Annotated in this window: 45 protein-coding genes, 3 tRNA genes and 3 pseudogenes (1 of these 51 cut by a window edge); 25 read left to right on the plus strand and 26 right to left on the minus strand. The window is 72.3% G+C overall.

The window, feature by feature from the left end:
- Positions 1-358: 358 nt before the first annotated feature.
- Positions 359-1,678: a hypothetical protein gene (locus ACFYYH_RS27280; RefSeq protein ID WP_388556184.1), complete on the plus strand. Its 1,320-nt coding sequence runs from the start codon at positions 359-361 to the stop codon at positions 1,676-1,678.
- A gap of 261 nt (positions 1,679-1,939) precedes the next feature.
- On the opposite strand, the gene ACFYYH_RS27285 is transcribed toward ACFYYH_RS27280, so the two are convergent.
- Positions 1,940-2,929, minus strand: a complete 990-nt coding sequence (locus ACFYYH_RS27285) for a bifunctional DNA primase/polymerase (RefSeq protein WP_388556187.1) — start codon at positions 2,927-2,929, stop codon at positions 1,940-1,942.
- A 333-nt stretch (positions 2,930-3,262) separates the two neighbouring features.
- Between ACFYYH_RS27285 and ACFYYH_RS27290 the strand changes: the two genes are divergently transcribed.
- From ACFYYH_RS27290 to ACFYYH_RS27300, 3 genes are all read left to right on the plus strand, one after another.
- Complete coding sequence (locus ACFYYH_RS27290; RefSeq protein ID WP_388556190.1) at positions 3,263-3,574, plus strand: hypothetical protein; 312 nt, start codon at positions 3,263-3,265, stop codon at positions 3,572-3,574.
- Positions 3,575-4,045: 471 nt separating this feature from the next.
- Positions 4,046-4,651, plus strand: a complete 606-nt coding sequence (locus tag ACFYYH_RS27295) for a SigE family RNA polymerase sigma factor (RefSeq protein ID WP_388556193.1) — start codon at positions 4,046-4,048, stop codon at positions 4,649-4,651.
- Between the two features lie 305 nt (positions 4,652-4,956).
- Positions 4,957-6,603, plus strand: coding sequence for a long-chain fatty acid--CoA ligase (locus ACFYYH_RS27300; RefSeq protein WP_388556196.1), 1,647 nt, complete (start codon positions 4,957-4,959; stop codon positions 6,601-6,603).
- A 209-nt stretch (positions 6,604-6,812) separates the two neighbouring features.
- On the opposite strand, the gene ACFYYH_RS27305 is transcribed toward ACFYYH_RS27300, so the two are convergent.
- A complete protein-coding gene (locus ACFYYH_RS27305) occupies positions 6,813-11,819 on the minus strand; it encodes a PAS domain-containing protein (protein WP_388556198.1) in 5,007 nt (1,668 codons plus the stop codon).
- Between the two features lie 303 nt (positions 11,820-12,122).
- Entirely contained in the window at positions 12,123-12,668 is a 546-nt protein-coding gene (locus ACFYYH_RS27310; protein ID WP_388556201.1) for an SSI family serine proteinase inhibitor, read from the minus strand.
- Between the two features lie 211 nt (positions 12,669-12,879).
- Here ACFYYH_RS27310 and ACFYYH_RS27315 point away from each other — a divergent pair.
- Positions 12,880-12,970, plus strand: a tRNA-Ser gene (locus ACFYYH_RS27315).
- A 204-nt stretch (positions 12,971-13,174) separates the two neighbouring features.
- Positions 13,175-13,247 (plus strand) — tRNA-Arg (locus ACFYYH_RS27320).
- A 357-nt stretch (positions 13,248-13,604) separates the two neighbouring features.
- Here the strand turns inward: ACFYYH_RS27320 and ACFYYH_RS27325 are convergent.
- From ACFYYH_RS27325 to ACFYYH_RS27335, 3 genes are all read right to left on the minus strand, one after another.
- The gene (locus ACFYYH_RS27325; protein WP_388556204.1) at positions 13,605-14,783 is read right to left on the minus strand and encodes an HTTM domain-containing protein; all 1,179 of its coding nucleotides are present in this window, start codon (positions 14,781-14,783) and stop codon (positions 13,605-13,607) included.
- The gene (locus tag ACFYYH_RS27330) at positions 14,773-15,357 is read right to left on the minus strand and encodes a DUF5819 family protein (RefSeq protein WP_388556207.1); all 585 of its coding nucleotides are present in this window, start codon (positions 15,355-15,357) and stop codon (positions 14,773-14,775) included. The genes ACFYYH_RS27325 and ACFYYH_RS27330 overlap by 11 nt, the downstream gene beginning before the upstream one ends.
- A 287-nt stretch (positions 15,358-15,644) precedes the next feature.
- Complete coding sequence (locus tag ACFYYH_RS27335; RefSeq protein ID WP_388556210.1) at positions 15,645-17,051, minus strand: ice-binding family protein; 1,407 nt, start codon at positions 17,049-17,051, stop codon at positions 15,645-15,647.
- 557 nt (positions 17,052-17,608) lie between these two features.
- Between ACFYYH_RS27335 and ACFYYH_RS27340 the strand changes: the two genes are divergently transcribed.
- The 5 genes and pseudogenes from ACFYYH_RS27340 to ACFYYH_RS27360 all read left to right on the plus strand — a co-directional run.
- A complete protein-coding gene (locus ACFYYH_RS27340; protein WP_388556212.1) occupies positions 17,609-18,001 on the plus strand; it encodes a hypothetical protein in 393 nt (130 codons plus the stop codon).
- Positions 18,002-18,102: 101 nt separating this feature from the next.
- Positions 18,103-19,044 (plus strand): DUF2797 domain-containing protein, encoded by a 942-nt coding sequence (locus ACFYYH_RS27345; RefSeq protein WP_388556215.1) that lies wholly within the window; start codon positions 18,103-18,105, stop codon positions 19,042-19,044.
- 32 nt (positions 19,045-19,076) lie between these two features.
- Positions 19,077-20,018 carry an amidohydrolase family protein gene (locus tag ACFYYH_RS27350; protein ID WP_388556218.1) on the plus strand — a complete coding sequence of 314 codons (942 nt, stop codon included), beginning with the start codon at positions 19,077-19,079 and terminating at the stop codon, positions 20,016-20,018.
- Positions 20,019-20,165: 147 nt separating this feature from the next.
- Complete coding sequence (locus ACFYYH_RS27355; protein ID WP_388556221.1) at positions 20,166-20,918, plus strand: response regulator transcription factor; 753 nt, start codon at positions 20,166-20,168, stop codon at positions 20,916-20,918.
- A gap of 248 nt (positions 20,919-21,166) precedes the next feature.
- A pseudogene (locus ACFYYH_RS27360) lies at positions 21,167-21,562 on the plus strand (MFS transporter); the annotation flags it as partial.
- Here ACFYYH_RS27360 and ACFYYH_RS27365 read toward each other — a convergent pair.
- Positions 21,562-21,819: pseudogene (locus ACFYYH_RS27365) on the minus strand (MFS transporter); the annotation flags it as partial. The pseudogenes ACFYYH_RS27360 and ACFYYH_RS27365 overlap by 1 nt on opposite strands.
- A gap of 2 nt (positions 21,820-21,821) precedes the next feature.
- Here ACFYYH_RS27365 and ACFYYH_RS27370 point away from each other — a divergent pair.
- Positions 21,822-22,394, plus strand: a pseudogene (locus ACFYYH_RS27370) (MFS transporter); the annotation flags it as partial.
- Positions 22,395-22,562: 168 nt separating this feature from the next.
- On the plus strand, positions 22,563-23,468 hold the full coding sequence (locus ACFYYH_RS27375) for a TetR/AcrR family transcriptional regulator C-terminal domain-containing protein (protein WP_388556224.1): 906 nt from the start codon (positions 22,563-22,565) through the stop codon (positions 23,466-23,468).
- Positions 23,469-23,505: 37 nt separating this feature from the next.
- Here ACFYYH_RS27375 and ACFYYH_RS27380 read toward each other — a convergent pair whose 3' ends face one another.
- The 4 genes from ACFYYH_RS27380 to ACFYYH_RS27395 all read right to left on the minus strand — a co-directional run bounded on the left by ACFYYH_RS27380 (position 23,506) and on the right by ACFYYH_RS27395 (position 28,347).
- The gene (locus ACFYYH_RS27380) at positions 23,506-23,976 is read right to left on the minus strand and encodes a PPOX class F420-dependent oxidoreductase (RefSeq protein ID WP_388556227.1); all 471 of its coding nucleotides are present in this window, start codon (positions 23,974-23,976) and stop codon (positions 23,506-23,508) included.
- Positions 23,977-24,125: 149 nt separating this feature from the next.
- Positions 24,126-24,983: a YceI family protein gene (locus ACFYYH_RS27385; RefSeq protein ID WP_388556230.1), complete on the minus strand. Its 858-nt coding sequence runs from the start codon at positions 24,981-24,983 to the stop codon at positions 24,126-24,128.
- A 272-nt stretch (positions 24,984-25,255) separates the two neighbouring features.
- The gene (locus ACFYYH_RS27390; RefSeq protein WP_388556233.1) at positions 25,256-27,823 is read right to left on the minus strand and encodes an MFS transporter; all 2,568 of its coding nucleotides are present in this window, start codon (positions 27,821-27,823) and stop codon (positions 25,256-25,258) included.
- 8 nt (positions 27,824-27,831) lie between these two features.
- Positions 27,832-28,347 (minus strand): MarR family winged helix-turn-helix transcriptional regulator, encoded by a 516-nt coding sequence (locus ACFYYH_RS27395; protein ID WP_388556236.1) that lies wholly within the window; start codon positions 28,345-28,347, stop codon positions 27,832-27,834.
- A 325-nt stretch (positions 28,348-28,672) separates the two neighbouring features.
- On the opposite strand from ACFYYH_RS27395, the gene ACFYYH_RS27400 reads away from it, so the two are divergent.
- Positions 28,673-28,882, plus strand: a complete 210-nt coding sequence (locus ACFYYH_RS27400) for a hypothetical protein (RefSeq protein ID WP_388556239.1) — start codon at positions 28,673-28,675, stop codon at positions 28,880-28,882.
- A 147-nt stretch (positions 28,883-29,029) separates the two neighbouring features.
- On the opposite strand, the gene ACFYYH_RS27405 is transcribed toward ACFYYH_RS27400, so the two are convergent.
- The 9 genes from ACFYYH_RS27405 to ACFYYH_RS27445 form a co-directional block, all read right to left on the minus strand.
- Complete coding sequence (locus ACFYYH_RS27405; protein ID WP_388556242.1) at positions 29,030-29,896, minus strand: RNA polymerase sigma factor SigF; 867 nt, start codon at positions 29,894-29,896, stop codon at positions 29,030-29,032.
- Positions 29,897-30,129: 233 nt separating this feature from the next.
- Complete coding sequence (locus ACFYYH_RS27410) at positions 30,130-30,960, minus strand: RNA polymerase sigma factor SigF (RefSeq protein ID WP_388556244.1); 831 nt, start codon at positions 30,958-30,960, stop codon at positions 30,130-30,132.
- A 174-nt stretch (positions 30,961-31,134) separates the two neighbouring features.
- Positions 31,135-31,428 carry a Dabb family protein gene (locus ACFYYH_RS27415; protein WP_388556247.1) on the minus strand — a complete coding sequence of 98 codons (294 nt, stop codon included), beginning with the start codon at positions 31,426-31,428 and terminating at the stop codon, positions 31,135-31,137.
- Positions 31,429-31,548: 120 nt separating this feature from the next.
- The gene (locus ACFYYH_RS27420; protein WP_363081596.1) at positions 31,549-31,713 is read right to left on the minus strand and encodes a hypothetical protein; all 165 of its coding nucleotides are present in this window, start codon (positions 31,711-31,713) and stop codon (positions 31,549-31,551) included.
- A 207-nt stretch (positions 31,714-31,920) separates the two neighbouring features.
- Positions 31,921-34,791, minus strand: coding sequence for an ADP-ribosyltransferase (locus ACFYYH_RS27425; protein WP_388556250.1), 2,871 nt, complete (start codon positions 34,789-34,791; stop codon positions 31,921-31,923).
- Positions 34,792-35,060: 269 nt separating this feature from the next.
- Positions 35,061-35,148 (minus strand) — tRNA-Ser (locus ACFYYH_RS27430).
- Positions 35,149-35,285: 137 nt separating this feature from the next.
- The gene (gene tadA / locus ACFYYH_RS27435; RefSeq protein WP_388556495.1) at positions 35,286-35,714 is read right to left on the minus strand and encodes a tRNA adenosine(34) deaminase TadA; all 429 of its coding nucleotides are present in this window, start codon (positions 35,712-35,714) and stop codon (positions 35,286-35,288) included.
- 71 nt (positions 35,715-35,785) lie between these two features.
- Positions 35,786-36,322: a hypothetical protein gene (locus ACFYYH_RS27440; protein ID WP_388556253.1), complete on the minus strand. Its 537-nt coding sequence runs from the start codon at positions 36,320-36,322 to the stop codon at positions 35,786-35,788.
- 213 nt (positions 36,323-36,535) lie between these two features.
- The gene (locus ACFYYH_RS27445) at positions 36,536-36,838 is read right to left on the minus strand and encodes a hypothetical protein (RefSeq protein ID WP_388556498.1); all 303 of its coding nucleotides are present in this window, start codon (positions 36,836-36,838) and stop codon (positions 36,536-36,538) included.
- Positions 36,839-37,010: 172 nt separating this feature from the next.
- Between ACFYYH_RS27445 and upp the strand changes: the two genes are divergently transcribed.
- Entirely contained in the window at positions 37,011-37,649 is a 639-nt protein-coding gene (gene upp / locus ACFYYH_RS27450; RefSeq protein ID WP_388556256.1) for a uracil phosphoribosyltransferase, read from the plus strand.
- A gap of 24 nt (positions 37,650-37,673) precedes the next feature.
- Here upp and ACFYYH_RS27455 read toward each other — a convergent pair whose 3' ends face one another.
- The 4 genes from ACFYYH_RS27455 to ACFYYH_RS27470 all read right to left on the minus strand — a co-directional run bounded on the left by ACFYYH_RS27455 (position 37,674) and on the right by ACFYYH_RS27470 (position 41,337).
- The gene (locus tag ACFYYH_RS27455) at positions 37,674-38,318 is read right to left on the minus strand and encodes a LytR C-terminal domain-containing protein (RefSeq protein WP_388556259.1); all 645 of its coding nucleotides are present in this window, start codon (positions 38,316-38,318) and stop codon (positions 37,674-37,676) included.
- Between the two features lie 114 nt (positions 38,319-38,432).
- Positions 38,433-38,735, minus strand: a complete 303-nt coding sequence (locus ACFYYH_RS27460) for a type II toxin-antitoxin system VapB family antitoxin (RefSeq protein WP_041987019.1) — start codon at positions 38,733-38,735, stop codon at positions 38,433-38,435.
- A gap of 267 nt (positions 38,736-39,002) precedes the next feature.
- Positions 39,003-40,538, minus strand: a complete 1,536-nt coding sequence (locus ACFYYH_RS27465; protein ID WP_388556501.1) for a M28 family metallopeptidase — start codon at positions 40,536-40,538, stop codon at positions 39,003-39,005.
- Between the two features lie 193 nt (positions 40,539-40,731).
- A complete protein-coding gene (locus ACFYYH_RS27470; RefSeq protein WP_388556262.1) occupies positions 40,732-41,337 on the minus strand; it encodes an HhH-GPD-type base excision DNA repair protein in 606 nt (201 codons plus the stop codon).
- Positions 41,338-41,560: 223 nt separating this feature from the next.
- Between ACFYYH_RS27470 and ACFYYH_RS27475 the strand changes: the two genes are divergently transcribed.
- The 10 genes from ACFYYH_RS27475 (at position 41,561) to ACFYYH_RS27520 (ending at position 55,103) form a co-directional block, all read left to right on the plus strand.
- Positions 41,561-43,846, plus strand: coding sequence for a family 2 encapsulin nanocompartment cargo protein terpene cyclase (locus ACFYYH_RS27475; RefSeq protein ID WP_388556265.1), 2,286 nt, complete (start codon positions 41,561-41,563; stop codon positions 43,844-43,846).
- Between the two features lie 155 nt (positions 43,847-44,001).
- On the plus strand, positions 44,002-45,222 hold the full coding sequence (locus tag ACFYYH_RS27480) for a beta-ketoacyl-ACP synthase 3 (protein WP_388556503.1): 1,221 nt from the start codon (positions 44,002-44,004) through the stop codon (positions 45,220-45,222).
- Complete coding sequence (locus ACFYYH_RS27485) at positions 45,219-46,484, plus strand: beta-ketoacyl-[acyl-carrier-protein] synthase family protein (protein WP_388556268.1); 1,266 nt, start codon at positions 45,219-45,221, stop codon at positions 46,482-46,484. Before ACFYYH_RS27480 ends, ACFYYH_RS27485 begins: the two co-directional genes overlap by 4 nt.
- Positions 46,485-46,652: 168 nt before the next feature.
- Positions 46,653-48,704, plus strand: coding sequence for an acyl-CoA dehydrogenase (locus ACFYYH_RS27490; RefSeq protein ID WP_388556506.1), 2,052 nt, complete (start codon positions 46,653-46,655; stop codon positions 48,702-48,704).
- A gap of 52 nt (positions 48,705-48,756) precedes the next feature.
- A complete protein-coding gene (locus ACFYYH_RS27495; protein WP_388556271.1) occupies positions 48,757-49,002 on the plus strand; it encodes an acyl carrier protein in 246 nt (81 codons plus the stop codon).
- On the plus strand, positions 48,999-50,228 hold the full coding sequence (locus ACFYYH_RS27500; RefSeq protein WP_388556273.1) for a beta-ketoacyl-[acyl-carrier-protein] synthase family protein: 1,230 nt from the start codon (positions 48,999-49,001) through the stop codon (positions 50,226-50,228). Before ACFYYH_RS27495 ends, ACFYYH_RS27500 begins: the two co-directional genes overlap by 4 nt.
- A 99-nt stretch (positions 50,229-50,327) precedes the next feature.
- The gene (locus ACFYYH_RS27505) at positions 50,328-51,299 is read left to right on the plus strand and encodes an SDR family oxidoreductase (RefSeq protein WP_388556276.1); all 972 of its coding nucleotides are present in this window, start codon (positions 50,328-50,330) and stop codon (positions 51,297-51,299) included.
- 11 nt (positions 51,300-51,310) lie between these two features.
- The gene (locus ACFYYH_RS27510; protein ID WP_388556279.1) at positions 51,311-52,273 is read left to right on the plus strand and encodes a PP2C family protein-serine/threonine phosphatase; all 963 of its coding nucleotides are present in this window, start codon (positions 51,311-51,313) and stop codon (positions 52,271-52,273) included.
- Positions 52,274-52,336: 63 nt separating this feature from the next.
- The gene (locus ACFYYH_RS27515; protein WP_388556282.1) at positions 52,337-53,365 is read left to right on the plus strand and encodes an MASE1 domain-containing protein; all 1,029 of its coding nucleotides are present in this window, start codon (positions 52,337-52,339) and stop codon (positions 53,363-53,365) included.
- A gap of 142 nt (positions 53,366-53,507) precedes the next feature.
- On the plus strand, positions 53,508-55,103 hold the full coding sequence (locus ACFYYH_RS27520) for an aldehyde dehydrogenase (NADP(+)) (RefSeq protein ID WP_388556285.1): 1,596 nt from the start codon (positions 53,508-53,510) through the stop codon (positions 55,101-55,103).
- Between the two features lie 203 nt (positions 55,104-55,306).
- Here the strand turns inward: ACFYYH_RS27520 and ACFYYH_RS27525 are convergent, their stop codons facing one another.
- Complete coding sequence (locus tag ACFYYH_RS27525) at positions 55,307-56,086, minus strand: SDR family NAD(P)-dependent oxidoreductase (RefSeq protein ID WP_388556288.1); 780 nt, start codon at positions 56,084-56,086, stop codon at positions 55,307-55,309.
- Between the two features lie 93 nt (positions 56,087-56,179).
- On the minus strand, positions 56,180-57,298 hold the 3' portion of the coding sequence (locus ACFYYH_RS27530; RefSeq protein ID WP_388556291.1) for an RNA polymerase sigma factor. The gene runs 114 nt beyond the window's last position; only the last 1,119 of its 1,233 coding nucleotides appear in the window; the start codon falls outside the window, past its right edge; its stop codon occupies positions 56,180-56,182.

The raw sequence follows: 57,298 nt of genomic DNA on the forward strand, positions 1-57,298 counted from the left end.
GAACTGCAGATACTCCTCGCGATCTGGACCGGCGCCTGCCCCACCTGTCACCGCGACATGCCAGACCTCGCACCAACATGACCAAGCACTACTAGTCAGTGGGCTGGCTTCTCAGGTCCTGTTGCCCGGATGGTGGGTGTTGCGAGCTGGGCGGCGTGAGGAAGAGGGCGGCCAGGGCCTGGAGGCCGGGGTCCGGGTTCCGGGTTCCGGGTTCCGGGTTCAAGCGTGAAGTGTGCGCCTGTTGGGCTTTCGGCGGGCCGGGCTACAACCTCCACCGTTCCTCAAGGGTCTGGAGAGCGAACAGCACTTCGCGTGCATCCGTAGTTCGTTCTCTGTTTCCCTGCCGAGGAGAGCCCCTGTGCGCCATCGTCTCCGTCCCTCGACCGCTGTGGTGGCCGCCGGCGCCGCGATGGCCGCCGTCGTGCCCGTCGTCGGTGTGGCCGGTCCGGTGCCGGCCGCGTGGGCCGACGGCGGCGGAGGACAGGCGCGGTTGGTGGTGACGGAACTGCCCGGGAGAGCTCTGAAGATCGGCGAGCTGCGGCAGGACGCGGTGACGGTCACGAACAACGGCACCGCCGCTGCCGAAGAGGTCGTCTTCCGGGTACGGCTCACCCGCGGGCTGGAGTTCCCCGAGATCGCCGCGGGATGCACGTACACCACCCTCCCCGACCAGGTGGGCCAGGCTCTCTGCCGGCTGGAGACCGTGATCGAGCCCGGGAAGAGCATCACCGTGCCCGTACGGTTCAAGGTCCGGGCGAACGCGCTGATGGAGGTCGTCCAGTACGGGACGGGCCGGACCGGTGCCGAACCGGGCGAGGGGTTCGACGAGAGCCATCACCGGCTGGCGGTGGACGCGGACAGTTCCGCCGATCTCGCCGCCCAGGGCGACCGGGCCAAGGGGAAGGCGGGCAGCGCCGTCTCCGTCACGGTCGCGCTGCGCAACCACGGCCCCGGCTGGGTGCAGAACAACGTGAGCGACGATCAGCCCGCGCTCATGGTCACCATTCCCCCGGGCACGACGGCGGTGGACGTGCCCGAGCTGTGCCAGCCGTTCGGCGTGGACGGACCGACGGGGCCGTCCGAGCCGGGAAAGCCGCGCTATGTCTGCCACCCCTCCGACTGGACGCAGGACCCGGGTGAGGTCAACGCGTTCACCTTCGGCCTGAAGATCAAGAAGGGTGCGCGGGACACCTCAGGGGAAGTGAAGGCCACCTCGGTCTACGACATCCGCCCGGAATTCGACCCCAACGCCGACAACGACCGGGCGAAGATCAATGTCCAGGTCCTGGGGGCCGGGAACGGTTCGGGGTCGGGGACCGGCGGGGCAGGTACGGGTGGTGCGGGAGGCACGGGAGGCACGGGAGATACGGCGGGCACGGGTTCCGGCGGTGGTTCCGGGTCCGGGTCGGGGCCGGCGGCCGGGGGCGGTTCCGGTACCGACGGTGGCGGCACCGGAACCGGTGGCGCCGGGGCGGCGTCGGGCTCCGGCGGTACGGGCGGGAGCACCCCGCAGCAGCAGGGGTCCCTCGCGCCCTCGGCCCTCACGCCCTCCGGGAGCCTCGCGGCCACCGGTGCCGAGGGCACACCGCTCATGGCGGGCACGGCGGTCGCGGCCACCGCGCTCGGCGGAGTGCTGGTCCTGGGGGTACGCCGGCGCAGGGGCGGCAGCGCTTCCTGACCGTTCTCCGGCTTCCCTGGTACGGCGCCCTCCGCTCGCGCACCGACGCCGCACCGGGCCATACCGGGCCACACCGGGCTTGCGCTGAGCCGCGCTGCGCCGCACCAGGCCATAACGGGCCATACCGGGCTACGCTGAGCCGCGCTGCGCTGCGCCGCCCGCCGCGCCCCGCCAGGCCGCGCTCCCCCCAAAGCGCCCGGCCGCGACACGGCAGAGCACGGCACAGCGCCTGCGCGCCCGACTGCCCGAGCGACTGCGTGCTTACGGGCGTGCCGTCAGCCGGGCCGCCGAGGCGATGGTGGCGCGCGCCTCGTGTTCGTCCAGCCCTGTGCGTACGGCGGCGTCGACGAGCGGCTCCACGAGTGCGTCACCGAAGCCGTGTTCGTACGCGCGGCAGGCCGCCCAGAACAGCCGGGTGTTGCGCTGGCCCGCGTGTGCCGCCCGTACGAACTGCACCAGGCCGTCGCCCCGCGCGGGCCGGTCCTGGCCACGGTGTCGGGGGCGGGCCGGAGGAGTGAGCAGGCGCAGCAGCGCGCGCGGGCAGGGCGCGGGCGCCAGCCCCTCCGTACCGGGGGCAGGCCGGTAGGCGCCCCGGGCCGTGACCGAGCCCGGCCCCACCAGATAGCCGCCCGCGCCGCGTACGTCGATGCCGGGGGCGAGCCGGCCGGCGGAGTTGGGCACGACGACGTTCGGCGGTCCTGTCAGCCAGATGTGCCGGCCACCGCTGGGGGTCAGCACGACCACCGTCTCCGGCAGCGTGAACGGATGCTGGAGTGCGATCTGCTGGAGCGCGGCCACCGAGTCCGGAACCGGGCCGGTCGGGCCGCTGGTCGAGTCCCTGGTCGGGCCGCCGGTCGGGCCGCCGGTCGGGCCGCTGGTCGAGTCGCCGGTCGGGCCACCGGTCAGGCCGCCGGTCGGATTGCCGGTCGGGTCGGTCGGGCCGGTGACATCGAGATCGATACCGATGAGCTGATGCGGTGGACGCCCGCAGGCGATGCCGTAACCCGTCGCCCAGGGCGCGGCGGCGAAGAGGGCGCGTACGCCGGTGGGGTCGGTGGTGGCGTCGTGGACGCCATGGCCCAGGAGCCCGCACTCGCCACGGCAACGGCCTCGTTCGGGCTCGTCCCGGTGGGGTGAGCGCAGCGCGGGGAGCTTGGTGGGGGACAGGGGGAAGACGGGGAGCCCACGTTCGGCGGCGGACAGCGCGTGAGCGAGGGCCAGGGTGGCGGGGTGCCGGGCGGTGGTGGCCATGCTTCTATGTTCGTACAAGCGTTCGAAGAACGGAAGGGGGACGGTCGCCCGAGCCGTCCGTGAGGGGTGCGGGATGAAACGATTCGTCCGCTTCGGTGACCGGCTCGCCTTCCATCCTTGTGGGGATTTGTCGATTATCGGGGAGGGGGAACGCGGTTTTGGGGTGCATAGGGGTTTATCGACTTGTCCTCACGCTTGCGGGGGAATCGGGGAGTCCGGGGTGGTTCGCGCGAGATGCGATGGGCAACTCTGAGGTCGCGACGTCGTCACAACGACCGAGGCGGTCGGCCAACTGCCTTGGAAACACCCGTACTTCGTTCTGGAGGAACTGATATGGCAAGCTTCCGTACCGCTCGTGCCTTCGCCGCCGTTGCCGCCCTGCCCCTTGCCGCCGCGCTGTTCACCGGCGTGGCCCAGGCCGACGACGACACCTTCTCCGACAACGAGTGGAACGCGAGCGTGGCCACGCTGGCCGGCAGCGGTGTGGGCGGGAGCAACTCCGGCAACTCGACGACCACCCAGCAGGTGGCGACCGGTGCCGGCGCCTCCAACCAGAACAACACCGCGAACGTGATCGGTACGGGCTGGACGGCCATCGACCAGTCCAACGAGAACGTCGCGGTGAACTTCGCCAGTCACTGGTAGATCGCGGCCCGACGGGGGGACGACCGAGGGGTGAACGGTGAACTGCGCGGCGGCACTCCGGTGCCGTCGCGCGGTCGTTGTGGGCGCCATCGGAGGCCCGACGGGGACTCGCCGGGGACCGCCGCGCGGTCCGTCGGGAGGTGTCCGGGGTCCGTCGCCCGGTTCGTTGCGGGCATCGTCGGCGGTCCGCCGCGCGGTGTCCACCCGGGGGTGTCTGGGCCCGCCGTGTGGCCCGCCGCGCGGTCCGCCGGAGGCCGTCGTGGGCCCGTCGTACGCGCCGTTCGGGGCCCGCCGCGCCTCTTCGTCCGTCAGGCCCGCCCCTGGGCTCCCCCGGGTCTACCCTGACCGTCTCCCCGCCCCTCCTCCACCTTCAGGAGGTGGGGCCGGCACCTCCCCTACACCCTGAGGCGGACATCGCTTCGGGACCTGGGGCCGATCCCCCGGGGCGGGGCTCACTCCTAGCGTGGAGCCATGACCACGCCTGTCTGCACGAGTGCCTCCACGGCCGCCAAACCGGCCGCGCACGCGCCCTACGCACCTCACGCGCCGGCCGTTCCGTACGCGCCGCGCCCCGCCTACTCGACCTACGCGTCGTTCTCCTCGTACGTACGGGCGCGGGGGCCCGTGCTGCTGCGGACCGCGCGTTCCCTGACCTCCAACCCGTGCGACGCCGAGGATCTGCTCCAGACGGCGCTCACCAAGACGTATGTCGCCTGGGACCGGATCGAGGACCACCGTGCCCTGGACGGTTATGTCCGCCGCGCCCTGCTCAACACCCGTACCTCGCAGTGGCGCAAGCGCAAGGTCGACGAGTTCGCCTGCGAGGAACTGCCGGAACCCGAGAGCCTGCCGGAGCCGGACCCCGCCGAGCGGCAGGTGCTCCATGACGCGATGTGGCGCGCGGTGATGAAACTGCCCGACCGACAGCGGGCGATGGTGGTCCTGCGGTACTACGAGGATCTGAGCGAGGCCCAGACCGCCGAGGTGCTCGGGGTCTCGATCGGTACGGTCAAGAGCGCGGTGTCCCGTGCCCTCGGCAAGCTGCGGGAGGACCCGGATCTCTCCCCTGTCCGCTGAGGGCCGTCCACCGTCCACCGGCGACCGCCCACCGCCCACCGCCCACCGCCCACCGGCGACTGCCCGCCCACGACCGCATGCCTGCCTGGCCGACCACTGCCCGCCGACGGTCGTCCGCCGGCAACTGCCTGCCGGCGACTGCCCACCGACAACTGTCCACTGTCGAACGCCCGTTGACGACGCGTCTCCCTTCCCGGTCTTTCCCGTTCCCCGGTAGTGACATACCGCGCGGTACGTGCGCAGAATCTCCGCAACCCGTACCGCTGCCGCCGCGTAGCGCTGACGCCGACCGGGAGGACGCTGCCGTGCTGAGCACCATGCAGGACGTACCGCTGACCGTGACCCGCATCCTGCACCACGGGATGACCATCCATGGAGCGTCACAGGTCACGACCTGGACCGGTGGGAACGAGCCGGAGCGCCGCACCTTCGCCGAGATCGGCGGGCGCGCGACACGGCTCGCCGGCGCCCTGCGCGACGAACTCGGTGTCGGCCCCGACGAGCGCGTCGCCACGCTCATGTGGAACAACTCCGAGCACGTCGAGGCGTATCTCGCGATCCCGTCCATGGGCGCGATACTCCACACCCTCAACCTCCGGCTCCCGCCCGAACAGCTCGTCTGGATCGTCAACCACGCCGCCGACCGCGTGGTGTTCGCGAACGGCTCGCTGCTGCCGCTGCTCGCCCCGCTCCTCCCCCATCTGCCGACCGTCGAGCATGTCGTCGTCTCCGGTCCCGGCGACCGCGCGCCGCTCGACGGGGTGTCCGCGCGGGTGCATGAGTACGAGGAGCTGATCGCCGGCCGTCCCGCCACCTTCGACTGGCCCGAGCTGGACGAACGGGCCGCCGCGGCCATGTGCTACACCTCGGGCACCACCGGGGACCCCAAGGGCGTTGTCTACTCGCACCGTTCGATCTACCTGCACGCGATGCAGGTCAACATGGCCGAGTCGATGGGGCTGACGGACCGGGACACCACCCTGATCGTCGTACCGCAGTTTCATGTGAACGCCTGGGGCCTGCCCCACGCCACCTTTATGACCGGCGTGAACATGCTGATGCCCGACCGTTTCCTCCAGCCCGCTCCGCTCGCCGAGATGATCGAGAGCGAGCGGCCCACGCACGCCGCCGCCGTCCCCACCATCTGGCAGGGGCTGCTCGCCGAGGTCACCGCGCGTCCGCGCGATCTCACCTCCATGGCCCGTGTCACCATCGGCGGTTCCGCCTGTCCGCCGGCGCTGATGGAGGCGTACGACAAGCTCGGCGTACGCCTCTGTCACGCCTGGGGCATGACGGAGACGTCGCCGCTCGGCACGACGTCCAACCCGCCCGCCGGGCTGACGGCCGACGAGGAGTGGCCGTACCGCGTCACGCAGGGCCGTTTCCCGGCCGGTGTCGAGGCGCGCCTCGCCGGGCCCGGGGGCGACCTGCTGCCCTGGGACGGGGAGTCGGCCGGCGAACTGGAGGTACGCGGGCCGTGGATCGCGGGCTCCTACTACGGCGGTGCGACGGGCGAACCGATCAAGCCCGAGGACAAGTTCAGCCCGGACGGCTGGCTGCGGACGGGCGATGTCGGGGTCATCAGCCCCGACGGCTACCTCACGCTCACCGACCGCGCCAAGGACGTCATCAAGTCCGGTGGTGAATGGATCTCCAGCGTGGAGCTGGAGAACGCGCTGATGGCCCACCCGGAGGTGGCGGAGGCGGCGGTCGTGGCCGTACCGGACGAGAAGTGGGGCGAGCGGCCCCTCGCGACGGTCGTCCTGAAGGACGGTGCGACGGCCGATTACGAGTCGCTCAAGAAGTTCCTCGCCGGGAAGATCGCGAAGTGGCAGCTACCGGAGCGGTGGGCGGTGGTGGAGGCGGTGCCGAAGACGAGCGTGGGGAAGTTCGACAAGAAGGTGATCCGCAGGCAGTACGCGGACGGGGAACTGGACGTCACCCGCGTCTAGCGAGGACGCCGCCCCCAACCGGGTTCGCCCCCAACCAGGTTCGCCCCCAACCGGGTTCGCGTACACCCGGTTTCACCGCACCCGGTTTCACCGCACCCGGTTTCACCACACCCGGGGTCCAGGAAAATCGTCGGTCCGGAACGCGCCGGCCGGGGGCGGTCCATGCCTGCCCCCGGCGTCCGCAACGGCCCGTCCGTCCGGCGCGATGTCTAGTTTGTCCCGATCTTCGCCAGGAGTTCGACGATCCGGGACTGCACCTCGGTACTGGTGGAGCGCTCCGCGAGGAACAGGACGGTCTCCCCGGAGGCGAGCCGGGGCAGCTCCGCCGGGTCGATGCCCGCCGAGGTGTAGATGACCAGGGGGGTCCGGTTCAACTGGCCGTTGGCCCGCAGCCAGTCGATGATGCCCGCGCGTCGCCGCCGTACCTGCATCAGGTCCATGACCACCAGGTTCGGCCGCATCTGGGAGGCGAGGGCGACCGCCTCGTCGTCCGTGGCCGCGCGCCCGACCTGCATACCGCGCCGCTCCAGCGTGGCCGTCAGCGCGAGCGCGATCTCCTGGTGCTCCTCGATCACCAGCACGCGCGACGGGTGCTGCTCGCTGTCGCGCGGGGCCAGGGCCTTGAGGAGTACGGCCGGGTCGGCGCCGTACGCCGCCTCCCTGGTCGCCTGGCCCAGACCCGCCGTGACCAGTACGGGGACCTCGGCGGCTACCGCGGCCTGGCGCAGCGACTGGAGGGCGGTACGGGTGATCGGTCCGGTCAGCGGGTCGACGAACAGCGCCGCCGGGAACGCGGCGATCTGCGCGTCGACCTCCTCGCGGGAGTGCACGACGACCGGCCGGTAGCCACGGTCGCTGAGCGCCTGCTGGGTGGAGACGTCGGGCGCGGGCCAGACCAGCAGCCGACGGGGGTTGTCGAGGGGCTCCGGCGGGAGTTCGTCGTCGACGGGCCGTGGCTGGGGGCGGTTGGCGACCTCGACCGCGCCGCCGGGTCCGTCCAGCGGCTCGGGACCCTCGGCGCCCTCGTCGGGCGCGCCGATCGCGTACGACCGGCCCTCGGGATGGGGGGAGGGCAGCCGCGAACCACCCTGGGGTGCGCCGGGCTGGGGCTGGTGCTGGTGCGAAGGGGCGGGCGCGTTCGACGGACCCGAGGGGTTCGCGGGGTGCTGCTGGCCCTGCGGCTGCGGAGCGGCCTGGAGGTGGGACGGGGCGTGGGGGTGGGGCCGGGCGTTCTGCTCCGAGCGGTCGTCGGCGTCGGCGGGCGGCGTACCGAGCTTGCGGCGCCGGCCCGAGCCGAGGGACTGCCCGGACTGTCCCGCTCCCTGTCCCTGACCCAGTCCCTGTCCCTGAACCTGTCCCGGACCGCCGGGCTGTACGGGCCCGAGGGACGGGGGCTGGCCGAGGCCCTGGCCCTGGCCCTGGTGCGGATGCTGGGCCTGGTTCGGGTGCTGGCCCTGGGGGTGGTGCTGGCCCTGCGACGCGGGCGGCTGAGGGGTGAAGGGCACGCCCTGGCCGAGGGTGCGCACGCTGAAGGCGCGGCCCTGGGTGGAGTCCGGGGAGACCGGGGTCTCCTCGGGAAGCGGCAGCGCGGGCGGCAGCGGTTGATGAGCGCCGCGCCGGGGATCCGTGAGGGCGGGCTCACCCGGCGCACCGGACGCACCTGGCGCACCCGGGGCACCTGGAGCGCCCTGGGCCGCCGGGGCCGCCGGAAGGGCCGGGCCTCCCGGGGCGGATGGCGCGGCCGGTCCCGCCGGTCCCGTGAATCCTGCCGGTCCTGTGGGTCCCGTCGGGGCCGTGGGCGGTGTCTGGGCGGGCGGCATGCCGCCGGTGTCACTGCCCGTATAGCCGTCCGTATAGCCGTCCGTGCCCGCGGCGGGGCGGGGGTCGTCGGGCCAGCCCGGCGGTCCGGTCATCATGCCGAAGCCCGAAGTGGTGGGCATTCCCGGGCCGTTGAACACCGGATCGGCGCCCTGTCCGGGGGCCGCCTGTCCGGGGGCGGCCTGTCCGGGAGCCGCGGGTCCGGGAGCGGCCGGTGGGTTCCCCCAGCCGTTCGGGTCGAGGGGCATGGCACCGGTGCCACTGCCCGTGAGGCCGTCCACGGCCCCGGCGCCCGCGCCGCCCGCGTTCACGGGGCTCTCGGGCCATGTGGGCGCGGGGGGCGGGGTGTCCATGGTGCTGCGGCGGCGCCCCGAGGGCGCGGGCAACGGGTGCGCCTGCGGCGGGGTGTGGTCGGCGTCCGGTGCCGTACGTACCGCGTCGTGGCGGCCCGGGAACGAGGCGTCCTGAACCCCGGCGGCCTGCGGCGGGACGACGGGCGCCGGGGCGCGGTCGGCGGCGGCGGGCGGCAGGGCGAACGCGCTGCGGGCTCCCTCGGACTCCGCCGGCGCGTGCCGTTCCTGCGCGGGAGCCAGCGCCCGCCGGGCACGGCGCCCGGCAGGCTGCGCCCCCGAGGCCGCCGGAACCGTCTGCTGCGCGGGAATCGACTGCCCGGGAACCTGCTGTACGGGCGGCAGCGGCGCGGGAGCCGAAGGCTGGACCGGTACGGGCCCCTGGGCCGGTACGGGCATCGGAGCCCGGCCCACGGGAGGCACGGCCGGCGAACCCGGCGCCACCGCAGCGCCAGGCATGGACGGCGCGCCAGGCATCAACGGCGCGCCATGCATGGGCGACGCGGGTGAAGTGGCCGGAGCGGTCGACGCGGGCGGCACGGAAGATGTCGCGGCCCCACCGGCCCCACCGGCGCCCACAGCGGGCGCGGGGGCCACCGGTACAGCTTCGGGACCAGGCGAGGGTGCGGGCGCGGGCGCCGTGGGCCCGGAAGGAAGCGCCGGAAGCGCCCTCTGCCCGCCGTGCCGTGCCCGGCGTCCCGTACCCGCCGCCGCGTCCACCGGTACACCCTGCGGCGGTACGGCCTGGCCGAGCGCCGCCCGGCCCGTGGGACGCGCGCCTTCGGCCGCCGTGACCACCGAGCCTTCGGACGGCGCGGCGGAGGGCAGCGCGACGGCCGCCCCCACACCTACGCCCGCTCCCGCACCTGGTGCCGTACCCGGTCCTGCGGCGGGCACCATGCCCGCGCCGCCGACCGAGACGTCCTCGGCCGGACTGGGCCTTCCGCGCCGGCGCCCGGTGCCGCCGCTGTCCTGCGAGGGGATCAGATCCCGGGGTCCCTCGGCGGCCGAACCACCGACAGCCCCCGCTGCCCCGACCACCCCTGCCGTCCCTACGGCCCCCGCTGCCCCGGAGGCCGCGGAAGCACCGGAGGCCGCGAGAGCCCCGGTGGCGGCGGAAGCCCCGGAATCCCCCTGGACACCGGCCGCCGTCCCCGAAGCCCCGCTCCCGGCACTGGCACCGGCCGCACGCGCCCGCCGCCGCCCCGTCGGCTCCCCGGCGTCCTCGGCCGGACCCTCCAGAAACGCGTCGGTGGACGCGCGCCGTGCGCGCCGCCTGCCGCCGCCCGAGGTGCCGGGACCCTGCTGCTGCGCCGGCAGGGCCGGCTGGGGGTCCGCAGACACCGGGGCGGGCGGCGGAACCGTACCCGCGCCCTCCCCGAGCGGCAGCTCCAGCACATACGCGCTGCCGCCCAGGCCCGGCATCTCGTGCGTCTGCAACACGCCACCGTGCGCTCGTACGATCCCCCGGACGATCGGCTCGTGCACCGCGTCGCCGCCGGCGAACGGCCCGCGCACCTCGATCCGTACGACATCACCGCGCTGCGCCGCCGCCACCACGATCGTCGAGTCGACGTATCCGCCGCCCGGCACCAGCCGGGCCCGGCCCGTCGAGTCGACCCCGGCCACATCGGCGACGAGATGCGCCAGCGCCGTCGCCAGCCGCGCCGCGTCCACCTCGGCCTCGATCGGCGGGGCATGCACCGCGAACTGCGCCCGGCCGGGGCCGATCAGCTCGATCGCGCCCTCCACACCGGCCGCGACGACCCCGTCGAGCAGGGCGTTCGTCTTGACGAGCTGTTCCGTGCCGGCGTCGAGCCGCTGGTAGCCGAGGACGTTGTCCACGAGTGTCGTCATCCGCGCGTACCCGGCGGCCAGATGGTGCAGGATCTGGTTCGCCTCGGGCCAGAGCTGCCCGGCGGGGTCGGCGGCGAGCGTGCCCAGCTCGCCGCGCAGCTCCTCCAGCGGTCCGCGCAGCGATTCCCCGAGTACGGCGGTGAGCTGGGAGTGCCGGCCGGCCAACTCCCCGTACCGCTCCGTCAGCTCCTCGATCTCGGCCGCGTACCGGTCGCTGCGGTCCGCCAGCTCGGCCGCGTGCTGCTCGGCCGCCTCGGCCAGCTCGGTGGTGAGCCGGTCCGTCGTCTCCGTCAGCTCGGTGGTGAGCCGGTCGGTCGTGGCGGTCAGCTCGGCCGTGTGCCGCTCCGCCGCCTCCTCCAGTTCGTCGGCGTGCTGCTTGGTCAGCTCGTCCAGCGGACGGCGGTCGGTGAAGGTCATGACGGCGCCGACGAGCTGGTCGCCGTCGCGTACCGGCGCGGTGGTGAGATCCACCGGCACCTGCTTGCCGTTCTTCGCCCACAGGACCTGGCCGCGCACCCGGTGCTTCCGTCCCGACCTCAGCGTGTCGGCGAGGGGCGAGTCCGCGTAGGGGAACGGCTCGCCGTCCGCGCGCGAGTGCAGGATCAGCGGGTGGAGCTGGTGGCCGCCGAGATCGCTGGCGCGGAAGCCGAGGATCTGCGCGGCGGCGGGATTGACGAGAACGACCCGTCCTTCGGTGTCCGTACCGACGACACCCTCCGAGGCGGCCCGCAGGATCATCTCGGTCTGGCGCTGCGAGCGTGCCAGCTCGGCCTCGGTGTCCATGGTGCCGGAGAGATCCCGTACGACCAGCATCAACAGCTCGTCGCCGGTGTAGCTGTGCGAGTCGTTGTACGCGTCCCTGCCGTCCTCCAGGCTCGCGCTGGTGACCTCGGCCGGGAACTCACTGCCGTCCGTGCGCCGCGCGACCATGCGCGTCGGCTTCGTACGGCCGCGCGCGTCCGCCGCGTCGGGACGCCGCATCGAGCCGGGGATCAGCTTGGAGTCGAACTCGGGGAGCAGATCGAGCAGCCCACGGCCGACGAGCGCCGTGCCGGGGGTCTCGAACATCTCCAGCGCGATGGTGTTGGCGTTGACGACCGTGCCGTTGGCGTTGACGAGCACCAAGCCGTCGGGGAGTGCGTCGAGTATCGCCGCGAGGCGAGCAGCGCCTCGGGATGGCCTGCTGCTCACGACGACGCTTCCTCCCTGACCCACTGCACCTTGCGGACCGCCGCACCCATCTTGCCTCCCGGGTCCTGGCATGTCACTGGAGGGAGTCTAAGGGCTGGGGAGGTGACCGCGGCGGCGGATGAGCCGGAGCCTTGATGAGGGTTCTGTGCGAATGGCCCCGGATTGGCCTCCGCCGGGACAGGACCTCGCTGCCTGTCATCGCCCGGTCACCGTGCCGACGCGTCCCGGTTCCGAGCCGTACGGGCCCGGGGTGCGACAGGCGCGCCCTTACGGTCCCGGGGTGCGGAAGGCGCGAACGGGGGCTTACGGCCTGGTCCTCGGCAGGACCGGCTCCAGCGTGCGCCAGCGGGCGATCTCGCAGCCGTTCTTCCGGTCGAAGAAGGCGTGGACGCGGTGGCCGTGCCAGATGCCGGTGATCCGGGCGGTGGCGTCGCCGCCGTGCTGCATGGTGCACAGGGCGCCCGGCGTCACCGGCGCGAACGGATCCTGCCCCGCGCGCCGCAACTCGGCCAGCCGCTCGCAGGCGGCCCGCGCCCGGGGATGCGTCCCGCCGACCGGTCCGCACGTCAGTTTGAACGTCCCGTCGGTCCCCGCGAACCCGGTGTCCGCGACGGTGATGGTGAACGCGCCGGCGGCGGCCGTCTCCGAGGTGCCGGCCGTCTCCGAGGCGCCTCCTTCCGAGGCGCCTTCTTCCGAGGGCGCCGGCAGCGGCGCAGGAACCGGAGCGAGCCGGGAGAGGGGGAGATCCGGGACGGAGGAACCGGCGACGGCGGCGGGCGCCACGGCCCCCAGCAGGGCGGCCGACGCGGCCATGGAGACGGCGGCGATGAGGGAGAGACGACGCGGCATGGAAGCTCCTGACGGGTTACGGATCCAGGGGCGGTACGGATCCGGGGGCGGCGCCCCGACCTCTCTAACGCGCCTCGGGCTCCGGCGTTGCGCACCCGGAAGGGCTTTGCTCTGTGCCCCGCCCGCCTAGTACCGTGAGGAGCGATTGGTGACACCCCACCTGGCTGTGTCATCATCTGCATCGCACCACTCGCGCCCGCGCGGGTGTGCTGGAGGCGTCGCCTAGTCCGGTCTATGGCGCCGCACTGCTAATGCGGTTTGGGTCTTAAAGCCCATCGAGGGTTCAAATCCCTCCGCCTCCGCGCATGATCACCGAAGCCCCGGCCACCGGCCGGGGCTTCGGTCGTCCGCGCGCCGCCCGTATGCCGTGCGCAGTGGTCGATTCCCGTGATTCCAGCCGTTTTCGCAGGTCAGGGCTGGTGCGGGCAATGGATTTCACCTGGCGCCACAGGTCATGTAATGTTGTTCCCGCAACGCCGACCGGGAAGAAAAGCCCGGAAAGCCAAGCACTCGTAGCTTAACGGATAGAGCATCTGACTACGGATCAGAAGGTTGCAGGTTCGAATCCTGCCGAGTGCACAGCACGCCGGAGGCCCGATCGAGGAATCGATCGGGCCTCCGGCGTTTCCGTGACGGTGCCGACCGATGGCGACCGCGGGTGGGTGGATGGCCGGAGGCCCTGCCGGAAGATCGGCAGGGCCTCCGGGTCTGCCGTGGCGGCGACGGCTGACGGCGACCGTCCAGGACGGGAAGCGGAGGTCACCGGCAGCCCGGCCGCGCCAACCCTCGCCCAGGGCTCGGAGGCCGGGTTGGGACTCGACACGTCGTGGTCAACGAGAGGACGCGGGGCTGGTTACTGCCCTCAGCGGCCTCGCCCCGGTCGACGGGCGACCGGGGCGAGGTGGCGGGAGGGGCGTGGCGCGGGGTCCAGGACGGTCAGCCGGCCCTCTGCACCGCCAGGGGGCCGGTCTGGGCCGGGACCGTCACGGTGCCTTCCGGGAGGCTCTCGTCCGCTTCCGTCCGCTCCGGTGTACGGCTCCACAGCCGGCCCAGGAACAGATAGAAGCGGTCCGGGAGGAACGCGGCGTCCGCGACGATCATCGCGCCGGAGAACAGCGGCAGTCCCATGAGCACCGCGATACCGATGTGCATGCCCAGCAGCATGGTCAGCACGGGGTACTTGAGCCTGCCGAACAGGACGAACGGGAAGGCGACCTGCAACAGGACGGTGATGTAGCCGGTGAGGGTGAGCAGGGCCGTGTGGTCGTCCGCCATCAGGGACAGCGCGGGCCAGGGCCGGAACAGATCGAGGTTCAGCACGTAGTGGAGGGCGGTCCCGTTGCCCCACGAGCTGCCCTGCACCTTGTACAGGCCCGCGGAGCCGTAGAGGACGCAGATCTGGGCGGCGATCAGGAACATGCCGCAGTTGTGCACCACGGTGACCAGGGACGTCCGCGCGTCGCGGAGTTGCGCCGGGAATCCGCTCGCCTCCGGGTCGGCCACCCGCTTCGGCGCCGTGCCCCTGGAGGCCCGGAGCCCGGCCCTGCGCGCGTCGAGGGACCAGCGCCGGCCGCACGCGGTCAGGACGAGGAGGACGGTCATCAGGAGGATGAGATTGTCCCCGCCGTCCGTCATGTAGATCGCCCTGCCGTGGAACGACACCACCACCCCCGCGAACAGCAGGGAGACGGCCCTGGTCCGCCAGCCCAGCAGGAACAGCACGGTCGTCACGACCGCCACCGCGTAACAGACCTCGAAATACGCCCTGCTGTCGGACAGGGTGAGGACGCTGCCCCAGTCCGTCTGGCCGAACAGCTCCCTCGCCAGCTCCGGCGTCCACGCCGAACCCGGCCCCCAGATCTCGTTACGGTGCGGGAACTCACGGAGCAGGAAGCCGAGATAGAGCAGCCCGTACCCGATGCGCAGCACCGCCGCGGCGTACAAGGACACCGGCCGTCCGGTCAGCAGGGCGGGGAGCGCACCGGCCCGGCGGAGGAGGCGGCGTGTGCTGTCCGCGACCGTCCGCGGACAGCGGCGCAGGCGGTCGCGCAGACGGTCGCTCAGGGGGCGGGGGCGAGGTGCGGGGATGGTGGCCCCCTCTCGTTCAGTTCCCATCGGAGGTCACCTTCCACCAGGGGAGAAGACGGGTGTCGAGCGCTGCCGGGGGAGTCGCCGCCGCGGGCCGGTCGCCGGACACGGGGGCGGGCGGGCCGATGGGCGTGGTGATCACCCGGAGCTGGATGGACTCGAAGGTGCCGCGGCGATGGGCGGCGACACGCTGCGCCGCGATATTGCGCAGATACTTCTGCATCATCAGGGCCCGCTCCGTACTCGGCACGTCGTCCGCGCCGTGCAGTTCGGAGTACGAGGTCCAGGCCCGGCGCAGCATGTTCTGTGTCGTATGGCTGGGGAACACGTTGTGCCGCACCGCGGAACCGTCCACCGCGGTCAGATCGAACCACGTGCTCACCTGCACGGTGCCGTCCGGAGCGGTGTGCGCGGTCCTCGCGGAGATCTGCCGGTTGACCGATTCGGGTTCGGGGGCGAACAGCCGCCAGTTCTGCTCGAACAGCGGATAGACCCAGGCGGTGACCTGGCGACTGAGCCGCTGCGAGACGGGGTTCGGCGGGGCCACATGCAGGAACACCATGACCACATGGACCAGGGAGACCGCCAGGCACAGGGCCACGACGGCTCCCAGCCCCCCCTTCAGCAAACGGGCCGGTACCGACGGGCCGCGGGCCGCGCCCGGCCGCCCGGACGGTTCCGGTGCGGCGGGTGTGGCCCCCGTCCGCTCCCGGTCCTTCACATCCACTGATTCAACGCCACCCGGCACAGCCCCACCCGGCCTTCCCAACTCGGCTGTTCACTTGCGTGTGTTCTGGACCTTCAGCGGTGGCGCGCGACGGGATCGAGAACGATCCGTCGCGCGCCACCGGTTCTGCTCGTGCTTTCAGCTGTGGACGTCTCGTGCTCTCAGCCGTTGACGTTCCTGTGCTCGGCGGGCGGGCCGTCGTGGCCCTCGCCGCCGCCGAAGCCACCGGACATGTCCGGCTTGTTGCCGTAGCCCTGGTGGCCGTTCCAGCCGCGCGGCTTGCCGTTGTCCGGGCCGTGGTCGGGCTTGCCGTGGTCGGGACCGTGGTCGGGGCCGTGGTCGGGGCCGTGGTCGGGCTTGCCGTGGTCGGGACCGTGGTCAGGACCGTTGTCCGGGCCGTGATCGGGCTTGCCGTGGTCCGGGCCGTGGTGCCAGCCGTGGTCGGGGCGATGGCCGGGCTTGCCGAAGTGGGGCTTGCCGTGGTGGCCGGGCTTGCCGAAGTGGGGCTTCTTGCCGTGGTGGCCGTGGATGGGCTTGCGGTGCGGGGGCTTGGGGGCGTTTCCGCCGGTGACATTGCCGCCGGAGATGTTGCCGGCCGTGTTCCCCGCGACGACGCCGCCCGTCAGGACACCGCCCAGGACGCCGCCGTTGGTGACACCACCCGTTGTCAGGCCGCCGAGCACGCCGCTCGTGGCGCCGCCCGTCGTGCCTCCGGTGGTGGCGCCGGTGGTGCCTCCGGTGAGGGAACCGGTCGTGCCGCTCGTGGTGACACCGGTGGTGGCGCCGGTCGTGCCGCTCGTGGTGACGCCCGTGGTGGCGCCGGTCGTGGCGCCGGTCGTGGCGCCGGTGGTGGCGCCCGTCGTGGTGCTGGAGCACTGCGGGCGGGTGATCCGGTTGGTGTCCAGCGTCACCGAACCGTTACGGGCCAGCGCCCGGCCGTCGATGCTCGCGTTCGTGGTCACCGTGATCGAGGTCAGGGCCAGGATGGTGCCCACGAACGTGCTGCCGGTGCCCAGCGTGGCCGAGCTGCCGACCTGCCAGAACACATTGCACGGCGAAGCGCCGTTGATGAGGAGCACCTGGCTGGCGGAGGCCGTCGTCAGACCCGAGCCGACCTGGAAGACCCACACGGCGTTGGGGTCACCCTGGGCGTCCAGGGTGAGGGTGCCGGTGAGCCCGAGCGTCGAAGCGGCGGTGTAGACGCCGGGAACGAGGGTCAGACCGCCCGCGTCCGGCGGAAGGGCGGCGTCCGTCGCCTGGCCGGCGGCGTTGTTGTACGCGGCGACCAGGTCGGACTGGGCCTGAAGAGCCACGGCGTCGGCGGAGTGCTGAACACCGATCACCAGGCCCGGGGGGAATCCGGTGATGGCCGTTCCCGGGCTTACCCCGAGGTCTCCGGTGATCACCGAGGGACCGGTGTTGGTGACCGACTGACCGGCCAGCACGGCGAAACTGGCCGCCGTGCCCAGAGGCACAGGTGTCGCGATGGCATTCGCTCGCGTGGTCGTGGCGGCGACCACGGTGGCGGCGAGCAGTACGGTGAGCGCTGCCCCAACCCAGGCCGACATTGTGCGCCGTAGAGCCGCGACAGGGAAATGAAGCGTCATCGAGGGACCAACTCCTGAGTGAGACGGTGGCGTAACGGGCACTTCCCGGGTCGCACAGACCGTCCATTTCTGTCGTTGGCATACAACACTGCCGAGTGCCCATTTATGTGGGGCATACGAGTGATCCCCGTGAAATCGCTATTCAATGGCACTTCGAAGCGTTCGTCTTTCGGCGTGTTGTGAGGCGACCGGGATCGGGGCAGGGTCGGGGGCGCGAGAAGCGGGCCGGTGAGGGATTCCGGCGGGCGAGGGCGGAGGATATATACGAAGAAACCTTTCTTCGGCTTCTCGCGCAGGTCCGCGACGGTGGATGGCGCGAAGAACGGCGCGAAGAAGCGGGCCGGCGGCGACGCACTTCCTTGCCGGAGGATTGCCCCGGCCTATTCGGACGCGGGGCCCCGGCGCTGCGCGCGGGTCCGGCCGGGAGGGGCGTTGTCAGTGGGGGATGTTAGCGTCCATAGCAGGTTCATCGGTGTGGGGAGGGGCATGTCGTGGGTGCGTCAGGGTGGGATTATTCGGTGCCGTATCAGGAGGACCTCGGGACGGCATTCGAGGAGTTGCGGCGCAAGGTGTTCGAGGAGCGTGACTACTACTGGGATCAGGAGGACGGTCCGCGGCCGGGCACTTTGGAAGAGCTGTGGGAGGACGAGTCCGTCCAGGAGAGCGGTACGCATTCGATCCTGGATATCTTCCGGATAGCCGGTCCCGGCGAATATCCGGAAGACGGTGTTCTGATACCGGTGCCCGAGGATGAGGCGCTGCGTGTTCTGGGCACCTCGAAGCCCACCCGGAGTGATGTGCCCGCGTTCGAGGCCTTCGGATTCGAGCGTTGGCAGGGGCGGTGCGTGGTGCTGCACGATGGGCGGGGAGAGCCTCGGGAGATCTACTTCTGGGGCGCTTCCGGCGACTGATCCGGCCGGACCGCGGCCGCGCGGGCGCTGGGGGGCCGGGCGGCGGGTGTGGAGCGGGTGTGAGCGGGGTGCGTGGTGATACGGGAGCGTGGTGATGACGGATGAGCGCCGCCGTCGCGGGCCGCCGTGCCGGTGGTGACGGGCTCACGCGTGCGTTCTGGCGGTGCCGGGGCCTTCGGTGGGGCGGGGCGGGGCCCGCGCTGCTGTGGGAGAGGGGACGGGAGCGGCGGGAGCGGGAGCTGCGGTGGGGGTTCGAGCTGGGGTTCCGGGCGCTGGGGATACGGGGATGTGGGGGCGCGCGCGGGAATGTGTGTCCCCTCGGGGCGGCGATCGGCGGGCGGAGCACCGGCGGGCTGTGCCCCGAGTGCGCGCGGCTGGACCGGGCGCACTCCGTGGCGGCCGACACCGTCGCCGACGACCCACGGACCTATCGCGTCTATCTCGCCTGGTTCGGACCGGGGTTGGTGAAGGTCGGGATCACCGCCGAGGAGCGAGGACCGGCGCGGTTGCTGGAGCAGGGGGCCGTGGTGTTCGGCTGGCTCGGGCGGGGGCCGCTGATGGCGGCGCGCCGGACCGAGGAGTTGTTGCGCACGGCGCTGGGGGTGCCGGACCGGATTCCGTACGCGGAGAAGCGCGCCGTACGGTCCGCGCTGCCGCCCCGGGCGGAACGGGCCGCCGAGATCGAGGAGGTGCACGCGCGGGCGGTCGCGCTGGAGGGATGGCCGCACTCCCTGGAGCGGGTGGGGTTCACGGCGGTGGACCATACGGAGGTCTTCGGCCTGGACGGTCTCGCGCCTGCCACGGGCGTGGTGAGCGAGCTGGTGGACGGCGGGCGCGTCGCGGGGCGGCTGGTCGCCGCCGCCGGGCCCGATCTCCATCTCGCCACCGGGGACGGCGGGCTCGTGGTCCTCGACACCCGGCTCATGACCGGCTGGGAGCTGGCGGGGGACGGGGTGGGACGGGGTGCGGCAGGGGCCGGCGGCGCGATCACCGTACCCGTGCGCGCCCTGTCCGGCGGGGACGTGCAGGATGGGCTCTTCTGACCTCGTCGACCGGTGGGACGGTGATTGTCGGTATGGGCGATCAGGAGAGCGCGGGCGTGCGGGCGTTTCTGGCACGGGCCGGACTGCCGGGGCTGGTCGACGTCCACACGCACTTCATGCCGGAACGCGTCCTCAAGAAGGTGTGGGCGTACTTCGACTCCGCCGGGCCGCTCATCGGCATGGAGTGGCCCATCACCTACCGGCACGAGGAGGACGAACGGGTCGCTCTGCTGCGCGCGTTCGGCGTGCGGGCGTACACCTCGATGCTCTACCCCCACAAGCCGGGCATGGCGCGGTGGCTGAACGGCTGGGCCGCCGAGTTCGCCGCTCGTACGCCCGACTGTCTGCGCACGGCCACGCTCTTCCCGGAGGAGGGCGTCGAGTCGTATGTGCGCGAGGCCGTCGTGGGCGGCGCCCGCGTCTTCAAGGCGCACCTCCAGGTGGGCGCGTACGACCCGAACGACGAGCGGCTCGACCGGGTCTGGGGACTGCTCGCGGAGGCGGCGGTCCCGGTGGTCATGCACTGCGGCTCCGGGCCCGCGCCCGGCAGGCACACCGGGCCGGAACCGGTCGGCCGGCTGCTGGCACGCCATCCCGGGCTGTCGCTGATCGTCGCGCATCTCGGGATGCCGGAGTACACGGACTTCCTGGGTCTCGCCGAGCGGTACGGGGAGGTCAGGCTCGACACGACCATGGCGTTCACGGACTTCAGCGAGCGGTTCGCGCCCTTTCCCCGGGAGGCGAGAGGACGGCTGGCGGACCTGGGGGACAGGATCCTGCTCGGGACGGATTTCCCGAACATCCCCTATCCCTATCTGCACCAGTTGGAGGCCCTGGAGCGGCTGGAGTTGGGGGACGACTGGCTGCGCGCGGTCTGTTACGGGAACGGGGCCCGGCTCTTCGGGCTCGATACCCCTGGAGCCCCTGGAGCCCCTGGAGCCCCCGGAGTCCCAGGAGCCCCTGGAGCGCTCTGAGAGCCTGCCTGGGGAGGCCGCCCGGGGAGGGTTTGGAGCGCCCCGACGGCACAACACCGGGGCCCCATGGCGCGGCGCCGGGTTTCTCAGGGAATTCACAGGATCCGGCAAGAGGGCTCTCAGGCGCCTTGTTCAGGGTTGACCAGCATGACCATGACCTCGCCCCGCGGGCGTACCGAAATGCTCAGGCCGGACGGGAGCCCCGTCCGGGTGCTGATCGTCGACGACGAGACGTCGCTCACCGAACTGCTCTCCATGGCCCTGCGGTACGAGGGGTGGGAGGTGCGCAGCGCCGGTGACGGCGCGGGCGCGGTGCGGTCCGCACGGGACTTCGGGCCCGACGCGGTGGTGCTGGATGTGACGCTGCCCGATATGGACGGGCCGGCCGTACTGGCACGGCTGCGGCGCGAACTGCCCCAGGTGCCCGTGCTGTTCCTCATCGCCAAGGACGCCGTGGAGGACCGGATCGCGGGGCTGACCGCGGGCGGCGACGACCATGTCACCAAGCCCTTCGGCGTGGAGGAGGTCGTGGCCCGGCTGCGCGGACTGATACGGCGGTCCGGCGCGACGGCGGTCCGCAGTGAGTCGCTGCTGGTCGTCGGTGATCTGACCCTGGACGAGGACAGCCATGACGTCACCCGCGCCGGGCAGTCGATCCATCTCACGGCGACCGAGTTCGAGCTGCTGCGCTATCTGATGCGCAATCCGCGCCGGGTGCTGAGCAAGGCGCAGATCCTCGACCGGGTCTGGTCGTACGACTTCGGAGGCCAGGCCAATATCGTCGAGCTGTACATCTCCTATCTGCGCCGGAAGATCGACGCCGGACGTCCGCCCATGATCCACACCCGGCGGGGCGCGGGATATCTGATCAAGGCCGCTGAGCCAGGCGAGGCACCATGAGGCCAGGGCCTCCCGGCCGGTGTGTCTCGGCCGGTGCGCCGGGCCGGCCCGCTGCCCGGCACCGGGCGGTCCGTCACCCGGGGGACAGCCGCTCAGCGCGACCGCCGCCGTGGTCGGTGTCCCGCAGGAGCCCGGCAGGAGCCCGCGCGCTCTGCTCTGCGAGGTGCGGTAGCTCTCACGGCCAGCTATACGGCGTAAGGCAATCCCTTGTACGGTGTACGGCGATGATTCCCGTACACCGTACAAGGCTGATCGCGGGCCTCGCCCTGTTCGGCCTCGGCTCACTGGCCGCCGGACTCGCCCAGTCCAGCGGGCAGTTGATCGCCGCCCGCGCCGGAATGGGCGTCGGCGGCGCGCTGCTGATCACCACCACCCTCGCCGTGGTCGTCCAGATCTTCGACGACACCGAGCGGGTCAAGGCGATCGGCCTCTGGGCGACCGTCAACTCCCTCGGGTTCGCGGTCGGTCCGCTGATCGGCGGAGTCATGCTGGACCACTTCTGGTGGGGCGCGATCTTCCTGATCAACATCCCGGTCGCGGCGGTCGGGCTGCTCGCGGTCGCCGCGCTCGTACCCGAGTCGAGGACCAAGGAGGGCGACCGTCCCGATCTGCTCGGCGCGCTGCTCTCCACGCTCGGTATGACGTACCCGAGGACGAACTGAAGATGCTGTGTCAGCAGGAAGAGTGAGCCGCTCATGCCGAAAGCGACCAGGACGGCGCCCGTCACCGCCCCGGTGAACCGCCGGTCGCGGAAGAAGCGCATGTCCAGCATCGGATACGGGCATCGCAGCTCCCAGCGGACGAAGGCGCCCAGGACGGCCATGCCCGCGGCGGCGGGGAGCAGCGTCCGTGCCGAGGTCCAGCCGTGCTCGGGGCCGGAGATGATCGCGAAGACGACCGCGGGGCCCGTTGGACGCGGGGCTGCGTACGGCTCCGTTCGCGGCCACCGTCGTCGTCCTCAATCTCGCCGGCGCCGGGGCGCGGCTGCTGCCGAGGCTGGGCACCCCGGGCACCATCGCCGCCGGAATGGCCCTGGTGGCGGCGGGACTCGCCGCGATCGCGGTCCTCGGCGCGGACGGTTACGACGGGATGCTGCTGGGGCTGATCGTGATGGGGGCGGGCGTCGCGCTCTCCGGTCCGGCCATGGCCAACGCCGTCATGAGCGCGATTCCCCGGGAGAAGGCGGGCGTGGGCGCGGGTGTCAACGGCACGCTCGCCGAGTTCGGGAACGGACTCGGTGTCGCCGTCCTGGGCGCGGTCCTCAACTCCCGTTTCGCCGCGCTCGTTCCGGCCGCCGTCGGTGCGGCGTCGCTCCCGGCCGCGCTCGCGGCGGCGGAGGGGGAGAAAGAACGGCTGCGGATCTCGGACGCGTTCGCCTCCGGTCTGGAGACAAGCCAGTTGGCCGGCGCGGTGGCCGTACTGGCGGGCGGACTGCTGGCCGCACTGCTGCTGCGCAGGGCCGAGCGGGCAGACTCTCCTCCAGGGGCGGCATAGCATCGACTCCGGCCGGACTTCCGGACTCCGGCTTCCGGTTCCCGGTGGCGGGCCCCCGTCCCCCGGCCGCCGGGGCCGGTCACGGCCGGAGCCGGGCAGGTAACAGGAGTCCGGTCATGTCCGGCCGGAGGGAACCGAGGAGGCTCACCCATGGCGCCGGAAGCCGACCGGACCAAGCGGCCGACCCGTACCAGCGTGTGGCTGGAGGGGAAGCCGGCGGGCCGGGGCCGCAGGAGCGAGCGCCCGGACCGGCCGGGCCAGTCCCCCAGCTCCGCCACGGGGCAGCCCCCCGGCTCTGCCACGGGTCGGTCCCCCGGCTCCGCCACTGGTCAGTCAGCCGGCTCTTCGACCGGTCAGTCCGCCGGCCAGTCGGGGCAGCCCGCCGGGCTCGACCGCGACCGCATCACCGCCGTCTCGGTACGGCTGCTCGACGCGGAGGGCCTGGCCAAGTTCTCCATGCGGCGGCTGGCCGCGGAGCTGGGTGTCACCGCCATGTCCCTCTACTGGTACGTGGACACCAAGGACGATCTGCTCGAACTCGCCCTGGACGCCGTCTTCGGCGAGGTCCGGGTCCCGGATCTGACGGACGAGAGCGCCGACTGGCGCGACCAGTTGCGCGAACTGGCCGTCACCTACCGCGCGGTGCTGGTCCGTCACGCCTGGGTCTCCCCGCTCGTCGGCAGGTATCTCAACATCGGCCCGCACTCGATGGTCTTCTCCGCCGCTGTCCAGACGGTCATGGGCCGCACGGGTCTGGGGCCGCACGGCCAGACGGGCGCCCTCGCGGCGGTCTTCCAGTTCGTGTACGGATTCGGCACGATCGAGGGCCACTTCGTCCAGCGTTCCGCCGAGGCGGGCGTGAGCCAGGACGAGTACTACCGGCAGGCGATGGGGGCCATCGGCGAACAGCCGCGGTTCAGGGCGTCGTTCGAGGGGGCGGACGCGTTGATGGCGTCGCGGGACGGCGACACGGTGGCGCAGATGCGTGACCGGGACTTCGCGTTCGCGCTCGAACTCCTCGTCGCGGGCATCGAGGCGATGCGCGACCGCGGCTGAGGGGCCCGTCGGAAGGGCCCCTCCACCGGGTGGGCCGCTACTGCTGCGGGGCCAGCCTGGCCGGGAAGCCGCCGGTGGCGAGCGGGCCCCAGCGCTCGGGGGTGACGCGGATGATGGACTTCCCCTGCTTCACCATCGCCTCGCGGTACTCGTCCCAGTCGGGGTGCTCGCCCGCGATGTTCCGGTAGTACTCGACCAGCGGTTCGACCGACTCGGGTGAATCGATCACCTCGGCGGTGCCGTCGATCTGGACCCACGGACCGTCCCACTCGTCCGACAGGACGATCAGGCTCACCCGGTCGTCCCGCTTGGCGTTGCGCGTCTTGGCGCGCTCGGGGTACGTGGAGACGACGATACGGCCCGAGTCGTCGACGCCACAGGTCAGCGGGGAGCCCTGGGGGCGGCCGTCGGAACGGGTGGTCAGCAGGATCGCCCGGTGCCGGGGGCGGACGAATTCCAGCAGCTCGGCGCGGTCCACGGCGGTGTTCGTTGCGATGTTGGGTGCCATGGTCGGCAGCCTACGACGTCCGTCCGGCCCGACCGGGCACCCGCCACCCGCGCCGCCCGGCACCCGCCCCCCGCGCCCGTACCCCCCCGGCCGCCACCCGGGCCCGTACCCCCCGGCCGCGCCCTCCGCGCCCTCCGTCCCTCGGGTGCCTACGCCGTCGGCACGCTCTCGCCCTGCACCGCCTGGATGTCCAGCTCCACCCGCAGCGTCGTCCCGATCGCCGAGATACCCGCCTGGACGACCTGGTTGTAGTTCATGGCGAAGTCCTCGCGGCTCAGTTCGGTGGTCGCGCGGAAGGCCGCCCGTACACCGCCCCACGGGTCGGGACCGGTGCCCAGATAGCTCAGATCCAGGTCCACCTCGCGGACGACACCGTGCAGCGACAGCCGCCCGTGCACCGTCCAGCGGTCGGGGCCCGCCGGGGTCAGTCCCGTACTGGCATACGTGATCTCGGGGAAGCGCTCCACGTCGAGGAAGTCGGGCGACCTGAGGTGCTTGTCGCGCAGCGCGTTGCCGGTGTCGATGCTCGCCGCGGCGATGACCGCGTCGACACGCGCCTGGTCGTGCCCGCCGTGGGCCCCTTCGCCCCCTTCGGCCCCGGTGGCCGCGCCGGCGATCTCGATCCGCGCCCCGAACTCCTTGAACCGCCCGTGCACGCTGGAGATCCCGAGATGCTGCGCCACCGCGCTCACCGACGAGTGCGCCGGGTCCACGCTCCAGACGCCCGGCGGCGGCAGCTCGACCCCGCCCTGCCGGGCCAGCACCACCGTGCCGACCTCGGCCCGTCCGCTCGCCGTCACCAGCGCGGTGGAGGCGACCGGCGTATATCCGACGGCCGTCACGACGACGGTGTACGGGCCCGGCGCCAGCGGCACCTCGGCCCGTACGGAGCCGTCCTCCCCGGCCCCCGTCCGCAGCACCTGCGCGCCGGTCATGTCGGTCATGGTCACGACCGCGTGCCGGACGGCCCAGCCGTCCCGTGTCCGTACCTGTCCGCGAAGCCCCATCCCGCTTCCCTCCCTGCTCTCTCTCCTCGGCACCGGTCCCGGCGCTCCTGGTCCGTTACCGCGGTTGGCGTCGTTTCCGGCGTTTCCATCGGTATCCATCGGTATCCATCGGTGTTCACCTCAACGAGCACCGGGCCCCGGTGGGCGCGGGCGGCAGGCCGTCCCCTGCTCGCCGCCCGCGCCCCCGGGGCCCGTCCCGCACCGGGCGACGCGCCGCCTCCGCTACGGAGCGCCACCTCGCCCGGGGGTCCGGATCCGCGCGGACCGGCGGACTACTCGCCGGGGTGGGCGAGTTCGATGTCGTACCCGTCGACACCGCGGCCGGTCACCGTCAGCGCGCCGGCCACCGGCGGGTATCCGGTCGCGATGACCGTGTACTCGCCCGCGTTCAGATCGGCGAAGCCGTACGCCCCGTCGTCCCCGGTCGTCGCGGTGGCGACCACGTTCCCGGCCGCGTCGACCAGGGTCACGCGGGCGTCGGGCGCGGGCCGCCGGTCGGCGCCCGCCCTGACCGTGCCCTGGACCGTGGCGCCGGACTGGAGGAGTGCCTCGATCCGGGTCACCCCCTGGCCGCCGATCTCCACCGGCAGGGCCAGCGGCCGGAAGCCGGTCGCGTTCACCGCGACGGTCACCGAGCCGGGGACCAGCTCCGCGAAGGAGAACTCCCCCTGTTCGACGGACTTCCCGGTGGCCAGGACATCGCCGCGCACATCGGTCACGATCACCATCGCGCCCTCGACCGGCAGCCCGCCGTCCGCGGCGCGCACGGTCCCGGCCAGTCCGCTGGTCCCGGAGAGCAGGATGTCGTACACCACCGGCTCGTCTCCGACGACCACCGTGGACGCCTGCGGCTGGAAGCCGTCGGCGGAGGCGATCAGGACGTACGAACCGGAGCCCGGCGCGTCCAGGACATAGCCGCCGTCGGGCTGGGAGACCGAGCGGGCGAGCTGGCGTCCGGCCAGGGAGATCAGGGTGACGGCCGCTCCGGGCACCGCCGCGTTCTCGGTGCCGCGCACCACGCCGCGTACGGCCGTGCCGTACAGCGGAGCGGTCATGGCCGCGGCGGGCGCGGCGCTCTGGGCCGGTATCCCGGCGAGGGCGGCGGGAGCCGCGGCGGTACCGGCACCGGTGGCCGGGGGAGCCGCGACGGCCGCGGGAGCACCGACGGCGACGGGCGCCTCGGCGGTCGCGGGCGCCTCGACGGCGGTGCCGGCCGCCGCTCCCGGAGCCGTGGCACCGGCCTCCGACGCCTCACCGCCGGACCGCGTCTTCAGCGCGACCTCCTTGATGAAGAGGGTCAGCAGCAGGGCGACCAGGGCCGCCGGGGCCGAGTAGAGGAAGACATCGCCGACGCCGTGGCCGTACGCCGCCTCCATCACGGTGCGCAGCGGGGCGGGCAGCGTGTCCAGATCGGGGATGGCGCCGCCGCCCGTGCCGCCGTGGCCCAGCGCCGCGCCCTGCGGACCGAGGTCGGCCAGACCGTCCTTGACGTAGTGGGTGACCCGGTTGCCGAGCACCGCGCCCAGCGCCGAGACACCGATCGCACCGCCCAGGGAGCGGAAGAAGGTGACGGTGGAGCTGGCGGAGCCGAGGTCCTGCGGAGAGACCTGGTTCTGGGTGCAGAGGACCAGGTTCTGCATCATCATGCCGACGCCGAGGCCCAGCAGCGCCATATAGACGGCCATGTGCCAGTACGGGGTGTCGACGCGGAGCGTGCCGAGCAGCCCGAGGCCCGCCGTCACCAGCACACCGCCGCTGACGAGCCAGACCTTCCAGCGGCCCGTCTTGGTGATGACCATGCCGGAGACGGTGGACGAGAGGAACAGACCACCGATCATCGGGATGGTCATCACCCCGGACATCGTCGGCGACTTGTCGCGCGCGAGCTGGAAGTACTGGCTGAAGAAGACCGTGCCGGCGAACATCGCGATACCGACGAAGAGCGAGGCCAGCGACGCCAGGGTGATCGTGCGGTTGCGGAAGAGACGCAGCGGGATGATCGGCTCGCGGGCCTTCGACTCGACGAGGACGAAGAGCGCGCCGAGCGCGACCGAGCCGCCGACCATGGCGTAGGTCTGCCAGGAGATCCAGTCGTACTTGTTGCCCGCGAAGGTGACCCAGACCAGCAGCAGCGAGACGGCCGCGCTGATCAGGAACGCACCGGACCAGTCGACCTTGACCTGGCGCTTGACGACCGGGAGCTTCAGCGTCTTCTGGAGCACGATCAGCGCGATCACGGCGAACGGTACGCCGACGTAGAAGCACCAGCGCCAGCCCAGCCACGAGGTGTCGGTGATGACACCGCCGAGCAGCGGGCCGCCGACGGTGGCGACGGCGAAGGTCGCGCCGAGGTAGCCGCTGTAGCGGCCCCGCTCGCGCGGCGCGATCATCGCGGCCATCACGATCTGGGCGAGGGCGGAGAGACCGCCGACCCCGATGCCCTGGACCACCCGGCAGGCGATCAGCATCTCGGTGTTGTGCGAGAGACCGGCCACGACCGATCCCGTGACATAGATGACCAGGGCTATCTGGACCAGGAGCTTCTTGCTGAAGAGGTCGGAGAGCTTGCCCCACAGGGGGGTGGTCGCCGTCATCGCCAGCAGCGACGCGGTCACCACCCAGGTGTAGGCGCTCTGCCCGCCGCCGAGGTCGGAGATGATCTCGGGCAGGGCGTTGGAGACGATCGTCGACGAGAGGATCGCGACGAACATGCCCAGGAGCAGCCCGGAGAGGGCCTCCATGATCTGGCGGTGCGTCATCGGGGTACCGGGCGTGACGGCGGGGGCGCCTCCATGCTTGGCGTGGCCGCCCCGCACACCCGCTGGTGTGGTCGTAGCCATTGAATTCCTTAGTCCTGCGTCGTGTACGTCTGGTGCCGCACGGGCGTGTCCCGCCGCATGGGTGTCCGGGTGTACGGAACGTCGTGGCGCCGGTCCCGGCCGTCGCCGAAGCTGCCGCGCAGCCGGTCCAGCAGTGCGTTGAGCTGCCCCACCTCGTCGTCGGTCCAGTCGTCGAGCGTGCGCGCGAAGATCTCGGTCGTCCGCCGGGCCAGCTCGTCCAGCAGATCGCGTCCCGCGGGGGTCAGCCGCAGGATGCGCGAGCGTCGGTCGCCGGGGTCCTGGGTCCGTTCGATCCAGCCGCGCTCCGCGGCGTGGGCGACATGCCGGCTGGTCACCGAGGTGTCGACGGCGAGCAGCTCCGAGAGGCGGCTCATCCGCATCTCGCCGTGCTGTTCCAGGAGGGTCAGTACGGCGGCGGAGCCACCCGGGCACTCGGCGGGCAGGATGCGCGCCAGACTCCGCTTGACGGCGCCGACAGCGCTGAGCTGCCGAGCCAGTTCGGCGTACTGACTCTGTGCGGCCATGGGACCCTCCCGACATCTTGTTGCTTGGGGCAACCATGGAACCATAGAAGCCATTGGTTGCTACAGGCAAATGAAATCGGGGCGAGCGGAGTAAAGGAACCCAAAAGGCTTCGCATGGCGCGGGTCAATACCCGGCGCGGCAGCTCCCGACCTGGGAAAAGAGCCGTCCGGGAGTGCGAGGGGGGCGCTGCGGAGCCCGGGAACGGGCGTTCGAGGACTTAACGGGCGTGCGATCCCCGGACGGTGCGTCCGGCGCCGAAAAGAGGGCGGCCGGTGGCGGGCCCGGGGTTGGGCGGGATCCCCGCGTTCGCTAGGGTCCTGCCGTATGGCACACAACCCCCATGCCCCACAGGGCCCCGAGGGCACTCCGGACCCCGCGGGCAGCACCCAGATGTTCCGTGCGTTCGTCGACGACGGCGAGCCGCAGCGCAGGCAGCCGCCTCAGCAGCAGGGCGGGCCGAAGGTCGGACTGATCCTCGGTGTCGTCGCGGTGGTCGTGGTCCTGGCCGTCGTGGGCTGGCTGGCCCTCGGCTGATCCGCCGGGGCCGGTCGCGCGTCGTACGACGGTCCACCGGGCGGTCCGCCGTACGGACCGCCGATTCGGAACCCCGCCCGGAGCGTTGTCCGGAGTCTCTCCGGAGCTTCGTCCGGCTCGCCGGACGAAGGGCGGGGTCCCCGGGCCTCAGTCCGAGATGAGCCCTTCGCGCAACTGCGCGAGCGTGCGCGTCAGCAGGCGCGACACATGCATCTGCGAGATGCCGACCTCTTCACCGATCTGCGACTGCGTCATGTTCGCGAAGAAGCGGAGCATGATGATCTGCCGCTCGCGGGGCGGGAGTTTGGCGAGCAGCGGCTTGAGCGACTCGCGGTACTCGACGCCTTCCAGCGCCATGTCCTCGTATCCGAGCCGGTCCGCGAGCGAGCCCTCCCCGCCGTCGTCCTCGGGCGAGGGCGAGTCCAGCGAGGACGCCGTGTACGCGTTGCCGACGGCGAGGCCGTCGACCACGTCCTCCTCCGACACGCCCAGTACGGCGGCGAGTTCGGGGACGGTCGGGGAGCGGTCGAGCTTCTGCGCCAGCTCGTCGCTGGCCTTGGTCAGCGCGAGCCGAAGCTCCTGGAGCCGGCGCGGCACCCGCACCGACCACGAGGTGTCCCGGAAGAAGCGCTTGATCTCGCCGACGACCGTCGGCATCGCGAACGTCGGGAATTCCACGCCCCGTTCGCAGTCGAACCGGTCGATCGCCTTGATCAGCCCGATCGTGCCGACCTGGACGATGTCCTCCATCGGCTCGTTGCGACTGCGGAACCGCGCCGCCGCGTACCGCACCAGCGGCAGATTCAGCTCGATGAGGGTGTCACGTACATAGGTGCGCTCCGGGCTGTCCTGGTCGAGCACGGCGAGCCGCAGGAACAGGGAGCGGGACAGAGTGCGGGTGTCGATGGCTTCCGGCTGGGACACACGCGGCTGCGCCACATGGTCGAGAGCCTCGGGCGCGGGAGCGCTCTTCGTGAGCGTGAGCACCTTCGAGCTGCCCTGTTCTACGGACATGCCACCCCCTTGAGGTCGCGGACGGTCGCGTCGGCCGCTCCCGTCGGTGGAACGCAGCCTCCACCTGAATACCGGAGGCGGGACCGCGGCAAACGCGGTTCCAGCAGAATGTCACATGTCGGCAACACGCTGTAGTGACATGTCGACAAGTGGGGGCTGGATGTGTCCGGTAAAAGGGTCTTGTGGGGCTTTTGGCGCGAGGGGGTGATGGTGAGTGGTTCTACCCGTCAGAGCTACGCTTCGATCCGGTTTGCGGATCTGAGACGGGCGAAACTGCGGGCCAGGAGCCTTGACACATGCATCTGGGAGACGCCCAGTTCCTGGCTGATCTGCGACTGTGTCAGATTGTTGTAGTAACGGAGCATCAGGATCCGCTGCTCCCGCTCGGGCAGTTGTACGAGCAGATGGCGGACCAGATCACGGTGCTCGACACCGGCGAGCGCAGGGTCCTCGTATCCCAGCCGGTCCAGCAGGCCGGGGAGGCCGTCGCCCTCCTGGGCGGCCTCCAGTGAGGTCGCGTGGTACGAGCGCCCCGCCTCGATGCAGGCCAGTACCTCCTCCTCGGAGATCTTCAGCCGCTCGGCGATCTCGGCGGTCGTGGGGGAGCGTCCGTGGGCGGTCGTCAGGTCCTCCGTGGCGCCGGTGACCTGGACCCACAGCTCATGGAGCCGGCGCGGCACGTGCACGGTCCGTACGTTGTCGCGGAAGTACCGTTTGATCTCCCCGACGACCGTCGGCATCGCGAAGGTGGGGAACTGCACGCCGCGGTCCGGGTCGAACCGGTCGATCGCGTTGATCAGCCCGATCGTGCCGACCTGGACGACGTCCTCCATGGGCTCGTTACGGCTGCGGAACCGGGCGGCGGCGTAGCGGACCAGCGGCAGATTGGCCTCGATGAGCGCCCCCCGCACCCGGGTGTGTTCCTCACTGCCCGGTTCGAGGTCCTTGAGCTGGGCGAACAGCACCTGCGTGAGCGCTCTGGTGTCCGCGCCCCTGCTCTGGCTCGCGGGGCGTGGCTCGGTCTCGATCTGGGGGGGCACTTGAGGCGCAGTACTGGCCGGCACGGTCACGCCACCCCTTTGTGGTCGACTAGGTCAACTCATCCGTCAAAAGCGGTCATAGCATCACAAGACATGTCCACTGTGTGCAAGCACCTGATAAAACCGTGTTGACGGTAAGTTGGGTCGAAAAGGCCAAAGCCCCACACTGGCAGAGTGTGGGGCGGAGGGGCGGAAGGCTCAGAACTCGTAGTCGGCGATCACCCAGGTGGCGAATTCCCGCCACTGGCCGACGCCCGCCTGATGGGCCGGGTGGTCCAGATAGCGCTGGAGCGCATCCCGGTCGGCGACCGCCGAGTTGATGGCGAAGTCATAGGCGATCGGCCGCTCGCTGATGTTCCAGGCGCACTCCCAGAACTCCAGCTCGGGGATCTGCCCGCCGAGCTGCTCGAACGCCCGCGCGCCGGCGGTCACCCGGGGCTCGTCGCGCGAGACGCCCTCGTTGAGCTTGAAGAGGACCAGGTGGCGGATCAAGGGGCACTCCTTGGGGGACGGGTCCTGGCCGCAGGGTGCTTCCGTACGGCCGCTGGATGCTTCCGGCGCGGCCGCGGGGGCGTGCCTCTCTCCTCCGGCCGTCCTCCGGCCGTTCTCCGGCTACTTGATGAGTTCGGACATGAATTCGCCGACGCCCTGGGCGGCGCTCGAAATGCCCTCGAACCCTACCTGGACGAGATCGGCGGCCCGAGCCGGGGACGTGATGATCGTGTACAGCACGAACACGGCGAGCGCGTAGAGCACGATCTTTCTCACTTGCCCCATGGGTCGCTTCCTCCCCTGCCGTCCCCAGTGCGATCGCGCGAGAGTCTAACCCTATGAACGCCCATGCTCGGAGGCCGTACCCGTCCCCCTGCCGAAAGGGCCCCGACGCGGTGCGCCGGGGCCCTTCCCCCAGCGGTGGCCGGAATGACGCCCGCCCGGTGTGGTGACCGGCCGGTCACCACACCGGGCCAGGGCCGTATGCCCGGCTCAGCCCACCTGTTTCAACTCGATGACCTTGTACTCCTTGCCACCGATGATTTTCGTCTTCTCGCCCACCTTCTCGAACTTGCCGCCGCGCGGGATGAGGACCTCCGACTCCTTGCCCCGGTAGCGGGACAGGGGATCGATGTTGCGGCCGTTGTCCGTGGAGATTTCGAGCAGCACGTTCTCGCCCTTCCGACCGTTGCTCTTCGCGTTCTGGGTGGCGCGGTCGGCCTTTGCCGGGTCACTGGACGTACTGAGGTACTCGGGCATCTCGACCTGCTCGCCGTTGGCGAACCTCTCCATCAGGTCCTCCGGCATGAACGTGCCCCGGTAGAACGTCCCCTCGACCGGCGGCAGGTGCTCCAGAGCACGGTCCATGCGCTCGATGAACTTCGGGACCGATTTCCCACGGGCGCCGGGGATCGGGTCGCCGCGCAGGTACTTGTTCGCGTCCAGCGCCCACGAGCCGGTGTAGTCGGCGATGATCAGCGCGTCCTCGGCGGTGAAGTCCTTCGTCAGCGGGTTCTGGGCGGCGATCTCCTCGACCTCCTTCGCCCACTCCTTCTTGTCGGCGGGGCGGAACTCCGGGATGCCGTCCAGCACGGTCATCGGGTTCGTGCGCTCGGAGCAGCTTCCGCCGTCCGGCTCCGGCTCGGGTTCCGGGTCGGGCTCGGGCTCCGGCCTCGGCTCATCAGTGAGTCCAAGGGCGTTGCTGAGCCTGTCCTCCGCTTCCAGATACGTATCGACACCAGCGAGGGAGGATCCGGACAGCGACTGCAACACGTCCATCGCGGAAGCGCTTCCGGGGTCGGCGGCGAGCGCGACACCGCTGCCGACAAGACTCCTGGCGCCCACACGGGTACGGACCGCGGCCGAGGCAAGCGTGTAGCGCCCGTCGCCGGCGGCGCCGGTGCTCACCGGGCCGGAGAACGCGACCTTGGAACCGTTCAGACAGTCCTTCTTCTTGTCCTCGTCGTCCTCGTCCTTGTCGTCCTCGTCCTTGTCCTTGTCGTCGTCATCCTTGTGGTCTTCGTTGCCGCCGCTGCTCTCGCCCGAGCCACCACTGGTACCGCCGCCGTCGGAGCCGCCGGTGTTCGTTTCGGTGCAGCTCTGCATGATGCCCCAGGGGGCCATGACGGGGTTGCAGATGGTGCCGCCACTCGACCCACCATTGTCGGACCCGCCGTCGGAGCCGCCATTGTCGGACCCGCCGTCCGAGCCGCCCCCATCGGACCCACCACCGTCAGACCCTCCACCGTCCGAGCCGCCCCCATCGGACCCACCACCGTCAGACCCTCCACCGTCCGAGCCGCCCCCGTCCGAGCCGCCGCCGTCGGACCCACCGCCGTCGGACCCGCCGGTGTTCGTTTCGGTGCAGCTCTGCATGATGCCCCAGGGGGCCATGACGGGGTTGCAGACGGTGCCGCCAGTCGACCCGCCGTCCGAGCCGCCGTCGGACCCGCCGTCTGAGCCGCCCCCGTCTGAGCCGCCGCCGTCGGACCCGCCCCCGTCTGAGCCGCCGCCGTCGGACCCGCCCCCGTCTGAGCCGCCGCCGTCGGACCCGCCTCCGTTGGAGCCTCCGCCGTCCGAGCCGCCCCCGTCGGAGCCGCCCCCGTCTGAGCCTCCGCCGTCCGAGCCGCCCCCGTCGGAGCCGCCCCCGTCTGAGCCTCCGCCGTCCGAGCCTCCGCCGTCCGAGCCGCCCCCGTCGGACCCGCCCCCGTCGGACCCTCCGCCGTCGGAACCCCCGCCGTCCGAGCCGCCGCCGTCTGAGCCGCCGGTGTTTGTTTCGGTGCAGCTCTGCATGATGCCCCAGGGGGCCATGACGGGGTTGCAGACGGTGCCGCCACTCGACCCCCCGTCCGAGCCGCCGTCCGACCCGCCGTCGGACCCACCTCCGTCGGACCCGCCGTCGGACCCGCCACCGTCGGACCCGCCGTCGGACCCGCCGCCGTCCGACCCACCGTCCGAGCCGCCCCCATCGGACCCGCCGCCGTCCGAGCCGCCGTCCGACCCGCCGCCGTCCGACCCGCCGCCGTCCGACCCGCCGCCGTCCGACCCACCGTCTGAGCCCCCGCCGTCGGACCCACCGCCGTCGGACCCACCGCCGTCGGACCCGCCCCCGTCGGAGCCACCTCCGTCCGAGCCGCCACCCGAGTCACCGCCGCCGTTGTCGCCGCCGCCCGACTCTCCCCCGCCCCCGGCGACCGTGTCGCTTTCGCAGGAGCCGCCGAGGATGTTGCAGACCGCGGTCTGGAGACCGCTTGCGAGCTGGGTTCCCACGCCACTGAGAAGAAGCGTGCCGATGATCAGAGCGACCAGACCGACCATGCCCACGTACTCGACCGTCGTCTGACCGCGGTTCCGGCGCCACCCGATCAGGTGCGGAATCGACGGGATCGCATCCCGGCGCAACCGCTCGCGCGTCCAGCGCGGCCTCACCGCCCGCTGTTCCGCGGGCAGTTCGAACCAGGTCCGGCTGGCACCCGCACTGATCAGCGCCAGCAGAGCACCCGGCAGCAGCAGTTGGCTGAGCCCGCGCTGCGAACCCCCGTACAGATTGACGACGCTGCCGATCAGCAGCCACGCCTGGAGAGCGATCAATGAGAACCAGACGGCTTTTCCACCGGTCCACAACCGCCGTGCCAGGATCACGGCCGCGATCCCCGGCACGACCGCGTACAGCGCCAGCAGGGTGAGCGTCGGGGTGACACGGCTGCCCAGTTCCAGCAGCGAGTTCAGCACGCCGACGCCGCCCAGCAGCGTGAGAGCGAACATCAGATGGAGCAGAACCCGGGTCGCGGCGAGTGATCTCGGCAACTCCCAGCGGTGTGTGGGTATGCCGGCCTGGAGTGCCAGGCCCTGTGCGTCCGACACGGGGAAACCCTTCCACCAAACTGCTTGAGATGTCCGGCCCAGGCGTTCAGCCGTGGCGCGTATGTCGGCACGGTACAGACGCGCAAGACCCATTCCGAAGGGCCCACAGACCCACCGTGGGCCCACGCCGGGCCCCCGCCGCGTCTCGGCCACGCCCGCCGGACCCGCAGGAGGTGAGCCGTGGGGGCGTTCGTGCGGGCGTTCGTGAGGACACGGGGACAACAGAGAACCGCCCCTGACCTGTTTCGCAGGTCAGGGGCGGTTCTCTGTGGCGGTAGCGGAGGGATTTGAACCCTCGGTGAGTTTCCCCACACTCGCTTTCGAGGCGAGCTCCTTCGGCCGCTCGGACACGCTACCGGGAGAGAGCTTAGCCCAAGGTGGGCCGTGGTCTGAAATCGGTATCGCGGTACGGCGGTCGGAGAGTCCGGGGAGGGGAGTCGGGGCGGCCGGCGGTGAGTGGAACGCGCCGGGAGCCGGTCGGACCGGTCGTCGGGTCAGCGCTCGCGGAAGAACGCCGTCAGCAGGGCGGAGCACTCGTCGGCGAGCACTCCCTGGATCACCTCGGGCCGGTGGTTGAGCCGTCTGTCCCGTACGACGTCCCAGAGCGAACCGACCGCGCCGGCCTTCTCGTCGCGCGCGCCGAACACCACCCGGTCCACCCGGGACAGGACGAGCGCTCCCGCGCACATCGTGCACGGCTCCAGGGTCACCACCAGCGTGCAGCCGGTCAGCCGCCAGGCACCGACCTTCCCGGCCGCCCTGCGGATCGCCAGGATCTCCGCATGGCCGGTCGGGTCGCCGGTCGCCTCGCGTTCGTTGTGGCCGGCGGCGAGCACCGTACCGTTCGGGGACAGCACGACAGCGCCCACCGGCACATCGCCGGAGCGTGCCGCCCGTGCCGCCTCGTCCAGGGCGAGGCGCATGGACGCCCGCCACGGGTCGCGTACGGGATCGCGCACCGGGTCCGGCTCGGACACCGGACCGTACCCGATCACTAGCGGACGGTCTCCAGTACCTCGGCGGCTCCCAGAGCCTCCGCGATCTCGGCCATCGCATCGGTGTCGAGCGCCAGCAGATCGGCCTCGGACAGTCCGAGGTCGCTGAGAATCTCGCGGTCGCCGACGGCTCCCGTCGGCACGGTCTCCCCGTCGATCACGGGGCTGTCCTCATCCTCCTCGTCGTTCTCGTCCGGCTCGCCGTCCTCCGTACCGTCGAGGTCCAGCGTGTCCAGGTCGGCGGCGGGGTCTTCTTCATCCCTGCCGAGCAGTTCATCAATGAGGATCTCCCCGTACGAGGAGCGTGCGGCCGCGGCCGCGTCGGAGACATAGATGCGAGGGTCTTCCTCGCCCTCCACGCGGAGGATGCCGAACCAGGCGTCCTCCTGTTCGATGAAGACGAGCACCGTGTCCTCGTCCACCGAGGCTTCGCGGGCCAAGTCGGTCAGATCCGACAGGGTCTCCACATCGTCGAGCTCTGTATCGCTCGCTTCCCACCCGTCTTCGGTGCGCGCGAGCAGTGCGGCGAAGTACACCGTGACTCTCCCACTGGTCAGAGGTGTGACGATCCGGCGGTGCGCTGCTCTGCCCCGCCTACTCGGAATCGTGGCAGAAACGAGCGCTTCGCGAGAGGTCTTCCACCGTTGCGTCGTCAGGCCATTTTATTAGGACCCTGTTCGGCCCCCTGCACGCGGCCCGCACATCGCGCCCGCGCGCCGCGCCCACATCCGTCCCGCGGACCGGCGTGGCTACCAGCGGAAGGTGCGCATCCGCATCTGCTGACGCATCCGTGCTGCGCGGGCCCGGCGGGGCTTCACGCGCTCCCGCAGGGCCTTGGCCTCGTTCAGCTCCCGCAGGAACTGGGCGCGCCGCCGACGGCGCTCCGAGGCGTCCTCGTCCGGCTCGGGCCGGGCGGAGTCATCGGTGGGTCCCGCGGGGTCGTCGGCGCGGCGGGCGGAGCCCCCGGCTGGGCCGACGGGGTCCTCCGCTGGGCCGACGGGGTGGTGCTCCCGCTCCCGATTCCGTTCCGGTCCCTGCCTCCGTTCGGGTATCTCCTCGTCCTGTGCCCGTTCCCGTCCCTGCCCCCGCTGATCCCGGTCCGGCATCGAAGCCTCCCCACCCCAGGGCTTGGTCTTCTGCTTCACCTTCCCTCGTCGGCGGGCGTTGATGCCCCCGCCGTGGTGGCAGCGCGTACGGCCTTGGCCCCCGGTTACTGTGTTCGCCATGCGGATACATGTCGTCGACCACCCGCTGGTGGCGCACAAACTCACCACGCTGCGCGATCGGCGCACCGACTCAGCGACCTTCCGGCGGCTCGCCGACGAGCTGGTCACCCTGCTCGCGTACGAGGCCACCCGGGACGTCAGGACCGAGCAGGTCGACATCGAGACCCCGGTGACGGCCACGACCGGGGTGAAGCTCTCCTACCCCCGCCCGCTCGTGGTGCCGATCCTCCGGGCCGGCCTGGGCATGCTCGACGGAATGGTGCGGCTGCTGCCCTCCGCCGAGGTGGGCTTCCTCGGGATGATCCGTGACGAGGAGACGCTCCAGGCGTCCACCTACGCGAGCCGGATGCCCGAGGACCTCTCGGGCCGCCAGGTGTATGTCCTGGACCCGATGCTGGCGACCGGCGGCACGCTGGTGGCGGCGATCCGTGAGCTGATCAAGCGCGGCGCGGACGATGTGACCGCCGTGGTGCTGCTCGCGGCGCCGGAGGGCGTCGAGGTGATGGAACGGGAACTCGCGGGCGCGCCGGTGACGGTCGTCACCGCGGCGGTCGACGAGCGGCTGAACGAGAACGGCTACATCGTCCCGGGCCTCGGCGACGCGGGCGACCGCCTGTACGGGACGGCGTCTTTCTAGAGGCCCGGGAAAGAACCCGCCGGGTCAGTGTTTCTCGGAGGGCGGGAGGCGGTTTCCGCAGGAGTCCTTCGCCGTCGCGTCGGCCAGGGTGGCCAGCGCCTGCTCGGCGTCCTTCTGCACGTTCAGCTCCTTGAAGGCCGAGCCGATGAGCAGATCGACGTCCGCCGTCTCGCGGGCGTCGGTCCTCTGCTCGGCGTCCTTCAACTGGGTGCCGAGCACGCTGAGCGTCGTGTTCGCGGCGGCCGGGGAGCCCAGCAGTATCCCGGCGCCCGGGACCTTCTTGTCGTACTGGGCCGGGGCGTTGCCCACCTTGCCGATGCGGAATCCGCGCTTCTTCAGCTCGTCGGCCGTGGTCTTGGCCAGACCGCCGCGCGGCGTCGCGTTGTAGACGTTGACCGTGATCTGGCCGGGTTTCGGGAGCGTCATGATCCGCTCGGAGGAGGGTTTGCAGCCGGCCTTCCGGCTGGCGACGGCGAGCTTCCCGCCGCCGTTGCCGGAGAAGACATCGATGAGCTGCATGGTCCCCCAACCGGCCAGGCCGAGGGCGACGACGGCGGAGGTGCCCGCGAGGGCCAGCCTGCTGCGGTACCGGGGACGGCGCATTCTCGGGTACTTGTCACCCGTGATGCGGTACTTACCACCCAGACCAGGGGGAGTGAGCATGCTCATGAGCGCAGCGTAGTGCGCGCCGATGGCCAGGTCCTACTAAATGATCAATGGGTTGAGCTGACCGGGGTGCGAAAGGGCCCGAAAGGCGCAGCCCTCACCCGTACGGACCCGCCGTCAGCCCCGATCCAGCTCCAGCACGCGCGCGTGCAGCACCTGGCGCTGCTGGAGCGCGGCCCGGACCGCGCGGTGCAGTCCGTCCTCCAGATAGAGATCGCCCTGCCACTTCACGACATGCGCGAACAGGTCTCCGTAGAAGGTGGAGTCCTCGGCGAGCAGTGTCTCCAGGTCCAGTTGGCCCTTGGTGGTCACGAGCTGATCGAGGCGGACCGGGCGCGGCGCGACATCCGCCCACTGCCGGGTGCTTTCCCGGCCGTGGTCGGGATACGGCCGCCCGTTACCGATGCGCTTGAAGATCACACGGAAAGCCTACCGGGCGACCGGCTCCGGGCGTAGCCATGGCGCAGGGGCACAAACGCGTCATTCCGCGTCACAGCGGGAGCAAAGCGTGACCGGAACCATTTCGTCCGCCGGGCCCGGCGGCCCGGGACGGCCCGGCCCGGCCGTCCCGGGCGCGGCTGACCGGCCGGTACGGGCGGTGCGCTCCCGTTTCCGGAAGCGCACGCCGTGGGCGCGAGGACGCCGCGTCCACGGCGTGGGAGTGCCGGGCCGCCGTTCAGTGCCGTGTCACGCCGTGGGCGCGTGGCCGCGCGTGTGGGTGCGGGGCTCGGCGGGGGCGCTCTCGGCCTTGCCGCGCGCCGGGGCGGACTGCTTCCCGGCCGGGGTGGAGAGGGAGCGCAGATCGTGCGCGTAGGTGCCTACCGCGTTGGCGATGACATCGATGTTGGTGTCGAAGGCCTTCCTGTCGATGTTGGAGAGGTTGTCGCAGGCGGAGTGGTAGCACTTGTCGAACGCGACACCGGCCTCGCCGCCGTACTTCCTGGCCTGGGCCTCGCTCTTGATCCCCTCGGCGCCGGTGAAGGTGCCGCCGGAGGCGATGCCCACCGCCATGAAGGGGCCGTAGTCGGAGCGGCCGTCGAAGTCCGTGCCCTCGTGCGGGAGGCCCCGGCGGTCGAGGAAGTCGGTGATGCCCTTCTCCAACTGGGCGGAGCCCTGGGGGCCCGCTCCCGCTCCCGTGGCGTCCGAGTCGTCGCCGTCGTAGACGAACTGGGCGGCGTTCGGCGAGCCGATCATGTCGAAGTTCAGATACAGCGCGATGTCCGCGAGCTGTTCCGGGGTGCGGCGGGCGACATAGGACTCGGCGCCGAGCAGGCCCAGCTCCTCCGCCGACCACCACGCGAAGCGCACCTTGTTCGTGGGCCGGTCATGGGTTTTGGCGAGGTCGAGCGCCACCTCCAGCAGTCCGGCGGAGCCCGAGCCGTTGTCGTTGATGCCGGCGCCCTCGGTGACCGAGTCGAGGTGGGCGCCGAGCATGACCGTACGGTCCGCGTCGCCGCCCCTGGTCTCGGCGATCACATTGCGGGTGGTGCGCTCCTCCTGGAGCTGACGGAGTTCCAGGGAGACCGTCACCGGGCCCTTCGCGGCGTCCGCGACGAGCGCCCTGCCCTCGGCCTGGGTGATGCCCCCGGTGGGGATCACCCCGGCGTCGGGGCCGCCGAGCGTGCCGTTGAGCGAGCCCTCGGTGTTGTTGTAGACGACCGCGGCGAGCGCGCCGGCCGCCGCCGCCTCCCGCTGCTTCGTGGCGAAGTCGCAGCCGCCGCGCTCGATCAGCGCGATCCTGCCCGTGAAGGACCCGGCGGCGTAGTCGGCGGGCTCGCAGCCCGTGGTCGCGTCGACCGGGACCACGGCGAGCGCGGCCCGGGTGCCGCCCTCGGGCGTGGACCTGGTGTACGACATGGCCACCACGGCGACATCGCGGGGCGCCGGTGCGGTGACCGAGAGCTTCTCGGCGAGCGTTTCGATATAGGTGATGTCGAACGTGTCGTACGAGACCCGGTAGCCGGCCCTCTTGAGCTGGTCGTGCACATAGGCGGCCGAGGCCTCGTGGCCGGGCGTGCCGGCGGCTCTGTTGCCGTCGGAGCGGTCGGCGATGGCCTGGAACGCCCTGAGGTGCTTGTAGGCGTCCTGGGCGGAGGCCTCGCGCACCAGTTTCCGGGAGAGTTTCGCCGCCTCCTTGCCCTGGTCGTGGTGGCCTCGTGCGACCGCGGGTGAGGCGGTCAGCAGGAGCGGCGCGGCGAGCGCACCGGCGGCCGCAACGGCCATGAGCGTGCGGGGAGTTGCCTTCACAAGTGTCCTTCCGGCATGAACGGTTGTGCGGACGTGAGGGAAAGCTAGCGAGCGGCGGGGCCCCTGTGAACAGGCGTGTCGCAGGTCACACCGCACCGGGGCGGTTCGGCCGCGGTGCGGCCGCGCGCTGGCGGCGGCCCGGCCGGGGCCCGGACGCGCGGTCCGCGGCTCAGTTCTCACCGGGCGGCGCGGCCTTCTTCGCCGCTTTCGCCGCCCGCTTGGTCTCCTGTTTGAAGGCCCTGACCCTGGCCAGGGACTCGGGTCCGGTGATGTCGGCCGCCGAGCGGTAGGACCCCTCCTCGCCGTACGCGCCCGCGGCCTCCCGCCAGCCCTCGGGCCGTACGCCGAGCCGCTTGCCCAGCAGGGCCAGGAAGATCTGGGACTTCTGCGTCCCGAAGCCGGGCAGCGCGTTGAGCCGCTCCCGCACCTCCGTGCCGGTGGCGACATCACGCCAGATCGCGGCGGCGTCGCCGTCGTAGTGCTCGACCAGGTACTGGCAGAGCTGCTGTACGCGTCTGGCCATGGACCCCGGGTAGCGGTGGACGGCGGGCTTCGCCGAGAGCAGGGCCACGAAGGCCTCGGGGTCGTACGCGGCGATCTGGCGCGCGTCGAGATCGTCGCCGCCCATGCGGACGGCGATGGTGTACGGGCCGGAGAACGCCCACTCCATGGGGACCTGCTGGTCCAGCAGCATGCCGACCAGCGCGGCCAGCGGGCTGCGGCCGAGCAGCTCGTCGGCCTCGGGCTGTTGTGCGAGCCGGATTGTGGTGCTCATTCCTCGATGATCACCCGGGTCCCTGCCTCACGCACGTACACCGCGCACTATCAGTGTGTTCATACGACTAATTAACGGGGCGGATGGCGCAACGGGAGGACGGGTAGATCTGGGCCGACCGGGTGACACGGCAGGGGGGCGGTACGGGGGGTGTCGGCATTCCTGACCGGTTCATTCCGGTGCAGGGACATATTCCGGAACCTTCGGGAAAGGCCGCTCGCCCGTGACACAGCCCTTTGAACTGCCGGATTTCTATATGGCCTATCCGGCCCGACTCAATCCCCACCTGGAGGAGGCCAGGGAGCACTCCAGGAAATGGGCCAGGGACATGGGGATGCTGGAGGGGTCGGGGATCTGGGAGGAGCACGACCTCGATTCCCACGACTACGCCCTGCTCTGTTCGTACACCCATCCGGACTGTGACGGTCCGGCGCTTTCCCTGGTCACCGACTGGTATGTGTGGGTCTTCTTCTTCGACGACCATTTCCTGGAGGTCTACAAACGCCCTCAGGACCGGGAGGGCGGCAAGGCGTATCTGGAGCGGCTGGCCGCCTTCATGCCGATGGATCTCTCCGACGGGTTCCCCGAGCCGACCAATCCGGTCGAGGCGGGTCTGGCCGATCTGTGGGCCCGTACGGTCCCCAGCATGTCCATGGGATGGCGCCGGCGGTTCGCGGAGAGCACCGAGAACCTGCTCAACGAGTCCGACTGGGAGCTCGCGAACATCAACGCGGAGCGGATCGCCAACCCCGTCGAGTACATCGAGATGCGCCGCAAGGTCGGCGGAGCGCCGTGGTCGGCGGGGCTCGTCGAGTACGCGGCGGGCGCCGAGGTCCCCGCGGAGATCGCCGGCTCCCGTCCGCTGCGGGTCCTCAAGGACACGTTCTCCGACGGGGTCCATCTGCGCAACGACCTCTTCTCGTACCAGCGGGAGATCGAGGAGGAGGGCGAGCTGAGCAACGGCGTGCTCGTCCTGGAGACCTTCCTCGGCTGTACGACCCAGGAGGCGGCGGACGCCGTCAACGACCTGCTCACCTCGCGGGTCCAGCAGTTCGAGCACACCGCGCTGACCGAGCTGGGGCCGCTCTTCGCCGAGAAGGGCCTGGCGCCGCGGCTCTGCGCGGACACCCTGGCCTATGTGAAGGGGCTCCAGGACTGGCAGTCGGGCGGCCATGAGTGGCACATGCGCTCCAGCCGCTATATGAACGGCGGAGGCGGCGGCCCGGACGACGCGCGGCCCGGTGGTGTCCCGTCCTCCGGCGCGTCGTTCCCGATGACCCCGGTCGGTCTCGGCACGGCCGCGGCGGACATCGTGAAGGCGATGGGCGTCGGCGCCCCCGCGCGGGTGCGCCGCCACAGCCATCTGCTGTTCCAGAAGGTCGGTCCTTCCAGGCTGCCCGAGTTCCACATGCCGTTCGAGGCCTCCCTGAGCCCCCATCTCGACCACTCACGGGAGCATGTCGTCGAGTGGTCCCACCGGATGGGCATCCTGAGGGCGCAGCCCGGCATCCCGGGCTCCGACGTCTGGGACGAGGAGCGGCTGCGCCGTATCGACCTGCCGCTCTGCGCCGCCGGTATCCATCCGGACGCCACGCCCGAGGCCCTCGATCTGACCTCGGACTGGCTGACCTGGGGGACGTACGGCGACGACTACTACCCGGTGGTCTACGGGAACACCCGTGATGTGGCGGGCGCCAAGGCCTGCAACGAGCGGCTCCTGCTCTTCATGCCGGTGGAGACCGACGCGACACCGGTGCCCGCGACCGGGCTGGAGCGGGGGCTGGCGGATCTCTGGGCCCGTACGGCCGGCCCGATGGAGCCGGAGGCGCGGCGCGTCTTCCGTGCCGCGGTCGAGGAAATGATCGCGAGCTGGCTCTGGGAGCTGCTCAACCAGGTGCAGCACCGTATCCCCGATCCCGTCGACTATCTGGAGATGCGGCGGCAGACCTTCGGTTCGAACATGACGATGAGTCTGTCCCGGCTCAGCCACGGCCGGGTGGTGCCGCCGGAGATCTACCGGACGGGGCCGATGAGGTCCCTGGAGAACGCGGCGCAGGATTACGCCTGTCTGCTGAACGACGTGTTCTCGTACCAGAAGGAGATCGAGTTCGAGGGGGAGATCCACAACGGTGTCCTCGTCGTGCAGAACTTCTTCGGCTGCGACTATCCGACCGCTCTCGCCGTCGTGGACGATTTGATGAAGTCGCGGATGAGTCAGTTCCAGCATGTCGTCGCCCATGAACTGCCCGTGCTGTATGACGACTTCGGTCTCGACGACGACGCGCGGCGGGTACTCGACGGTTATGTGAAGGAGCTGGAGAACTGGCTCTCGGGCATTCTCGTATGGCATCGGGACTGCCATCGCTACAAGGAGTCGGACCTCCTCCACGACCGGGCCGGTATCACCCGCTGGATCCCGCCCGTGCCGAATGGAAGGGGCACCTCGGCGGCGCGGATTTCCCTGCCCGGCTGGGAATCTGTGCGACTGGTCCCCCATATGGTGCAGTAACTCGCTTGTGGGCCACGGCGTTTGGCATCCGGTCAATGTGAGTGTCTACCGGATCGGGGCCGTGGGTGGCGAGCGGATACGCACTGTACGGGCGCGCGGAGCGGCGGGCGAGGCGCGCCCGGGAGCCCCGGGAGGCCCCGCGGGTGCGGACGGCGGTGCTGGAGGGGGTCGCCGGATGGGTCCCCGGGGAGCCGGTCCCCAATGAGGAGCTGCCCGCCTCCTGGGGGGTGGACGACGCGTGGGTGCGGGCGCGCACCGGTATCGCGAGCCGGCACCGGGCGGGCCCGGGGGTGTCGACGGGCGATCTCGCCTATGAGGCGGCCCGGCGGCTGCTCGGCGGCCCGGGGCCGGCCGCCGCGACGGGACCGGCGGCGGAGTCCGGGCCGGGGACCGCTCCGGAGAAGCGCTCGGGGACCGCTCCGGAGACGGGTCCGGGGACTGGTCCGGGGCCGGAGGCCGGTCCGGGGCCGGAGGCCGGGGCGGGGATCGCCTTCGGAACCGGCCCGGCGGCCGGCGCGCCGGGCGGGCCGGGCGGGCCGGGCGGGCCGGTCACCGCCGGGGCGGTGGACGCCGTGGTGCTGGCCACGGCCACGCCCGACCACCTCTGCCCCGGCACGGCGCCCGCGCTGGCCGCGCGGCTGGGCCTCGGCCCGGTGCCCGCGTTCGACATCGGCGCGGTGTGCAGCGGCTTCGTCTACGGCCTCGCGGTCTGCCGGGGCCTGGTGGTGTCCGGGATGTACGACCGGGTGCTGCTGGTCGGCGCCGATGTGTACTCGACCTGGCTCGACCCGCGGGACCGGGCGTCGGGCGTGGTCTTCGGCGACGGCGCGGGAGCCGCGCTCATCGGCGCGGGGAGGGCGGGCGCCCCGGGCGAGCTGCTCGCCTTCGACCTCGGCAGTGACGGCGCGGGATACGACCTGATCACCGTGGCCGGAGGCGGGTCACGGGCCCGTTCCACCGGCCGGCCGCCCGCCGAGGGGGACGAGTTCTTCCGGATGCGGGGCCGGGCCGTCTACCAGCACGCGGTCGAGCGGATGACCGCGTCCTGCCGTTCCCTGCTGACCACGGTGGGCTGGGACGCGGCCCAGGTCGACCACTTCGTACCGCACCAGGCCAACGGCCGGATCCTGCGGTCGGTGGCCGAGCGGCTGGGCATCGGCACGGACCGCTGCGCCATACATCTCGACCGGGTGGGCAACACGGGCGCGGCCACCATCCCGCTGGCCCTGGCCGACGCGCAGGCCAGGGGCCGCCTCCGCGCGGGTGACCGTGTGCTGCTCACCGCCTTCGGCGGCGGTCTCACCTGGGGGACGGCGGCGCTCCGCTGGCCCGGTACTCCACGGGCCGCGGCCCACGACGGAAGGAACGAATCATGACGCAGCGGACCGGGACGGTCCTCGGCCGGGAGCCCGGACGGGGCGGCGGTGCGGTCGCGGTGACCGGACTGGGGGTGGTGACCCCGGCCGGCGGCGACGAACGGGCCTTCTGGGCGGGCCTCTGCGCGGGACTCTCCGTCGCCACCCGGCGGCAGGAACTGGCGGACGTGCCGGTCGACTTCGCCTGTGCGGTCGACGGCCTGGACGTGGACGCCGCGGTGGGCGGGCGCTCGGTGTGGCGGATGGCGCGGTTCGTGAAGCTGGCGCTGATCGCCGCCAGACAGGCGGTGACGGACGCCGGACTCGACCCCGCGGGCTGGGAGAGCGGCCGGGTGGGCGTGGTGCTCGGGGTGGGTGTCGGCGGGGTCTCCGTGCTGGTCGACGGCGCGCTGAAACTGCGCGAACAGGGACCGCAGTCGGTCTCCCCGCTGCTGGTGCCGATGATGATCCCGAACGCGGCCGCCGGGGAGGTCGCCATCGCGCTCAGGGCGCAGGGCCCGAGCCTGGCACCGGTGACCGCCTGTGCCTCGGGTGCCACGGCGATTGCGCTGGGACGCGATCTGCTGGCCGGCGGCGAGTGCGACGTGGTGGTGGCCGGGGGCGCCGAGTCCGTGCTGACCCCGCTGGTGGTGACGGCGTTCGCGCGGATGGGCGCGCTGTCGACCCGTACGGACGAGCCGGCGCGGGCCTCCCGGCCGTTCGCCGCGGACCGGGACGGGTTCGTCCTCGGCGAGGGCGCCGCCATGGTCGTACTGGAGCGGGAGGCGGACGCGCGGGCCCGGGGCCGGGCGCCGCGCGCGCTGCTGGCCGGGGCGGGCGCCAGCACGGACGCGTACCACCCCACGGCGCCGGAACCGCGGGGCAGGGGCGCGCAGACGGCGGTGGAGGCGGCGCTGCGGGACGCGGACTGGAGCGCGCACGACGTCCAGCACGTCAACGCGCACGGCACCTCCACCCAGCTCAACGACGCCATGGAGGCCACGCTGATCGAGCGGGTCTATCCGCACCGGCCGCCGGTCACCGCGCCCAAGGGAGTGGTGGGGCACACGCTGGGGGCCGCCGGGGCGATCGAGGCGGTGGCGACGGTGCTGACACTCGAACACGGCGTGATTCCGCCGGTCGCCAATCTGGCCGCGCCCGCCGTGGAGTTCGATCTCGACTGTGTGACCAAGGAGTGCCGGCGCCAGTGGGTGGAGACCGCGATCAGCCACTCCTTCGGGTTCGGCGGGCACAACGTGGCGCTGGCGTTCCGCCGTGCGTAAGGGCCGGAAGGGCGTCCACGCGAGGGCCGGAAAGGAGCGCCAGGGGGGCCTTTCGAATGAATGTTTTGAGGTTCGCGGTGGGGAAGAGTCGTTTCTTCGCCACTCCTTGATCGTTCTTTTCGCGTGAGCGTACTGATCGACCATGACGGTGTGGAGTCCACGGGCCCCGTGGACCCGGCGGGCTCCACCGACATCACGGACACCGCGGCGGCCGGCACGACGGCGGCCCCGCTGACGCGTGTGCTCTTCGGAGAGGAGTTCTCCCGCGTGCACGGACCATGGCGACGGCTGGTGGCGGCGGAACCGTTCCGCCGCCCGGCCGACGCCTCGCCCCGCGAGCGGGTCGCGCTGGCGTACGCGCGGCTGCGCACCGTCAACGACTCGCTCGACAGCCCGCTCGCGCTGGCGTCCGACCCGCGCCGGCTGGCGGCCCTGTACGAATGGCTCGGCCCGGTCGACTCCTGTCTCACGACCGTGGCCGGCATCCACTACAACCTCTTTCTCGGCAGTCTGCTCGACCACGCCACCCCGGCCGGCGCCGACGGCCGGGAGCCGGGGCCCGCGCCGGGGCCGGACCGGGATCTCGGGGACTTCCTGGCCCTGCGGAGGGTGGGCACCTTCCTCTGTACGGAGCTGGCCCACGGCAATGACGCGGCGGCCCTGGAGACGACGGCGACGTACGACCGCGCCAGGGACGGCTTCGTCCTGCACACGCCGCACGCCGGGGCGCAGAAGTTCATGCCCAACACCAGCACGGTCGGCGGCCCCAAGTCCGGTGTGGTGGCGGCCCGGCTGCTCGTGGACGGCGCCGACCACGGTGTCTTTCTGTTCCTGGTCCCGCTGACCGACGGCGGGTCTGCCCTTCCTGGGGTACGGGTGCGCGCCCTGCCGCCCCTTCTCGGCAGCCCGGTCGACCACTCCCTGACCTCGTTCGACCAGGTCTTCGTGGCACGGGACGCGCTGCTGGGCGGCGCTCAGGGCAGGCTCGGCGCGGACGGCGTCTTCACCAGCGAGCAGAGCAACCGCCGCCGGCGCTTCCTGACCTCGATCGGCCGGGTCACCACGGGCAAGCTCTCGATGAGCGCGGGCGCCCTCGGCGGCGCGCGGGTCGCCCTGGCGCTCGCCGTCCGCTACGGCGGCAACCGGCTGATCTCGGGGTCCAGGGCGGTGGAGCGGGTGCCGGTGTTCGCCCACCGCAGCCACCACGGCCCGCTGGTCGAGGCCCTGGCCACGGTCTACGCGATGAGCCTGCTGCACCGCGCGGCCCTCGACGCGTGGGTGGCGCACACCGAGGAGAACAAGGGGGAGACGGAGCGGACGGTGGCCGTCGCCAAGGGCTGGATCACCTGGCAGGCACGGGCGGTGATCCTGGAGTGCCGCGAACGGTGCGGGGCGCAGGGGCTGTTGGAGAGCAACGGCCTGGCCGAGCTGATGGCCGGGGCCGAGGGCGCCATCACGGCGGAGGGCGACAACCTCGCGATCTACGCGAAGGCCGCGGCCGAGATGCTGTTCTCGGCCGGGACGCCGGGGCCGGACGGCTCGGCGCCCCACGGTCGCGTCGGCGGCCGCGACGGGAACGGGAACGGGAACGGCCCCGGCGGTGTCCGGGACGGCGGTGGTGAGGAACGGCCGGGCGGCGCTGGCGAGGAACGGCCGGGCGGCCTGGGTGGGGAACAGCCGGGCGGCGCCGGTGAGGACGGCCCGGTGGCCGACCGCGAACTCTCCGACCCCCGCTTCCTGGGCGCCCTGCTCGCGGGTGTCGAGGAACTGTGGCTGGCCCGTGCCCGCCGCCGTATGAGCAGGACCCCGCGCGGCGATTCGCTGACGCGCTGGAACACCGCCTCGGGTGCCGCGCTGCGGGCCGTGGAGGCCCATGCCCACCGCCGCGCCGCCGAGGCCTTCGCGGCGGCGGTGGACGAGCTGGCGCCCGGTACCGCCGCGTACGACCTGCTGCGTTCGCTGCACCGGCTGTTCGCGCTGCGGTGGATCGACCGCAACAGCGGCGAGCTGCTGGTCGCGGGCCGGCTGGCGCCACGGCATGTCGACGGGCTGCCGGAGGCCGTCGAACGGCTCATCGCCGAGCTGGCCCCTCACGCGCCCACCCTGGTCGAGGCCTTCGCCCTGCCCGAGGAGATGCTCGCCGACTGGCCCATCGCCGGGGCCGGTTACCTCGACGCGTACGACGACGCGGAAGCCGCGTGGCACTCCGTCCCCGTTTGAATCCACCGACCCCCACGACCGATCCCATCCACCAACAACGCAAGGACATGCCATGAGCGAGATCCACCCGCGGATCAACGAGGTACTCACCGAGACCTTCAAGGTGCCCGCCGCCGAGATCGTCCCCGGGGCCACCATGGACAGCCTGGAGATGGACTCTCTCGCCGTCGCCGAGTTCGCCGTGATCATCAAGGAGACGCTGGGTATCGAGACCGACTCGGACACCCTCCTCAAGGGCGCCACCCTGGCCGAGATCACCGCGTTCCTGGACGATGCGGCCGTGAGCGTCGGCCGATGACCGGACCCGCCGTCGCTGTCACCGGACTGGGCATGATCACCCCGGCCGGGAACGACACCGAGTCCACCTGGAACGGGGTGTGCGCCGGGGTCTCGCCCGCCCGTACGCTCCCGGAACTGCGCGGCTGCGCGGTCGACTTCGCCTGTACGGTCGACGGCATCGATCTCGCCGCGGCGGTCGGCGGACGCACGGCCTTCCGCATGGGCAGATATGTGAAGCTCGCGCTGATCGCCGCGCGCGAGGCGGTCGCCGACGCCGGGCTCGACCCGGAGTCCTGGGACGGGACCCGCGTCGCCGTCGTGGTCGGGACCAGCAGTGGGGGCTCCGCGAGCGTGGCGGAACAGGCCGTGGCGCTCGACCGGCGCGGCCCCGAGGCCATCTCGCCCGCGGGCGTCCTGCTCACGATCCCCAATATGCCGGCGGCCGAGATCGCCGTCAGAATGCACGCCACCGGGCCCAGCATGGCGCCGTGCACGGCCTGTTCCTCCGGGGTGACGGCACTGTCCGTGGCGCGTGATCTGCTGGCGGCGGGGCAGTGCGACATCGCGGTGGCGGGCGCCACCGAGGCGATGATCTGCTCGCTCGCCATGACCGGGTTCGCCCGCTCGGGGGTGGCCGCGCTCGCGGGTCCCGGCGTCGATCCGGCCCTGCTGTGCCGGCCCTTCGCGGCGGACCGCGCCGGGCTGGTCATGGGGGAGGGCGCCGCGATCATGGTGCTGGAGCGTGAGCGGGACGCACGGGCGCGCGGCGCGCGGCCACGGGCGCTGCTGGCGGGCGCCGGGGCCACCACCGACGCCCATCACCCCACGAGCCCGCATCCCTCCGGGGCCGTCGCCCAGCGAGCCGTCGAGGCCGCGCTGCGGGACGCGGGCTGGGACGCCGGTGAGGTCGAGCACGTCAACGCCCACGGCACGTCGACCCCGCTCAACGACGCCACCGAGGCCGCGCTGATCAGCCGGGTCTTCCCGCACCGGCCCTCGGTCACGGCCCCCAAGGGGGTGCTCGGGCACTGCATGGGCGCGGCCGGCGCGATCGAGGCGGGACTGACCGTACTGACGCTCCAGCACGGCGTGATCCCGCCGATCGCCAATCTGGACGCGCCGGCCGCCGAGTTCGACCTGGACTGTGTCACCAAGGAGCCGCGGCGCCGACGGATCGACCGGGCCGTCAGCCACTCCTTCGGCTTCGGCGGTCACAACGCGGTCCTGGCGTTGCGGCGCGCCTGACCCGTCTCTCCGTACCGCCCCACGGAACGCCGTCCCCCACCACCGGTCCCCCCGGCGCCGGGGGACGGTCCGCCGACCCCGACTGGAGAACGCTCACCCATGCCCGGACCCCCGCCGCTCCACGGCCGTACCGCCGTCGTCACCGGCGCCGCGCGCGGTGTCGGCGCGCAGCTCGCCCGTACCCTCTCCGCGCGCGGCGCGCGACTGGCCCTCGTCGGCCTGGAGGAGGCCGAACTCGCCCGTGTCGCGGCGTCGTTGACCGGCGAGGCGGCGCACTGGCACACGGATGTCACCGACGCGGACGCCATGGTCCGTACGGCACGGAGCGTCCAGGAACGTTTCGGCACGGTCGATGTGGTGGTCGCCAACGCCGGGGTCGCGGCGGGCGGGCTCTTCCGCCACCGCGAGCCCGACGTATGGCGGCGGGTGATCGAGGTCAACCTCCTCGGCAGCGCCAACACCGCGCACGCCTTCCTCCCGGCGCTGCTGGACTCGCGCGGCTACTACCTCCAGATCGCCTCGCTCGCGGCCCTCGGCCCGGCGCCGATGATGACGGCGTACTGCGCCTCCAAGGCCGGGGCGGAGGCCTTCGCCCACACCCTGCGGACCGAGGTCGCGCACCACGGCGTACGGATCGGTGTCGGCTATCTGAGCTGGACCGACACCGACATGGTCAGGGGCGGCGAGCAGGTGGCCGCGCTGCGCGAGCTGCGCTCCCGGCTGCCCTGGCCGGCCGGGCGCACCTATCCGCTGGGCCCGGCGGTGGACCGGCTCGCGGCCGGTGTCGAACGCCGGGCCCGCCATGTCTACGGGCAGCCGTGGCTGCGGGCGGCCCGGCTCGTGCGCACCGCCCTTCCGTCCGTCGTGGCCCGGCACACCCGCCGGCACATGCCGGTGCTGGAACCACGGGCCGCCGACGCCCCCGCGACACTGCTGGGCGCGGGCGGGGCGGCGGACAGCACGAGCCGTCCCGGGCGGACCGTACCCGCTGTCCGGCGCGAGTCCCACTCAGGAAATATGATGAATAAGGGGTTTGTGCAGCGGCATGAACCACAACGGGATACTTCGTAGCGAGGCGGTGCATGAGCCGGCGTCGTTCCCCGCGCTCGACGAGCGCCACGGACCTGCTGACCACACTTGGACGGCTCACCGCCCAGGCGCGGGAAGGGGCGGAGCTCCAGCACGCCCGGGTGGAGCTGGCCGAGGCCCTTCAGCGGGACATGCTGCCCGCGCGGCTGCCCGCCGTGCCGGGGCTGCGCACCGCCGCCCGGTACGCGCCCTCCCGGGACGGGCTGGACATCGGCGGCGACTGGTATGACGGCTTCGCGCTCTCCGACGGCTCCCTCGCGTTCTGCGTCGGCGATGTCCAGGGCCACGATGTCGAGGCGGCCGCGTTCATGGGGCAGGTCAGGATCGGACTGCGGGCGGTCGCCACGACCGCGCGCGACCCCGGCGAGGCGCTGGGCCTGGCCAACGATCTGCTGCTGTCGGTGGACTCCGGTCTCTTCGCGACCTGTACGTTCCTCCGCTTCGACCCGGTCCGCTGGGAGATCCGGAGCGCCCGCGCCGGCCATGTCGCCTCGGTGTGGGGCACGGTCGACGGCCGGTCGGGGTGCACCGAGGACGCGGGCGGTCTCCCCCTGGGCATCGTGGCGGGCGAGCGATACCCCGTGACCCGCCGCAGGCTGACGGGAGCGGGGGCGTATGTGCTGCTCACGGACGGGGTGATCGAGGGCCCCTGCTTCCCGATCGAGGAGGGGATGGCCCAGGTGTCCCGGGTGGTGGCCGCCGGGGCCGGGGCCGACCCCGGGGAACTGGCGGCGGAGGTGATGCGGGTGGCCGAGCTGACCGGCCACTCGGACGACGCCGCCGTACTCGTCCTGCGCCACGACGGGCCGCCCGACGTGCCGGCGGAGGGGAGCGCGCCCCGGGCCGTCAGGACGGCCGTCCCCTCCGACGTACCGCCGCCCGGGGCCGGGCCGCGGCCCGTCGCCGCGCGCGCACCGGTGCTCGACGGCGCCACGGCGCACAGGAGCGGCGGGTGACGTGCGGGACGGACCGTGCGTGTCTCGGCCGACCCGGGCGCGAGGCGATGTCTGATGGCTGGTGTGGCGCGTGGTGAGGAACTCCGGCGACTGTCCCTGGCCGCTCTCCGGATCCTCGGCGTCGCCGTCGTCTACTACGGGGGCGGACAGCTCGGTCTGCTGAAGCAGGTGCGGATCGAAGGGGCGACCGTCACCCCCCTCTGGCCCTCCACCGGTATCGCCCTGACCGCGCTGCTCCTGCTCGGCCTCGGCGTCTGGCCGGGGATCGCGCTGGGCACCCTCTTCAGCGTGCTCACGCTGGGGCCGTTCCTGCCCGCCGATGTCGCGATCATCGCGGGGAACACCCTCGCCCCGGTCTGTGCCTGTCTGCTGCTGCGGCGGGTGGGGTTCCGGCCCGAGCTGGACCGGCTGCGGGACGGGGTGGCCCTGGTGTTCCTGGGGGCCCTCGGCGGGATGCTGATCAGCGCTTCGGTCGGCGCGGCGGCGATGGTCGTCAGCGGCAAACTGCCGGCGGACGGGTTCTGGGCCATCTGGTCGGCGTGGTGGGCGGGCGATGCCATGGGGGTGCTGGTGGTCACGCCCCTGCTGCTGGTGCTGCGCCGGCTCCGGCTGCCCCTACCGACTCACCGGTGGCCCGAGGCGACGGCTCTGGTGATCACCGCCGGAGTGATCACCCCGCTGGCCACCACGAGTTCGCTGACGCTGCTCTTCCTTGTCTTCCCGGTGCTGATCTGGGCCGCTCTCCGGTTCGAGCTGCCCGGGAGCGCGCCGTACGTGCTGTTCGTCTCCGTCATGGCGATCTCGGAGGCCACCGACCGCGTCGGCGGGTTCGCCCACCACAACCTCGTGGAGCGGATGGTCAGTCTTCAGGCGTTGAACGGGTCCGCCGCGCTGACCTCGCTGCTGCTGGCGGCGATCATCACCGAGCAGCGGAACGTACGGCTCAGGATCGAGCAGGCCTGTGACGCGCTGGCCGAGGTGGTGGCGCGTCTCGCGCCGGGGGAGCCGGTGGCCCGTCGGCGGCGGGAACACGGGCCGCGCGAGGGAGACCGGCCGCGCCAGGAGGGCGGCAAGGAGACGGGCGGCGGCTGAGAGCGCCCGCTCGCGCGCCGCGCACCGCCCGGGGAAGCCCGGGACGGGAGTACGGGACCGGAGTACGGGACGGGAGTACGGGACGGGAGCGCTGGAACCCGGGGAAGTCCGCGAAGGAAGAACTCCACGAAGAGAGCGAGCCATGCCCCTCACAGGAGCGATGTTCCTCGGCGCCGAGCGGCGCACCGGCCGGCCGCCGGTCATCGCCTCGGTCGATCCCCGTACGGACACGGTGCTGGAGCCCGGTTACGGCTCCGCCGCCCCCCAGGACGTCGCCCGCGCCTGTGAACTGGCGGACCAGGCGGCTCCGGCGTACCGGGCGACCTCCCCCGAGCGCCGCGCGACCTTTCTGGAGCGTGTCGCGGACCGGGTGGAGGCGCTCGGTGAGGAGCTGATCGGCCGGGCCGTCGCGGAGAGCGGCCTGCCGTCCGGCCGTATCCGTACCGAACGTGACCGTACGACCGATCAGTTGCGGCTCCTGGCGGCGGAGGTACGGGACGGCGGCTGGGTGGAGGCGCGGATCGACCGGGCGCTGCCGTACCGCACCCCGCACCCGCGCCCCGATCTGCGGGCGCGTCAGGTGGGGCTCGGCCCGGTGGCGGTGTTCGGCGCGAGCGACTTCCCGCTCGCCTTCTCGGTGGCGGGCGGCGACACCGCGGCGGCGCTCGCGGCGGGCTGTCCCGTGGTGGTCAAGGCGCACAGCGCCGACCTGGGCACCTCGGAGCTGGTCGGCTCTGCGGTGGCCGCCGCCGTACGCGAGAGCGAACTGCCGGAAGGCGTCTTCTCCCTGCTCTTCGGCTCCGCCGGGGAGATCGGCCGGGCGCTGGTCGCCGACCCCCGGATCCGGGCGGTCGGCTTCACCGGCTCGCGGGCGGGCGGCCTGGCGCTGCTGCGCACCGCCGCCGCACGGCCCGTACCGATCCCGGTCTACGCCGAGATGCGCAGCGTCAATCCGGTCTTCCTGCTCCCCGCCGCGCTGCGCGACCGGGCCGCCGCGCTCGCCCGGGGCTTCGCCGGGTCGCTGACCATGGGCGCGGGGCAGCTCCGTACGAAACCGGGGGTGCTGGTGGCCGTCGAGGGGCCGGAGCTGGAGGAGTTCCTGACGGCCGCGGGCGAGGAGGTGTCCGCGTACACGGGCGAGACGATGCTCGGCCGTGGTGTCCATGACGCGTACGAACGCGCCGTGGCGGCGCTCGCGGCGGTGGAGGGCGTACGGGAGAGGGCCGCCGGCCGGCCGGGCGAGGGCGCCAACACCTGTGTGGCCCGGCTGTTCACCGTCCCGGCCGAGGTGTTCCTCGCGCGTCCGGGGCTGCACGACGAGGTGTTCGGCGCCGCCGCGACGGTGGTGGTCTGCCAGGACACCGGCCGGCTCATGGAGGTCGCGCGGGCGCTGCGGGGACAGCTCACGGCCACGGTCCACCGGGGCGAGGGGGAGCCGCGCACGGGGGACGAGGACCTCGCCCGCGCGCTGCTGCCGGTCCTGGAGACCACGGCGGGCCGTGTCGTCGTCGACGGCTGGCCGACCGGTGTCGAGGTCGGTCACGCCATGGTCCACGGCGGCCCGTTCCCCGCCACCTCCGACAGCCGTTCCACCTCGGTGGGGACCCTGGCCGTCCGCCGCTTCCTGCGTCCCGTCTGCTACCAGGACGTGCCCGCCGATCTGCTGCCCGCCGCTCTCTCCGACGAGAATCCGTACGGGCTGAGGCGGCGCCTGGACGGCACCCGCGAGACGAGCTGAGCCGGCCCCGGCCTCGGCCCCGGCCCCGATTTCGCTCCCGCCCCCGGCCCGCCCCCGATTTCGCTCCCGCCCCCGGCCCGCCCCCGATTTCGCTCCCGATTTCGCTCCCGGCCCCGACCCCGGCCGGAGCCGTGCGGGGCGGGGCGGGAGTGGCTCGGCGGGGGCGGACGGGGGCGGCCGGGGGCGGCAGGGGCCGGGCGGCGTCAGAGCTGGGCGAGGCCGCCGTCCACGAACAGTTCGGCTCCCGTGGTGAAGGAGCTCTGGTCGGTGGCGAGGAAGAGGGCCATGGCGGCGACCTCCTCCGCACGGCCCATCCTCCCCAGCGGTATCCGGGCCGCGAAGCCGTCCTTCATCCGGCGCTGGAGACGGGGGCCCGGCCCGGCCAGCCCGTCGATACCGGGGGTCTCGACGGGCCCGGGGCTGATCGCGTTCACCCGGATGCCCCGCCCGGCCAGTTCGGCCGCCCAGGAACGGGCCAGACTGCGGATCGCGGCCTTCGTGGCGCTGTAGACGCTCATGGCCGGCACCCCGCGCGAGCCGTTGGTGGAGGACAGCAGGATCACCGAGGCCCCGTCGGGTAACAGCGGCAGCGCCTTCTGCGTGGTGAAGACCAGCCCCTTGACGTTGATGTCGAAGGTGCGGTCGTACTGCTCCTCGGTGATCTCCCCGAGCCGGGCGAAACCGCCGCCCCCGGCGTTGGCGACCAGCACGTCCAGCCGGCCGCTGCGGGCCTCGACGGCCGCGAAGAGCCTGTCGAGATCGTCCAGGTCCGACACGTCGCCCGCCACGCCGATGGCCCGTTCCTCGCCCGCCTGTGCGTTGACCGCCGCCACGGCCGCGTCCAGTTCGGGCTTGCGGCGGCCCGTGACGTACACCGTCGCGCCCTCGGCGGCGAACCGGCCGGCGACGGCGAGACCGATCCCGGCCGAACCGCCGGTGACGAGGGCGACCTTGCCCCGGAGCTGTCCCCTGTGATCTCCCATGTGATCTCCCTGGTGTCGACTGTGCCGAATCGGTGGACGGAACGAACGCGGGGGCGGGGGCGCGGGGGCACGGCGCGGGCGCGGGGCGGGGGCTCAGCGCGGCAGCCGCGCGGCCCGTGCCTGGAGATAGCGCGCCTCCGGCACGCTGAGCGTGCGCAGGGCCGCCGACCCGTAGGCGGCGCGCGCGCCTTCGGTGTCGCCCGCCTTCTCCAGCAGATGGGCGCGGACCGCGTCGAGCCGGTGGTGGCCGTCCAGCCGGCCCTCCAGCCGGGCGACTTCGGCCAGCCCCGCCCGGGGGCCGTGCACCATGGCGACCGCGACGGCCCGGCCCAGTTCCGCCATCGGCTCGGGCGCGCGGTGGACGAGGACGTCGTACAGCGCGAGGATCTGCGGCCAGTCGGTGTCCTCGGCGCACGCCGCCTCGTCGTGCAGCGCCGCGATCGCCGCCTGCACCTGGTACGGGCCCGCCGGCCCGCTCGTCAGGGCCTCCTCCACCAGCGCGGTCCCCTCGGCGATCGCCTGCCGGTCCCAGCGGGCGCGGTCCTGTTCGTCCAGCGGGATCAGCTCGCCGTCGGGGCCCGTGCGCGCCGCGCTGCGGGCGTCCGTGAGCAGCATCAGCGCCAGCAGTCCGGTCACCGGGCCCTCCCGGGGCAGCAGCCGGCGCACCGCCCGGGTCAGCCGGATCGCCTCCCGGGCGAGATCGGCGCGGTGCAGATCGCGGCCGGAGGTCGCCGTATACCCCTCGTTGAAGATCAGATAGAGCACCTGGAGCACGACGGAGAGCCGCGGGTCGCGGTCCTCGGGCCCCGGCTGCCGGAAGGGCACCCCCCTGACCTTCTGCTTCGCCCTGCTGATCCGCTGCGCCATCGTCGCCTCGGGCACGAGATGCGCGCGGGCGATCTCGGCCGTGGTCAGCCCTCCGACCGCCCGCAGGGTCAGCGCGATCTGCGCCGCCGGGGTCAGCGCGGGGTGACAGCACAGGAAGAGCAGCGTGAGCGTGTCGTCCTCGGACGGGGCACGGCTCTCCCCGGGCGCCGGTGCCACCCAGGTGTCCCGGGGCAGGAGCGCCGTGGCCTTCTCCTCCCGTCCGCGCCGCGCCTCGTCCGCGCGCAACTGGTCCACCAGACGGCGGGAGGCGACCTTGATCAGCCAGCCGCGCGGGTTGTCGGGCAGGCCCTTCTCCGGCCACTGCCCGGCGGCGGCGAGCAGCGC

The sequence above is a fragment of the Streptomyces sp. NPDC002018 genome (assembly GCF_042890865.1).
Taxonomy (GTDB): domain Bacteria; phylum Actinomycetota; class Actinomycetes; order Streptomycetales; family Streptomycetaceae; genus Streptomyces.

Bases quoted from the DNA above. Each gene is read 5' to 3' on its own strand.
- ACFYYH_RS27285 (WP_388556187.1), bottom strand. From the start codon at position 2,929: ATGGCCACCACCGCCCGGCACCCCGCCACCCTGGCCCTCGCTCACGCG.
- ACFYYH_RS27290 (WP_388556190.1), top strand. From the start codon at position 3,263: ATGGCAAGCTTCCGTACCGCTCGTGCCTTCGCCGCCGTTGCCGCCCTG.
- ACFYYH_RS27295 (WP_388556193.1), top strand. From the start codon at position 4,046: ATGACCACGCCTGTCTGCACGAGTGCCTCCACGGCCGCCAAACCGGCC.
- ACFYYH_RS27310 (WP_388556201.1), bottom strand. From the start codon at position 12,668: ATGCCGCGTCGTCTCTCCCTCATCGCCGCCGTCTCCATGGCCGCGTCG.
- ACFYYH_RS27325 (WP_388556204.1), bottom strand. From the start codon at position 14,783: ATGGGAACTGAACGAGAGGGGGCCACCATCCCCGCACCTCGCCCCCGC.
- ACFYYH_RS27335 (WP_388556210.1), bottom strand. From the start codon at position 17,051: ATGTCGGCCTGGGTTGGGGCAGCGCTCACCGTACTGCTCGCCGCCACC.
- ACFYYH_RS27345 (WP_388556215.1), top strand. From the start codon at position 18,103: ATGAGCGCCGCCGTCGCGGGCCGCCGTGCCGGTGGTGACGGGCTCACG.
- ACFYYH_RS27350 (WP_388556218.1), top strand. From the start codon at position 19,077: ATGGGCGATCAGGAGAGCGCGGGCGTGCGGGCGTTTCTGGCACGGGCC.
- ACFYYH_RS27355 (WP_388556221.1), top strand. From the start codon at position 20,166: ATGACCATGACCTCGCCCCGCGGGCGTACCGAAATGCTCAGGCCGGAC.
- ACFYYH_RS27375 (WP_388556224.1), top strand. From the start codon at position 22,563: ATGGCGCCGGAAGCCGACCGGACCAAGCGGCCGACCCGTACCAGCGTG.
- ACFYYH_RS27380 (WP_388556227.1), bottom strand. From the start codon at position 23,976: ATGGCACCCAACATCGCAACGAACACCGCCGTGGACCGCGCCGAGCTG.
- ACFYYH_RS27385 (WP_388556230.1), bottom strand. From the start codon at position 24,983: ATGGGGCTTCGCGGACAGGTACGGACACGGGACGGCTGGGCCGTCCGG.
- ACFYYH_RS27390 (WP_388556233.1), bottom strand. From the start codon at position 27,823: ATGGCTACGACCACACCAGCGGGTGTGCGGGGCGGCCACGCCAAGCAT.
- ACFYYH_RS27395 (WP_388556236.1), bottom strand. From the start codon at position 28,347: ATGGCCGCACAGAGTCAGTACGCCGAACTGGCTCGGCAGCTCAGCGCT.
- ACFYYH_RS27400 (WP_388556239.1), top strand. From the start codon at position 28,673: ATGGCACACAACCCCCATGCCCCACAGGGCCCCGAGGGCACTCCGGAC.
- ACFYYH_RS27405 (WP_388556242.1), bottom strand. From the start codon at position 29,896: ATGTCCGTAGAACAGGGCAGCTCGAAGGTGCTCACGCTCACGAAGAGC.
- ACFYYH_RS27420 (WP_363081596.1), bottom strand. From the start codon at position 31,713: ATGGGGCAAGTGAGAAAGATCGTGCTCTACGCGCTCGCCGTGTTCGTG.
- tadA (WP_388556495.1), bottom strand. From the start codon at position 35,714: ATGCGCCTCGCCCTGGACGAGGCGGCACGGGCGGCACGCTCCGGCGAT.
- upp (WP_388556256.1), top strand. From the start codon at position 37,011: ATGCGGATACATGTCGTCGACCACCCGCTGGTGGCGCACAAACTCACC.
- ACFYYH_RS27455 (WP_388556259.1), bottom strand. From the start codon at position 38,318: ATGAGCATGCTCACTCCCCCTGGTCTGGGTGGTAAGTACCGCATCACG.
- ACFYYH_RS27465 (WP_388556501.1), bottom strand. From the start codon at position 40,538: ATGGCCGTTGCGGCCGCCGGTGCGCTCGCCGCGCCGCTCCTGCTGACC.
- ACFYYH_RS27470 (WP_388556262.1), bottom strand. From the start codon at position 41,337: ATGAGCACCACAATCCGGCTCGCACAACAGCCCGAGGCCGACGAGCTG.
- ACFYYH_RS27485 (WP_388556268.1), top strand. From the start codon at position 45,219: ATGACGCAGCGGACCGGGACGGTCCTCGGCCGGGAGCCCGGACGGGGC.
- ACFYYH_RS27495 (WP_388556271.1), top strand. From the start codon at position 48,757: ATGAGCGAGATCCACCCGCGGATCAACGAGGTACTCACCGAGACCTTC.
- ACFYYH_RS27500 (WP_388556273.1), top strand. From the start codon at position 48,999: ATGACCGGACCCGCCGTCGCTGTCACCGGACTGGGCATGATCACCCCG.
- ACFYYH_RS27505 (WP_388556276.1), top strand. From the start codon at position 50,328: ATGCCCGGACCCCCGCCGCTCCACGGCCGTACCGCCGTCGTCACCGGC.
- ACFYYH_RS27510 (WP_388556279.1), top strand. From the start codon at position 51,311: ATGAGCCGGCGTCGTTCCCCGCGCTCGACGAGCGCCACGGACCTGCTG.
- ACFYYH_RS27520 (WP_388556285.1), top strand. From the start codon at position 53,508: ATGCCCCTCACAGGAGCGATGTTCCTCGGCGCCGAGCGGCGCACCGGC.
- ACFYYH_RS27525 (WP_388556288.1), bottom strand. From the start codon at position 56,086: ATGGGAGATCACAGGGGACAGCTCCGGGGCAAGGTCGCCCTCGTCACC.